General features: G+C 44.7%; 60 protein-coding genes (1 of these 60 running past the window's edge). 18 read left to right on the top strand and 42 right to left on the bottom strand.

Going from position 1 to position 57,005, the window contains the following annotated elements:
• The 9 genes from VRU48_RS15335 to VRU48_RS15295 form a co-directional block, all read right to left on the bottom strand.
• Positions 1-106, bottom strand: partial view of a DUF3347 domain-containing protein gene (locus VRU48_RS15335; RefSeq protein ID WP_330108804.1) — the 5' end (the start) only. It extends 383 nt beyond the left edge of the window; 106 of the gene's 489 nt are visible here — the first part of the coding sequence; the start codon lies at positions 104-106; its stop codon lies off the left edge, out of view.
• 46 nt (positions 107-152) lie between these two features.
• Positions 153-383: a heavy-metal-associated domain-containing protein gene (locus VRU48_RS15330; protein WP_330108803.1), complete on the bottom strand. Its 231-nt coding sequence runs from the start codon at positions 381-383 to the stop codon at positions 153-155.
• Between the two features lie 85 nt (positions 384-468).
• The gene (ygiD, locus tag VRU48_RS15325) at positions 469-1,296 is read right to left on the bottom strand and encodes a 4,5-DOPA-extradiol-dioxygenase (protein ID WP_330108802.1); all 828 of its coding nucleotides are present in this window, start codon (positions 1,294-1,296) and stop codon (positions 469-471) included.
• A gap of 19 nt (positions 1,297-1,315) precedes the next feature.
• Positions 1,316-1,909: a YceI family protein gene (locus VRU48_RS15320; protein ID WP_330108801.1), complete on the bottom strand. Its 594-nt coding sequence runs from the start codon at positions 1,907-1,909 to the stop codon at positions 1,316-1,318.
• Positions 1,910-1,996: 87 nt separating this feature from the next.
• Positions 1,997-2,560 (bottom strand): AraC family transcriptional regulator, encoded by a 564-nt coding sequence (locus tag VRU48_RS15315; protein WP_330108800.1) that lies wholly within the window; start codon positions 2,558-2,560, stop codon positions 1,997-1,999.
• Positions 2,561-3,061: a DUF3347 domain-containing protein gene (locus VRU48_RS15310; protein WP_330108799.1), complete on the bottom strand. Its 501-nt coding sequence runs from the start codon at positions 3,059-3,061 to the stop codon at positions 2,561-2,563. It abuts the gene before it with no gap.
• Between the two features lie 7 nt (positions 3,062-3,068).
• Complete coding sequence (locus VRU48_RS15305) at positions 3,069-3,878, bottom strand: hypothetical protein (RefSeq protein WP_330108798.1); 810 nt, start codon at positions 3,876-3,878, stop codon at positions 3,069-3,071.
• A gap of 5 nt (positions 3,879-3,883) precedes the next feature.
• Positions 3,884-4,420, bottom strand: a complete 537-nt coding sequence (locus VRU48_RS15300) for a heavy-metal-associated domain-containing protein (RefSeq protein WP_330108797.1) — start codon at positions 4,418-4,420, stop codon at positions 3,884-3,886.
• Between the two features lie 97 nt (positions 4,421-4,517).
• Entirely contained in the window at positions 4,518-4,919 is a 402-nt protein-coding gene (locus tag VRU48_RS15295) for an HYC_CC_PP family protein (RefSeq protein ID WP_330108796.1), read from the bottom strand.
• A 272-nt stretch (positions 4,920-5,191) separates the two neighbouring features.
• On the opposite strand from VRU48_RS15295, the gene VRU48_RS15290 reads away from it, so the two are divergent.
• From VRU48_RS15290 to VRU48_RS15270, 5 genes are read left to right on the top strand one after another with little or no spacing between them, the layout of a single operon-like run.
• Entirely contained in the window at positions 5,192-5,908 is a 717-nt protein-coding gene (locus VRU48_RS15290; protein ID WP_330108795.1) for a peptidylprolyl isomerase, read from the top strand.
• Between the two features lie 3 nt (positions 5,909-5,911).
• Positions 5,912-6,679, top strand: coding sequence for an exodeoxyribonuclease III (locus VRU48_RS15285; protein WP_330108794.1), 768 nt, complete (start codon positions 5,912-5,914; stop codon positions 6,677-6,679).
• A gap of 40 nt (positions 6,680-6,719) precedes the next feature.
• A complete protein-coding gene (gene hutI / locus VRU48_RS15280) occupies positions 6,720-7,970 on the top strand; it encodes an imidazolonepropionase (RefSeq protein WP_330108793.1) in 1,251 nt (416 codons plus the stop codon).
• Positions 7,963-8,973 carry a formimidoylglutamase gene (locus tag VRU48_RS15275; RefSeq protein ID WP_330108792.1) on the top strand — a complete coding sequence of 337 codons (1,011 nt, stop codon included), beginning with the start codon at positions 7,963-7,965 and terminating at the stop codon, positions 8,971-8,973. The genes hutI and VRU48_RS15275 overlap by 8 nt, the downstream gene beginning before the upstream one ends.
• Positions 8,974-8,990: 17 nt before the next feature.
• Positions 8,991-10,508, top strand: a complete 1,518-nt coding sequence (locus tag VRU48_RS15270; protein ID WP_330108791.1) for a sulfatase family protein — start codon at positions 8,991-8,993, stop codon at positions 10,506-10,508.
• Between the two features lie 150 nt (positions 10,509-10,658).
• Here VRU48_RS15270 and VRU48_RS15265 read toward each other — a convergent pair whose 3' ends face one another.
• The 9 genes from VRU48_RS15265 to VRU48_RS15225 all read right to left on the bottom strand — a co-directional run bounded on the left by VRU48_RS15265 (position 10,659) and on the right by VRU48_RS15225 (position 17,796).
• Complete coding sequence (locus tag VRU48_RS15265) at positions 10,659-10,820, bottom strand: hypothetical protein (RefSeq protein WP_330108790.1); 162 nt, start codon at positions 10,818-10,820, stop codon at positions 10,659-10,661.
• On the bottom strand, positions 10,804-11,391 hold the full coding sequence (locus tag VRU48_RS15260; RefSeq protein WP_330108789.1) for a 5-formyltetrahydrofolate cyclo-ligase: 588 nt from the start codon (positions 11,389-11,391) through the stop codon (positions 10,804-10,806). The genes VRU48_RS15265 and VRU48_RS15260 overlap by 17 nt, the downstream gene beginning before the upstream one ends.
• Positions 11,392-11,489: 98 nt before the next feature.
• On the bottom strand, positions 11,490-12,050 hold the full coding sequence (efp, locus tag VRU48_RS15255) for an elongation factor P (RefSeq protein ID WP_330108788.1): 561 nt from the start codon (positions 12,048-12,050) through the stop codon (positions 11,490-11,492).
• A gap of 157 nt (positions 12,051-12,207) precedes the next feature.
• Entirely contained in the window at positions 12,208-12,534 is a 327-nt protein-coding gene (locus VRU48_RS15250; protein WP_330108787.1) for a hypothetical protein, read from the bottom strand.
• A 10-nt stretch (positions 12,535-12,544) separates the two neighbouring features.
• Positions 12,545-13,156 carry an ABC transporter ATP-binding protein gene (locus VRU48_RS15245; protein WP_330108786.1) on the bottom strand — a complete coding sequence of 204 codons (612 nt, stop codon included), beginning with the start codon at positions 13,154-13,156 and terminating at the stop codon, positions 12,545-12,547.
• A gap of 38 nt (positions 13,157-13,194) precedes the next feature.
• A complete protein-coding gene (lpxA, locus tag VRU48_RS15240; RefSeq protein ID WP_330108785.1) occupies positions 13,195-13,980 on the bottom strand; it encodes an acyl-ACP--UDP-N-acetylglucosamine O-acyltransferase in 786 nt (261 codons plus the stop codon).
• Positions 13,980-15,389, bottom strand: coding sequence for a bifunctional UDP-3-O-[3-hydroxymyristoyl] N-acetylglucosamine deacetylase/3-hydroxyacyl-ACP dehydratase (locus VRU48_RS15235; protein WP_330108784.1), 1,410 nt, complete (start codon positions 15,387-15,389; stop codon positions 13,980-13,982). The genes lpxA and VRU48_RS15235 overlap by 1 nt, the downstream gene beginning before the upstream one ends.
• Positions 15,390-16,463, bottom strand: coding sequence for a UDP-3-O-(3-hydroxymyristoyl)glucosamine N-acyltransferase (lpxD, locus tag VRU48_RS15230; RefSeq protein WP_330108783.1), 1,074 nt, complete (start codon positions 16,461-16,463; stop codon positions 15,390-15,392). It lies immediately after the preceding gene.
• Between the two features lie 109 nt (positions 16,464-16,572).
• Complete coding sequence (locus VRU48_RS15225) at positions 16,573-17,796, bottom strand: HD domain-containing protein (protein ID WP_330108782.1); 1,224 nt, start codon at positions 17,794-17,796, stop codon at positions 16,573-16,575.
• A 100-nt stretch (positions 17,797-17,896) separates the two neighbouring features.
• Here VRU48_RS15225 and porX point away from each other — a divergent pair, with 100 nt between their 5' ends.
• The 4 genes from porX (at position 17,897) to VRU48_RS15205 (ending at position 22,083) form a co-directional block, all read left to right on the top strand.
• Positions 17,897-19,450 (top strand): T9SS response regulator signal transducer PorX, encoded by a 1,554-nt coding sequence (gene porX, locus VRU48_RS15220; protein WP_330108781.1) that lies wholly within the window; start codon positions 17,897-17,899, stop codon positions 19,448-19,450.
• A 184-nt stretch (positions 19,451-19,634) separates the two neighbouring features.
• Positions 19,635-20,060 (top strand): tRNA (adenosine(37)-N6)-threonylcarbamoyltransferase complex ATPase subunit type 1 TsaE, encoded by a 426-nt coding sequence (tsaE, locus tag VRU48_RS15215; protein ID WP_330108780.1) that lies wholly within the window; start codon positions 19,635-19,637, stop codon positions 20,058-20,060.
• Positions 20,061-20,170: 110 nt separating this feature from the next.
• Positions 20,171-21,397 carry an alanine dehydrogenase gene (locus tag VRU48_RS15210; RefSeq protein ID WP_330108779.1) on the top strand — a complete coding sequence of 409 codons (1,227 nt, stop codon included), beginning with the start codon at positions 20,171-20,173 and terminating at the stop codon, positions 21,395-21,397.
• 2 nt (positions 21,398-21,399) lie between these two features.
• Positions 21,400-22,083 carry a M15 family metallopeptidase gene (locus tag VRU48_RS15205; protein ID WP_330108778.1) on the top strand — a complete coding sequence of 228 codons (684 nt, stop codon included), beginning with the start codon at positions 21,400-21,402 and terminating at the stop codon, positions 22,081-22,083.
• Between the two features lie 471 nt (positions 22,084-22,554).
• Here VRU48_RS15205 and VRU48_RS15200 read toward each other — a convergent pair whose 3' ends face one another.
• From VRU48_RS15200 to VRU48_RS15180, 5 genes are read right to left on the bottom strand one after another with little or no spacing between them, the layout of a single operon-like run.
• Positions 22,555-23,103, bottom strand: a complete 549-nt coding sequence (locus VRU48_RS15200; protein ID WP_330108777.1) for a histidine phosphatase family protein — start codon at positions 23,101-23,103, stop codon at positions 22,555-22,557.
• Positions 23,104-23,111: 8 nt separating this feature from the next.
• A complete protein-coding gene (locus VRU48_RS15195; protein ID WP_330108776.1) occupies positions 23,112-24,161 on the bottom strand; it encodes an aminotransferase class I/II-fold pyridoxal phosphate-dependent enzyme in 1,050 nt (349 codons plus the stop codon).
• Complete coding sequence (locus VRU48_RS15190; RefSeq protein ID WP_330108775.1) at positions 24,161-25,210, bottom strand: glycosyl hydrolase family 18 protein; 1,050 nt, start codon at positions 25,208-25,210, stop codon at positions 24,161-24,163. Before VRU48_RS15190 ends, VRU48_RS15195 begins: the two co-directional genes overlap by 1 nt.
• A gap of 4 nt (positions 25,211-25,214) precedes the next feature.
• On the bottom strand, positions 25,215-26,003 hold the full coding sequence (locus VRU48_RS15185) for an alpha/beta hydrolase (protein ID WP_330108774.1): 789 nt from the start codon (positions 26,001-26,003) through the stop codon (positions 25,215-25,217).
• 10 nt (positions 26,004-26,013) lie between these two features.
• Positions 26,014-27,339 carry a D-alanyl-D-alanine carboxypeptidase/D-alanyl-D-alanine-endopeptidase gene (locus VRU48_RS15180; protein ID WP_330108773.1) on the bottom strand — a complete coding sequence of 442 codons (1,326 nt, stop codon included), beginning with the start codon at positions 27,337-27,339 and terminating at the stop codon, positions 26,014-26,016.
• Positions 27,340-27,391: 52 nt separating this feature from the next.
• On the opposite strand from VRU48_RS15180, the gene VRU48_RS15175 reads away from it, so the two are divergent.
• From VRU48_RS15175 to VRU48_RS15155, 5 genes are all read left to right on the top strand, one after another.
• The gene (locus tag VRU48_RS15175) at positions 27,392-28,645 is read left to right on the top strand and encodes an aspartyl protease family protein (protein ID WP_330108772.1); all 1,254 of its coding nucleotides are present in this window, start codon (positions 27,392-27,394) and stop codon (positions 28,643-28,645) included.
• Positions 28,646-28,743: 98 nt separating this feature from the next.
• Positions 28,744-31,242, top strand: a complete 2,499-nt coding sequence (locus tag VRU48_RS15170; RefSeq protein WP_330108771.1) for a zinc-dependent metalloprotease — start codon at positions 28,744-28,746, stop codon at positions 31,240-31,242.
• A gap of 46 nt (positions 31,243-31,288) precedes the next feature.
• Complete coding sequence (locus tag VRU48_RS15165; RefSeq protein ID WP_330108770.1) at positions 31,289-32,158, top strand: phosphodiester glycosidase family protein; 870 nt, start codon at positions 31,289-31,291, stop codon at positions 32,156-32,158.
• Between the two features lie 122 nt (positions 32,159-32,280).
• Positions 32,281-33,243, top strand: coding sequence for a hypothetical protein (locus VRU48_RS15160; protein ID WP_330108769.1), 963 nt, complete (start codon positions 32,281-32,283; stop codon positions 33,241-33,243).
• An 85-nt stretch (positions 33,244-33,328) separates the two neighbouring features.
• Complete coding sequence (locus VRU48_RS15155) at positions 33,329-33,520, top strand: cold-shock protein (RefSeq protein ID WP_199137337.1); 192 nt, start codon at positions 33,329-33,331, stop codon at positions 33,518-33,520.
• 67 nt (positions 33,521-33,587) lie between these two features.
• Here VRU48_RS15155 and VRU48_RS15150 read toward each other — a convergent pair whose 3' ends face one another.
• Positions 33,588-35,102: a family 16 glycosylhydrolase gene (locus tag VRU48_RS15150; RefSeq protein WP_330108768.1), complete on the bottom strand. Its 1,515-nt coding sequence runs from the start codon at positions 35,100-35,102 to the stop codon at positions 33,588-33,590.
• A 152-nt stretch (positions 35,103-35,254) separates the two neighbouring features.
• Here VRU48_RS15150 and VRU48_RS15145 point away from each other — a divergent pair, with 152 nt between their 5' ends.
• Positions 35,255-38,563, top strand: a complete 3,309-nt coding sequence (locus tag VRU48_RS15145) for a hypothetical protein (protein WP_330108767.1) — start codon at positions 35,255-35,257, stop codon at positions 38,561-38,563.
• Positions 38,564-38,651: 88 nt separating this feature from the next.
• The gene (gene ybeY, locus VRU48_RS15140; protein WP_330108766.1) at positions 38,652-39,077 is read left to right on the top strand and encodes an rRNA maturation RNase YbeY; all 426 of its coding nucleotides are present in this window, start codon (positions 38,652-38,654) and stop codon (positions 39,075-39,077) included.
• A 169-nt stretch (positions 39,078-39,246) separates the two neighbouring features.
• Here the strand turns inward: ybeY and VRU48_RS15135 are convergent, their stop codons facing one another.
• The 3 genes from VRU48_RS15135 to VRU48_RS15125 form a co-directional block, all read right to left on the bottom strand.
• The gene (locus VRU48_RS15135) at positions 39,247-39,915 is read right to left on the bottom strand and encodes a PepSY-associated TM helix domain-containing protein (RefSeq protein ID WP_330108765.1); all 669 of its coding nucleotides are present in this window, start codon (positions 39,913-39,915) and stop codon (positions 39,247-39,249) included.
• Entirely contained in the window at positions 39,896-41,416 is a 1,521-nt protein-coding gene (locus VRU48_RS15130; protein ID WP_330108764.1) for a DUF2271 domain-containing protein, read from the bottom strand. Before VRU48_RS15130 ends, VRU48_RS15135 begins: the two co-directional genes overlap by 20 nt.
• Positions 41,417-41,533: 117 nt before the next feature.
• Positions 41,534-42,721: a threonine aldolase family protein gene (locus VRU48_RS15125; RefSeq protein WP_330108763.1), complete on the bottom strand. Its 1,188-nt coding sequence runs from the start codon at positions 42,719-42,721 to the stop codon at positions 41,534-41,536.
• A gap of 527 nt (positions 42,722-43,248) precedes the next feature.
• Between VRU48_RS15125 and VRU48_RS15120 the strand changes: the two genes are divergently transcribed.
• Both VRU48_RS15120 and VRU48_RS15115 read left to right on the top strand, forming a co-directional pair.
• The gene (locus VRU48_RS15120; protein WP_330108762.1) at positions 43,249-43,878 is read left to right on the top strand and encodes a GIN domain-containing protein; all 630 of its coding nucleotides are present in this window, start codon (positions 43,249-43,251) and stop codon (positions 43,876-43,878) included.
• A gap of 164 nt (positions 43,879-44,042) precedes the next feature.
• On the top strand, positions 44,043-44,693 hold the full coding sequence (locus tag VRU48_RS15115; protein WP_330108761.1) for an MCP four helix bundle domain-containing protein: 651 nt from the start codon (positions 44,043-44,045) through the stop codon (positions 44,691-44,693).
• A gap of 47 nt (positions 44,694-44,740) precedes the next feature.
• On the opposite strand, the gene VRU48_RS15110 is transcribed toward VRU48_RS15115, so the two are convergent.
• The 15 genes from VRU48_RS15110 to VRU48_RS15045 form a co-directional block, all read right to left on the bottom strand.
• A complete protein-coding gene (locus VRU48_RS15110; RefSeq protein ID WP_330108760.1) occupies positions 44,741-44,950 on the bottom strand; it encodes a hypothetical protein in 210 nt (69 codons plus the stop codon).
• A 46-nt stretch (positions 44,951-44,996) separates the two neighbouring features.
• Positions 44,997-45,200 carry a hypothetical protein gene (locus VRU48_RS15105; protein ID WP_330108759.1) on the bottom strand — a complete coding sequence of 68 codons (204 nt, stop codon included), beginning with the start codon at positions 45,198-45,200 and terminating at the stop codon, positions 44,997-44,999.
• Positions 45,201-45,295: 95 nt separating this feature from the next.
• Positions 45,296-45,643, bottom strand: coding sequence for a hypothetical protein (locus VRU48_RS15100; protein ID WP_330108758.1), 348 nt, complete (start codon positions 45,641-45,643; stop codon positions 45,296-45,298).
• A gap of 279 nt (positions 45,644-45,922) precedes the next feature.
• A complete protein-coding gene (locus VRU48_RS15095) occupies positions 45,923-46,291 on the bottom strand; it encodes a hypothetical protein (RefSeq protein ID WP_330108757.1) in 369 nt (122 codons plus the stop codon).
• Complete coding sequence (locus tag VRU48_RS15090) at positions 46,292-47,185, bottom strand: RHS repeat-associated core domain-containing protein (protein ID WP_330108756.1); 894 nt, start codon at positions 47,183-47,185, stop codon at positions 46,292-46,294.
• A gap of 168 nt (positions 47,186-47,353) precedes the next feature.
• Entirely contained in the window at positions 47,354-47,749 is a 396-nt protein-coding gene (locus VRU48_RS15085) for a DUF7674 family protein (protein ID WP_330108755.1), read from the bottom strand.
• Positions 47,739-48,065, bottom strand: a complete 327-nt coding sequence (locus VRU48_RS15080) for a polymorphic toxin type 28 domain-containing protein (protein ID WP_330108754.1) — start codon at positions 48,063-48,065, stop codon at positions 47,739-47,741. Before VRU48_RS15080 ends, VRU48_RS15085 begins: the two co-directional genes overlap by 11 nt.
• The gene (locus tag VRU48_RS19660; protein WP_431311640.1) at positions 48,016-48,351 is read right to left on the bottom strand and encodes an RHS repeat-associated core domain-containing protein; all 336 of its coding nucleotides are present in this window, start codon (positions 48,349-48,351) and stop codon (positions 48,016-48,018) included. The genes VRU48_RS15080 and VRU48_RS19660 overlap by 50 nt, the downstream gene beginning before the upstream one ends.
• A gap of 12 nt (positions 48,352-48,363) precedes the next feature.
• A complete protein-coding gene (locus VRU48_RS15075) occupies positions 48,364-48,807 on the bottom strand; it encodes a DUF4304 domain-containing protein (protein ID WP_330108753.1) in 444 nt (147 codons plus the stop codon).
• A gap of 91 nt (positions 48,808-48,898) precedes the next feature.
• Positions 48,899-50,341, bottom strand: coding sequence for an RHS repeat domain-containing protein (locus tag VRU48_RS15070; RefSeq protein ID WP_330108752.1), 1,443 nt, complete (start codon positions 50,339-50,341; stop codon positions 48,899-48,901).
• Between the two features lie 89 nt (positions 50,342-50,430).
• The gene (locus tag VRU48_RS15065) at positions 50,431-50,808 is read right to left on the bottom strand and encodes a hypothetical protein (protein WP_330108751.1); all 378 of its coding nucleotides are present in this window, start codon (positions 50,806-50,808) and stop codon (positions 50,431-50,433) included.
• 9 nt (positions 50,809-50,817) lie between these two features.
• A complete protein-coding gene (locus tag VRU48_RS15060) occupies positions 50,818-51,819 on the bottom strand; it encodes an RHS repeat-associated core domain-containing protein (RefSeq protein ID WP_330108750.1) in 1,002 nt (333 codons plus the stop codon).
• 518 nt (positions 51,820-52,337) lie between these two features.
• Complete coding sequence (locus tag VRU48_RS15055; protein WP_330108749.1) at positions 52,338-52,859, bottom strand: hypothetical protein; 522 nt, start codon at positions 52,857-52,859, stop codon at positions 52,338-52,340.
• 1 nt (position 52,860) lies between these two features.
• Positions 52,861-56,121, bottom strand: coding sequence for a DUF6443 domain-containing protein (locus VRU48_RS15050; RefSeq protein ID WP_330108748.1), 3,261 nt, complete (start codon positions 56,119-56,121; stop codon positions 52,861-52,863).
• A 10-nt stretch (positions 56,122-56,131) separates the two neighbouring features.
• The coding region (locus VRU48_RS15045; protein ID WP_330108747.1) for a DUF5977 domain-containing protein at positions 56,132-57,005 on the bottom strand (874 nt) is incomplete at its 5' end.

The raw sequence follows: 57,005 nt of genomic DNA, 5'->3' as shown, positions 1-57,005 counted from the left end.
CACCATAATAGCTACTTAGCAATTGGGCGGGTTCGTTTTTAACCTGTGCAATGGCATTAATCAGGACCATGCCTACTAGTGCCAGGGTGAATGTTAGTTTTTTCATGATTTTATTTTGGGGTTTATGGGTTTGCCAAAAAGACGGAGCCTCCCTAAAGCGTTTCGCTTGGGGCAATGGCCGAAATCTGATATTTAGAGCTGGGTCCGCCCAAGGCACCCTGCAGAACCTCAAGACCAACATGCTTATCCATGGTGATGATAGCCGTATTATCGGTTTTAGAAACTTCTACTTCGGTAATTTCGGGTAATAAAAGCAGGTTGCTTTTTACTTTGTTTTCGCAATGCGAACAGGTCATGCCTGTTACTTGATAGGTATGTGTCATTCTTTTTTTTGATAGACAAAATTACCTACAAGCCAAGCCTTTGCTGTTATATCCTGACCAAAAAGATTTATAAAATTACGGGTGTTTAGGCACCAATTTTTACCGAAGTCATGGTGAGCGATCCACCTACGGCCTTGTCGTTAAACAGGCTTGCTTCTTCGTTTGCCTGTTGCAGGCCCAAGGTGTACATCAAAGGCAGGTAGTGTTCGGGGGTTGGGATGGCCAATAAGGCCGCGCTGCCCATTTGCTGGTAATTGATTAGCGGGTTATGGTCTTTGTTCAGGATCAGCGATTTGAACTTTTCGTCCATTTCCAAAGCCCAATCATAGCCGCCGCCATTGATCATTTCCCAGCTCATCATCCTCAAATTGTGCACCATGTTGCCGCTGCCCAAAATCAAAACGCCTTTGCGTCTCAGCGCGGCTAATTCTTGGGCTAGTTCGTAATGGTAGCGGGCATCTTTGGTATAATCGATGCTGAGCTGGAGTACTGGAATGTTGGCTTCGGGATACATATTTTTAACCACCGACCAGGCGCCATGATCCAAACCCCAATCGTGGTCGAGGATTACCGAAGTACCCTTGATCAGTTCGGCAGTTTCCTGCGCCAACTGCGGATTGCCGGGTGCCGGATATTGCACATCGAACAAAGCCTGCGGAAAGCCACCAAAATCGTGGATGGTTGGCGGAAAATCCATCGCGGTAATCCTCGTGCCACGGGTAAACCAGTGGGCCGAAACCACCAATACGGCCTGTGGCACGGGGATGCTTTTTGCTATTTCGGCCCATTTGGCACTAAACTCATTCACCTCAATTCCGTTCATGGGCGATCCATGGCCCATAAAAAGTACGGGCATCAGTTCGGTTGCGCTTAATCCGGAAGTGAAGTTTTTAAATTGGCTTAAAGTGTTCATGGGCTTAAAAATTTAGAGGTTATTTTGCTTGCACAAACTCGAGGTTTAGCGTAATTTTTACGTCTTTGGCTATGCCGGCGCCCGTTGGGTCGTATTTGATGTTATAGTCCAAGCGGTTGATCGTGGTTGTGGCCTGAAAACCTACCTTGGTGTTTCCTTGCTGGTCTTTGGCAGTGCCACCGTAATTTACCAAAAACGTTACGTCTTTGGTCACATCCCTAATGGTCAGTTTGCCCTTCAGTACATATTTGTTGGTTTGTTGTTTCGGCGATTTTGTCGACACCTTTTTGAACGAAGTGCCCTCAAAAGTCATTTTCGGGAATTTCTCGGCATTGAAGAAATCGTCGGTTTTCAAGTGATTATCGCGCATCTCTACACTGGTGCTGATGCTGGCCACATCGACCGTAAAATTGATCTTGGCATCGCTAAAATCGGCTTTACTGGCCGTAAACGAACCGTCGAATTTTTTAAACGAGCCTTCTACAAAAGAAATGCCCATGTGTTTGACGTCGAAGCCTACAAAGGAATGCATCGGATCAACCGTGTATTTGGTTTGGGCGAAAACAGCCATGCTGATGCTGCTTGCCAATAGAAACAGGAATAACTTTTTCATTGTATTTAAGTTTATGTTTTGAGAATAAACAAAAGTACAACCTGTTCTGTTCGTTGTGGTTGACCTATGGTAAGAAAACAAAAAACCCTAGATTTCGTCTAGGGTTTTGCGCGATGTATGTTGAGACTGCTTATAGGCTGATGGCGTTTGTCCGCTTATTTTCTTAAACTGGGCCGACAAATGGGCTACGCTGCTGTAATTGAGCAGGTAGGCAATTTCGCTCAACGAGCTTTCGCCGTAGGTAAGCAGCTCCTTTACTTTTTCTATTTTTTGCTGGATGACATATTTTTCGATGGTATTGTGCTCCGTTTCAGAAAAAACTGCACTCAGCGAGCCATATTCTACGCCCAACTTTTGGCTCAGGTAATCTGAAAAGTTAACTTTTAAAGGTTCGGTAGCATAATGCACCTGTTCAATAATAGCCGTTTTGGCCTGCTCTACCAATTGCTTCTTTTTATCGGCCAGCAACTCAAAGCCAAATTTGGCCAGCGCATCGGCAATCGTGTTTGTTTGTGCAGGCGTCAGGCTTTCTTGCGAGAGCTCTACTTCGCCCAAATTAACGGCAATAGGGTTAAAGCCCAACTGCTCGAGCTCGGCCTTAACCACCATTTTGCACCGGGTGCACACCATATTTTTGATATACAGCAGCATCTATTTTTTGGCAATAGTTTCGGTTACTTCGCCACAATCGTACATTTTGCTGCCGTAAAACGGATTTTGTACGGCTTCTACCTCGTTTAGCCAGCTCCTTTTTACCATCGGACAGTATTGCACGTAAACTTCATTGCTATTTAAATTTACGGCTTTTACCAATTTAATCATGGCCGAAGAAACATTTTCGAAGCTTTTTCTTTGGGCTTTCAGGTCTTTTTCGGCCACAATTGGAGTTGCATATTTCTTCAGTTCGTCGCTTTGTTTTTTCCACTCGGCCTGTTGCGTGGCTGGCAATGTTTTTACCGGAAAAGCGGCCAAACCGGCCAACAGGTTTTTGGCGCCAGCACCAGCTTTGGCCACATTATCGGTAGCCAAGGCATTTTTGGTTTCGAAATAAGCCTGCAAGGTTTTGCCAAAGGCCGTTTGGGTTGCACTTTGTGCCTTCGCGGCAAAGATGGTTACGCTGCATACTGCGATCATTAAAAAAATTCTTTTCATTGTTGTTTTATTTTAAGATGTTAAAAAAGTTAAATTCTACTCGGGCCATGTACATGTTTTTGAGGTACCTGTTCTCTAAGTTTCCGGCGGCCTGAAACCGGTAACCGAGGTCGATGCGGGTTTGGCTGTTGATGATAAGCTGTACCGCAGGAGCCAAATCTACATAAGAGTGCCCATTGGTCGGATTGGTTTTGCCCAACACTTCCAGATACAGGTTAAAATTAGGCTGCTTATAGTTCTTGTATACAAAAGGCAGCAACAAATAACCCGACGACAGGCTGTAGTTGAGCATCTGATCGGGTGCGGGCATGCCTGCCACCTGCTTGCTGGGCCTATCAAAAGTCTGGCTATAGCCCAAAGTGGCCGAAAGCGCCAATTTATGCAACAGCTGCGTAAAGATCAGTCCGCCCTGCCAGCCGCTGTTATCGCCCTCTAAATTGATGTCTTCGGTAAACGTTGGCCTTTTGCTGGTACTGATCCTGCCGTAGGCGGCCGCACGGAAATGGCTGTGCGCCTCGTCGAGCGACAAGAACCTGTACTTGGCGTAAAAACTGCCTCCTTCTAAACGGTAATTGCCATCCATATCAGACAAAAAGCCCTGTGCATGAAACATCAGGTTTTTGTTGAAACCCAACATCACCTCGCCTATGGTACGGCTTCTGAAATCGGGACTGAACATCCCTTCGTTGGTTAGCCTTACGCCGATAGACTTGGCAGGCATATTGCTGGCCGGCTCGGTGTAAACATATAATTCTTGCGCAAACAGGCCCTGTGCACTGCATAAGCAAAGCACAGCAAAGATGATTTTCTTCATCATGCCAATTAAATGCTAAGGTGGTAAATCCTGGTTTTTTTGCCGTTAACCACGCCCATGCCACTGGCATAAGAATCGAACTTAACCGTGCTGGCTTTTTGTTTGAACGCGCTGTTCGAAATAAAGTTCTTGTCGATTACGCTTACCTTAACCGGACCGTTAAGCACCTTGCTTTTGGCATTGGCAAAGCGATAAACGTTGGTGCCCACAATGGCTTGTCCGTTATCGTCTATTTGGGCCTGGTTAAAATTGATGGTGGCTTCTAGTTTTCCAACCGAAAAGCCCGCATCCTGTACTTTTTTGTTCAATTGGTCAAAGCTTACCGCTTCGCCTTTTTTAAAGGTCAATACAAAAAGGTTTCTGTTCAGGTCGGGCGTTACCTCGCTGATGTAGGGCAGGGTGCGTAATGATTTTTCGGTAGCCTGAGAGCACATCGAGCAGGTTAATCCTGTTACTTGCATCTCTACGTTGGTAATTTGTTGGGCCGATGCTTTGTTTATCGCCAAAAGCATCAAAAGAGCGATCATGATTTTAATTGTTTTCATGTCTGAATTTTTATAAATGAACGGAATACATCATCCCCTTGGGGGAAATCAATAGACATACCACGGCCATGCCGTTGCAGGTCGGGGTTCATTTAGGCTAATTCCTGAAAACGCAGTTGAGCAAATGCAGAGAAATCCGCGTGGATTTGGGCGGGGCTTTGTTCTCTACCTTGTTGAAGAAGCTTGGGAAATACGGTCTGAAAAAATCGGCCAGCCGTTGGCCAAGAATGGTTTCCAAGCTAAAAAGCTTCGGCAGTTTAAACGAGCTTTCGGCTTTGTGGTTATCTTTTACCTTAACCTCTACCTTAGTGTTCTTGCAACAGCCGTCGTCTTTTTTGGTTACCGGTTCGGCTTTGCAGTACTGGCAGGCCACCTCGTTGTTAAACATCGAAACCGACGCCAGTTTGCCTCCGCAAAAGTGCATGCTCAAAGCCACACCAATTACGCTGAACACGTAAAAGGCGGAAAGACCAAGGGCAAGTTTTTGCTTTAGCTTCATGGCAGCAAAGCTATAGATAAATTTTTGAAACAAATGGAGAATAATTGTTAAAAAATGGTAAATATAGCTTGGCGCACTTATTTCGATTGTTTTTAAACATCAGACTAACAACTATTTAGCTTATATCTCGAGCACACTTGCGAAGTTTATTAAACTTCGCAAGTGTGGCGCTTTGGGCTAACCTAACCTTTCAACTTTCCAACATTTAACCATAGGCAGAACTAAAGAACCAATTATTTAATTTTATAACTTAGCGCCAACCAAGTCCAAACATGAAAAAGCTTTTTACCTTATTGCTCAGTCTTTGCTTTGTGCAGGCTTTTGCCGCCAAGCCCAAAAACCAGTATATCAGAATAACGACTTCAAAAGGCGAGTGTATCATCAAACTGTATAACGAAACGCCTTTGCACCGCGATAATTTTATCAAACTGGCCAAAGAAGGCTATTACAACGGCACCTTGTTTCACCGGGTCATCAAAGCCTTTATGATCCAAGGCGGCGATCCCGATTCGAAAAATGCCAAACCCGATTCGCTTTTAGGCAACGGCGGTCCGAAATATACCATACCCGCTGAATTCCGCGATAGCCTTTTCCACAAAAAAGGTGTTTTGGCCGCCGCCAGGGAGGGCGACAATACCAATCCGGAAAAAGCATCGAGTGGTAGCCAGTTCTACATTGTACAGGGCAAGGTTTTCACTGATTCGATGCTCAACGTGCTCGAAGAAAAACGACTGAAATTCAAAATCCCAGCTTGGCAGCGCGAAGTATACAAAACCATTGGCGGCGTACCGCATCTAGACCGCAACTATACCGTTTATGGCGAAGTAGTGAAGGGATTGGAAATGGTTGACCAGATTGCCGAAGCGGTTACCGACAAGAACAACCGCCCAAAGGAAGATATCAAAATGACCGTTTCGGTACTCACCAAACGCGAAACCAAAAGACTAGAAAAAGAGCTGGCCAAAAAAGCCCGCCAAAAGCATACATAACACATGAAAATCATTTCTTATAACGTTAACGGCATCAGGGCCGCCGCCACCAAAGGCCTTTTCAACTGGCTACAGGCCACCGATGCCGATATGGTTTGCCTGCAGGAGGTAAAGGCCCTACAGGAACAAATTCCAGATATTTTAGCGCTCATCGAGCAATTGGGCTATCACCATTACTGGTTTCCGGCCGAGAAAAAAGGTTATAGCGGCGTTGCCATCCTCACCAAAATTAAGCCTAACCACATTGCCTATGGCTGTGGCGAACCTTGGATTGATGCCGAAGGCCGGATTTTAAGAGCCGATTTTGACGATTTTTCGCTGATGAGCCTCTACATGCCTTCGGGTTCGAGCGGCGACGAAAGGCAGTTGAAAAAATACGAATTCATGCGCTTTTTCGATGTGTACATCGACGAGTTGCGCAAGCTTCACCCCAATTTGATCATTTCGGGCGATTACAACATCTGCCACAAACCCATCGATATTCACAACCCTAAATCAAATGCCAACTCATCGGGATTTTTGCCCGAAGAACGCGAGTGGATGGAGCTGTTTATGAACAATGGTTTTATCGATTCGTTCAGGCATTTTAACAAGGATCCGCACCACTACACCTGGTGGAGCTACCGTGCTGGTGCGCGTGGCAAGAACCTGGGTTGGCGCATCGACTACCATTTGGCTTCGATGCCAATGGAACATCGCTTAAAAAACGTAAGGATTTTGCCTGATGCCCTGCACTCCGACCATTGTCCGGTTTTACTAGAAATTGATTGATAAACAGGCCGGCTCATGGCCAGCTACTTGATTTTGCGCTATGCTGATTACAAATATTAAAGGCCTTGTTGGCGTTCACCCCAAAGAAAAACTATTGCTCCGCGGACAGGAATTGGCCGATTTGCCTGTTTTGGAAAACGCGTGGATCTTATTGGAGGATGGCCTGATCAAAGATTTTGGCACGATGGATTCGCTGTCTGAAACCATCAAATCGCAATACGCAACACACGATAAGCATAGCGCCGAAGGCCGTTACGTTTTCCCTTCCTGGTGCGATAGCCATACACACATTGTCTTTGCCGCTCCTCGCGAAGAAGAATTTGCGCTCAAAATTGCCGGTAAAAGCTACGAGGAAATTGCTGCCGCTGGTGGAGGCATCCTCAATTCGGCCCGCAAACTACAGGATGCCAGCGAAGACGAACTTTTTGAAAGTGCCAGCGCAAGGCTGCGCGATATGATCAGGCAGGGAACGGGAGCAGTAGAAATCAAGAGCGGTTATGGCCTGAGCGTAGCCAGCGAGCTGAAAATGTTGCGGGTAATCCTGCGCCTCAAACAGGCTTTCCCTATTCCAATCAAAGCCACTTTGCTGGCCGCACATGCCTATCCGCAAGCCTATAAAAACGACCATGCCGGTTACATCAGACTCATTACCGAAGAATTGTTGCCTGCCGTAGCCAAAGAAAACCTAGCCGACTACATGGATGTTTTTTGCGAGCAGGGCTTCTTTTCCATCAGCGAAACCGACGAGCTACTCAGTGCCGCCGCACAGTATGGCCTCAAACCGAAGATACACGCCAACCAGCTTTCTGTTTCGGGCGGCGTACAAATCGGGGTACAGCACCATGCCGTATCAGTCGATCATTTGGAAGAAACCGATGGCTCGGTACTCGCTTGTTTATCAAGCAGCGACACCATCGCTACCCTCTTGCCTTCATGCTCGTTTTACTTGGGCATTCCGTTTGCCAATGCCCGTGGCTTGGTCAATGCCAATGCCATTGTGGCTTTAGCCACCGATTATAATCCGGGTTCTACCCCATCGGGCAACATGAATTTCGTGGTTTCATTGGGTTGTATTAAATTGAAATTGCAACCCCAAGAAGCCATCAATGCCTGTACCTTAAACGGAGCTGCCGCCATGGAGCTGAGCCACGAAATCGGCAGCATCGCCATTGGCAAAAGGGCCAATCTTTTTATTACTAGACCTATGCCTTCCTTGGCATTTTTGCCTTACAGCTTTGGCCAAACACAGGTAGAAACGGTTATTTTAAACGGAGAGATTTACCATGGATAAGCTCCGAATCTATACGCAGGGCGATGTACTGGAATTGGTCAATACCCGTCCCGGCGAAACCAAACTGGGCGAAAAAGTGCTGGTTTATCATCATGAGCCTACATCGGAAGATCAAACCACTTTAGCAAACCTCAAAAACTCTCCAGCAAAATTTGTGTTGTTGGGCATCCCCGAAGACATCGGCGTAAGGGCAAATTACGGAACCGGCGGTACAGCCAGTGCTTGGCCAGCAGTCTTAAAAACCTTGCTCAATACCCAAAGCAACCCGTTTTTAACTGGCGAAGAAATTTTGGTGCTGGGCCATTTTGATATTGCCGAACCCCTGGATCAGTCCATAACGGCCTTACGAGATAAAACTGCAGCGATAGACCTTTTGGTTTATCCTGTAATCCAACAAATTGTGGCTGCCGGTAAAATTCCGATGGTAATTGGTGGCGGACACAACAATGCTTTTCCGATCATCTGGGGCACATCTTTAGCGCTACAAGAAGCGCTTAACCTGGTTAATATCGATGCCCACGCCGACTTGCGCAACCCCGAAGAAGGCCGGCACAGCGGCAACGGCTTTAGTCATGCGCTGGCCAAAGGCTATCTAAACCAGTACCGCGTTTTTGGCTTGCATCAGAATTATGTAAACCAGGCTCTGCCCCACTTCATCGCAAAACATACCAATTTACAAGCCTGCTATTTCGACGATTTGCTGCAACAGGCTTCCCTTAGCCAAAGCTGGTCATCGTTTGTAGAAGACCTCGATTCGCCTTTGGGTCTGGAAATTGACCTCGACAGTATCGAAAATGTATTATCGAGCGCCAGCAGCCCGTCTGGATTTGCCTTGAACGACATCCGCAGCATCCTTTTGCACAACCGCAAAAAATGGAGCTATTTGCATATTTGCGAGGGAGCCACTAAATTGGCCAACGGACGCGAAGATTTGGGCACCGGCAAAACCATTGCCTACTTGGTGACCGATTTTGTTAAAAACTACCTGAATATTAAAGTTTAACCTAATATACATCTCCTATGAAAAAAATCACCCTGGCTTTTGCTTTTGCAGTAGCCTTAGTTGGGCATGCCTTAGCCCAGCAAAAAACCGTGCAGACTAAGCCCAACGTTATTTACATTTACGCCGACGATTTGGGCTACGGCGACCTGAGCTGCTATGGCGCCACCAAACTGCATACGCCCAATCTTGACAAATTGGCCAAGCAAGGGCTACGCTTTACCAATGGCAATGCCACCTCTTCAACCTGCACGCCTTCTCGCTATGCCTTAATGACGGGCCAATATCCGTGGCGCAAACAAGGTACCGGCGTATTGCCCGGCGATGCGGCCCTGATTATCCCGACAGACAAAATGACCTTGCCCAAAGTATTTAAACAGGCGGGTTACGCCACAGGGATTGTGGGCAAATGGCACTTGGGGTTGGGTACACAGGTAGCCAAAGACTGGAACGGCGAAATCAAGCCCGGGCCAAATGAGGTGGGTTTCGATTATTCCTTTATTTTTCCGGCAACGGCCGACAGGGTACCTACCGTATTCTTGGAAAACCAAAAAGTATTGGCGCTCGACTTGAAAGACCCGATCGAAGTAAATTACAAAACCAAGGTGGGCACCGATCCAACAGGCAAAGAACACCCCGAATTGCTTAAAATGAAGTCGTCGCCAGGCCAGGGCCACGATGCCACCATTGTAAACGGCATTGGCCGCATTGGTTTCATGAGCGGTGGCCAAAAGGCGCGTTGGGTAGATGAAGAAGTATCGACCACTTTTTTAACCAAAGCCAAAAATTTCATTGTCGAGCACGCAACGAAGCCTTATTTTCTTTATTTCTGCCTAACCGAACCTCATGTGCCGCGCATGCCTGCCACGATGTTCAAAGGCAAAAGCGGTTTGGGTTACCGTGGCGATGCCATTTTGCAGCTAGATTGGACCGTAGGCGAAATCATGAAGCAATTGGAAGCCAGCGGGCAAAGCAAAAGCACCTTGATTATTTTCAGCAGCGATAACGGTCCTGTATTAGACGATGGTTACCAAGACGAGGCAGTAACCCAACTCAACGGACATACACCAACAGGGCCTTTGAGAGGGGGCAAATACAGCTCGCTGGAAGCCGGAACCCGGGTACCTTTCATCGTAAACTGGCCCGGAACGGTTAAACCCGGCGTTTCTTCGGCCATGGTTTGCCAAATGGACCTGATTGCCTCTTTTGCCAGTCTGCTTCATGTAAAAATACCTGCCGGCGAAGCTACAGACAGCGAAAATACGCTAAATGCCTTGCTAGGCAAGAGTGATAAAGGCCGAACAACATTGGTTAAGCACTCTGGCTCGTTGTCTGTGGTAAAAGATGGCTGGAAATACATTTCGCCAAGCAAAGGGCCCGCCCTTGATAAGCTGGTTGATATAGAAACGGGCAATTTGGCTACCCCGCAGCTGTATCACCTAACTGAAGACATTGCCGAGAAAAGCAACCTGGCCGATAAGTACCCCGAAAAGGTAAAAGAACTGGCCGATTTGCTGGAAACGATTAAGAAGAAGTAGCCACACTTTCGAAGTTTTAAAAACTTCGAAAGTGTCTTATTTGGCGTTAAGCGCTAGGCGTTTTTACCGAACGCCCGATAAGCAAACAACGAATGAACCAATGAGCTAATGAACCTGTAGACTTGATGAAGTTAAAAACCTTCATCAAGTCTACAATTCTTCCGCTTCGTAACGGTCGGCGGCTTTCATCATGATTTCCATGTCGGCCTTTTGCTGGGCGCTAAGCGGTTCTTCCTGCTCCTGCATTTCGAAAATGGTAATCATGGTTTCTTCGTACTGCTTGGCAGAGGTAATTCTAAAGTCCTTGTCCATGGTGATTAGGCGTAAAGTCGATAATTCGTTCGGGGGTAATACATTTATCCAAGCGGATATCATTCAAATGTACATCATTAATTTGTGCTGCCGCATCAAAAAAAGATAATCCTATTTTTTGGGCAGCTAAATTCTCCAAAAAGCGGTCGTAAAAGCCCTTGCCGTAGCCCACGCGGTAACCTCGCTCATCAAAAGCCAGCAAAGGCACAAGCACCATATCGGGCGTTCCTTCAAAAGCCTCGGCATTTTGTGGTTCGGGGATATCAAACTGGTTAAGGGCCAAATCAGACTGGCCCCGGTAATGGAAATGGCTCATCAGGTTCGACTCGAAATCGGCCTTGGGCACAATTATCTTGATTTCCGGATGGTTTTGGAGCAACCAATCGATCAGCAGCAAAGTATTGGGTTCTTTGTGCCTAAGAATGGGCAAAAAGATATGAAGGCTTTGTATATTGGAAAAATCGAGCGTTTTAAAGCGCTCCAGCAGCTTTTCATTCAGCTTGGCGAGTTCTTGTTCGCTCAGCGATTTTCGTTGCAGTAAGGCTTGTTTACGGAGGTCGGCTTTGCGCATGGCGATGGAGGTTTGGACCAATATAAAAAAAATATGGCTTCGGGAACCACTCCGAAGCCACAATCAACCTAAACCTAAAACTAAACTATGAAAATTTATTATTTTACTCTTTCAATATAGTCTCCAGTGCGTGTATCAACCTTAACTTTGTCGCCTTGGTTAATAAACATTGGGACTTTAATTTCTACCCCTGTTTCTACAGTTGCGTATTTCATCGCATTGGTAGAGGTGTTGCCTTTTACTGCAGGCTCAGAATAGGTAATTTCCAACTCTACGTTCGAAGGCAATTGCGCCATGATCGGCTCGTCGCTTTCAAAGGCTACGATTACGTTCAAGCCTTCTTTCAAGAACTTTACGCCTTCGCCAAATAAGAATTTAGGCACAGTGTATTGTTCGTAACTTGTGTTGTCCATTACCACCAACGAATCGCCATCTTCGTAAAGATATTGGAAGTCGTTGGTTTCCACACGGCAAATTTCCACCTCTTCGTCAACACGGAAACGGTATTCTACCGATTTTCCAGTTTTAACATTGCGCATTTTAGCTTGATAAAAAGCTCTTAAATTGCCCGGCGTACGGTGAATAAATTCTTCTACTTGTACCAAATCTCCGTTGAAGCGAAGAATGTTGCCGTTTTTAATGTCTGATGCTTTTGCCATTTGGTTTGAAATTGCGCCTATTCCTATGCCGCTTTTTCGTGGCGCAAAGGTATAGACTATTTTTTAATTATACAATAGTAATTTTAAAATATTTTTTAATGTTGCTTTTAAACAGAAATAGACCGTTTTTTGACCAAAATTTCTAGCGTAAAGGTATTTATTTCTCGGCAATTACAGAAGATGTTTTGTCGCTAATGCGCCATAAAAAAATCACACACGCTAAAAAACCGCTAAGCAAAAGCATATTTGTTACAGAGTCCGAAGATTCCTGTCTGTGGATTTGCCTTATCTCATTCAAGTATTCCTTAGCTTGCCCTTTAAGCTTGTTGACATCATTTTCTTGCGCTATTTCCAATTGTTTGGCTATTATTAAACCATTATTCTTTGTGGCGGCCAAATCAAGCTTGCCAAAGAATCGTAAAAACAGACAACACAACAATACAAACGCAATCAATTTAAAAAGCAAGGCTATCGTTTTCTTCATGCCGTCCAACTTACTTATAGTCCGTAATACTTAACCTATGGTCACAAAAATCGTATTCGTGCGCCTGATTGGAACCAATAACCGTAATTCTGTTGCCCGCAAAACGGCTCATCAGCTCATGATACCAGGCTACGCCCTGCTCGTCGAGGTTGGAAGTAGGCTCATCCAAAATCAGGATCGGCGTATCGGCGCAACAGGCCAAAGCCAGCTTGGTGCGTTGCTTCATGCCCGACGAAAAATGCTTCAAGGCTTTATCTTTGGCTTTTTCGAGGCCCAAAATACCAATCAATGCCTTCGCATCGAGGCCTTGGGCATAGTTTTTAAACTGGAAATGGAAATTGATGGTTTCGGTTAGGGTAAACTCTTCTACCAAATCGAGGTAAGGTCCGGCAAAGCTCAAATGTTGGTATACTTGCTCTACCGGCGTATCGGGGTCGCTGTATTTCAGCTCGCCTTCAGACGGAGTGAGGTTGCCCAGCAAAATGCTCAGCAAGGTCGACTTTCCGGAGCCATTAGGCCCCAAAACCGCATATTTTTGCCCCGAAACAAAGCGATAATCTACATTTCTGAAGATCCATTCTTTGTTAAAGCGCCTGCCAATATGATCGAGCTTGATTTCCATTAATGATTTACGCAGGGATTGGCAAAGCTTTGAGCGATTTAGCTGCTGGTTCCGAAGCCCCTCATGACGCCACGGTTCGAGTTGCGGATAAAATCAACAATCTCATCGCGGATTTCGGTTGGCTGAAACTCGGCTTCAATAATGTCTAATGCCTTGGTTACGTTGTTGTTCTTTACAAAAAGTACGCGGTAAATCTCTTGTATCTCGTTTATTTTTTCTGGCGAGAAGCCTCTGCGGCGCAGGCCTACCGAGTTGATCCCCACATAAGAAAGTGGCTCCCTAGCCGCCTTTACATAAGGAGGAACATCTTTACGCACCAACGAACCTCCGGTTACAAAAGCATGCGAACCCACTTTTACAAACTGGTGGATGGCCACCAAGCCTGCCAATACCACATAATCGCCAATGGTGATGTGACCGGCCAAGGTAGTACTGTTAGAAAAGATACAGTTGTTGCCCACTTCGCAGTCGTGCGCAATGTGCGAATAAGCTTGAATCAGACAGTTGCTGCCAATTACCGTTTTCCATTTGTCTTTGGTGCCACGGTTAATGGTTACGCATTCGCGAATGGTGGTGTTGTCGCCAATTTCTGCAGTGGTCACTTCGCCGGCAAACTTCAAATCCTGCGGAATGCCCGAAATAACCGAACCCGGGAAAATACGGCAGTTTTTGCCGATACGGGCACCGTCCATAATGACTACGTTAGACCCAATCCAAGTTCCTTCGCCAATTTCTACGTCTTTATGAATGACCGCAAAGGGCTCAACAACTACATTGTCTGCAATTTTTGCTTGGGGGTGTATATAAGCTAGGGGTTGTATCATTATGCTGTTTCGCTGTCTTTAACTTTTACTATTTGGGCCATCATTTCGGCCTCTACTACTACTTTATCGCCAACCATGCCCACGCCTTTCATTTGTGCAATGCCTCTGCGCATCGGCTCCATCAAATCGCACCTAAAGATAATCGTATCTCCGGGCACTACTTGGGCCCTAAAACGTACATTGTCTATTTTAAGGAAGTAGGTTAGGTAGTTTCTCGGGTCTGGCACGGTACTGAGCACCAAAATACCTCCCACTTGGGCCATCGATTCGATTTGCAGCACGCCCGGCATTACCGGTGCGCCCGGGAAGTGCCCCTTAAAGAACTCTTCGTTCATGGTTACGTTTTTTACGCCAACCACGTGGGTTTTCGAAATCTCGATTACCTTATCTACAAACAAGAACGGCTGCCTGTGTGGCAACATGTCCATTACCTGCACTACATCAAAGATAGGTTTGGTATTCGGATCGTATACTTTTTGTATTTTTTTGCCTTTTTCTTTTTTAATGGCCGCTTTTATCCTTTTGGCAAAGGCTACGTTGGCGGCGTGGCCTGGTCTGGCCGCCATGATGTGGCCTTTCAGGTGAACGCCTACCAAAGCCAAATCGCCAATCATGTCTAACAGTTTATGACGGGCTGGCTCGTTTTGGTAGCGAAGCTCCATGTTATTTAAAATACCTTGTGGCGCTACTTCAATGGCTTTTCTTTTAAAGATCGTAGCCAAATGGTCGAGTTCCTCGCGGGTTACCTCTTTATCCACAATAACGATGGCATTGTTCAGATCGCCACCTTTAATCAGGTTATTTTTAAGCTGATACTCCAGTTCGTGCAAAAAGCAGAAGGTACGGCACGAAGCGATTTCCTTCTTAAACTCGGCGATGCTCGAGATCCCGGCGTGCTGGCTGCCCAAAACCGGCGAATTGTAGTCGATCATGCAGGTAAAACGATAATCATCAAGCGGCATGGCCACAATTTCTACCTTTCTGTCGGCTTCAGTATAGGTAATGTTATGCGGAATGGTAAAATATTCTCTGTCGGCATTTTGCGAAATTACGCCCACTTCTTCCAAAGCCTCGATAAACTGAATGGCGCTGCCATCCATAATCGGGGTTTCTGGGCCGTCGAGCTTCAGCAACACGTTGTCGAGGTCCATACCCACCAACGATGCCATCACGTGCTCTACGGTACTTACGCTTGCTCCGTTTTGGCTAATGGTAGTGCCACGGGCCGTATCGGTTACATTATCGCAGTCGGCTTCAACAATCGGCTGACCAGGAAGGTCGATCCGCTGAAATTTAAAACCGTGGTTTTCTGGAGCAGGACAAAATGTTAACGTCACATTTGCACCGGTATGCAGGCCTACGCCTTTAACCGATATCTCGCTCTTTATCGTCTTTTGCTTAACGTTCATTTATCTATTTTGTGTTGTCGTAATCTGTTCGATGAGCGCATTAAGTTCAGCAATTTTGGCTTCTAATTCGCGTACGCGCTTTTCTACATCGGGCAGCTTCTTAAATATAACGGTAGAACGCATCCATTCTTTTAACGGCTGCGCCGGACTACCGTGCCATTGTTTATTGTCTTCTGTATTGAAATTGATTCCGGCTTGTGCACCCACTTGCGTGCCCTTGCCTAAATTCAAGTGGCCGGCAATGCCCACCTGGCCTCCGATTACCGAATTATCGCCAAGTTTGGTGCTGCCCGAAATACCGCTTTGCGCAGCTACCACCGAGTGTGCACCAACATCCACATTGTGCGCAATTTGGATCAGGTTATCGAGTTTGGCTCCTTTGCGGATAAAGGTAGAGCCCATCGTAGCCCTATCAATGGTGGTATTGGCACCAATTTCTACATCGTCTTCAACCACCACGTTGCCAATCTGGGCAATTTTGTTGTAGGTACCGTCGGGCTGAGGCGCAAAGCCAAAGCCATCGCTACCAATTACCGCATTGGCGTGTATGGTAATGCGGTTGCCCAAAATGGTACGGTTGTATATTTTAACGCCAGGGTAAAGCATTACGTCGTTGCCAATCTTGGTGTCGGCGCCGATATAAACCTGGGTATGGATCTTGCAGTTATCGCCAATGACCACATTTTCTTCGATGGTACAAAAGGCACCGATATAAACGTTTTTGCCAATTTTTGCCGAAGGATGGATGAAACAAGGCTGATCGATGCCCGGTGTGGTGCGGTCTTGGTTAACCACTTCGTTGTATTTTTCTAAAAGGATAGAAAACGAGCTGTAAGGGTCTTTTACCTTAATCAGCGTACAATTTACAGGCTGTGCGGGCACAAAATCCCTCGATACGATTACTACAGAAGCCTGTGTAGTGTACAAGTAGCTTTCGTACTTGGGGTTGGATAAAAAGCACAGCGACCCAGCACCTCCACTTTCTATTTTGGAGAGCTCTTTGACCGTAGCGGTCTCATCTCCTTCAATAGTTCCATCTAAAAATTCGCTTATCTGCTTGGCAGTAAATTGCATCTTACAAAGTTAAATGTTAAATTGATATGAACAAATAAACAACGGCGGTTAATTGTTACAAGGATAAGACAAAAACGCCTTTTGTGCCCTTAAATTTTGTTAAAAAATGCTAAATGCCTCTCACGTAACAAAGAATATGTTTTTTTACCGTCTTATCCAAAGATTCTAAGTTAGATAAATCCGAGGCTTTTGCAATATCTACCAGCTCATTATTCTTCATCAAGATGTTAATATTGCTATTGCCTGCATTGTAGGCCCTGTTTCTTATGGTATCGGTAAATACAAAATAGGCGACGTCGTCTTCGTCCAAATGCAGGGCCAGCATGGTGTTGTCGGCCAGCGCGGCTATCCTTTCGGGGGCAGGTTCGGCATTGCTGATCTCTACCTTATACAGCTTGCGGGCATTGAGCATTTGACACAAACGCGACAAAATCGGGTCGTCGTGATCGGCCCAAACCTTTACCGAAGCGTAAATATCCTGGTCGTCGAGCTTCGCAAACTGCTGCAAATGGATTTCATCTTCAAAGAAATTGAGCTCGGTAATGTCGTTCTGCATAAAATGCTGCAAGGCCGGCGTGGCAAAAAGCTCAACACCGCCAGAGGCCAGCTCTTTGGCTCTTTCCAAGATCTTAACCAACAGCTGCTCGCCGGCAATTACAGTTTTGTGCAAATAAACCTGCCAGTACATCAGCCTGCGGGCAATCAGGAATTTTTCGATCGAATAAATGCCTTTCTCCTCAATCACCAGCTGATCGTCTACCACGTTGAACATTTTAATGATGCGGTCGAAACTGATCACCCCTTCGCTTACCCCCGTAAAAAAGCTGTCGCGGTTCAGGTAGTCCATGCGGTCGAGGTCTAATTGGCCAGAAATCAACTGGCAAAAGAAGCGACGGTGGTAATTGCCCCTGAAAATATTGATGGCGGTAGTCAATCTTCCTTCAAACTCCTCGTTCAGCTGGTCCATCATCAGCATCGAAATGTCTTCGTGCATCACGCCCGTAATGAGCGTATGTTCGAGTGCATGCGAAAAAGGACCGTGTCCTATATCGTGGAGCAAAATGGCGATGGTAGCCGCCTCTTCCTCTTCAGCACTGATGTGGTGGCCCTTGCTACGCAACACTTCTATAGCCAGCCCCATCAGATGCATGGCGCCCAGCGCATGGTGAAAACGGGTATGCAATGCGCCTGGGTAAACCAAATGGGTCATTCCCAACTGCTTAATATACCTTAGGCGCTGAAAATACGGATGGGAAATGAGGTCATAAATCAACGCCGATGGGATGCTGATGAAGCCGTACACCGGGTCGTTTATTATTTTCTTTTTATTCAATTCTCAAAATTAAATTATACGGTACAAAAATTGCTATTTTTATCGATAGTAAAAAGCCTAGCGCTTTTAATGGAATTAATTTACATAAAAAATAGATATAATGCAGGAAACCAAAATTCTATGGGCCGACGACGAAATCAACTTGCTGAAGCCACATATTCTGTTGCTGAACGAAAAAGGCTATCAGGTAACTACGTTTACCAATGGCAACGATGCGTTGGAAGCCTTTGGAAAGGAACATTTCGACCTTGTTTTTTTAGACGAGAACATGCCCGGAATGAGCGGACTGGAAACACTTTCTGCCATTAAAAACATCCGGTCTGACGTACCTGTGGTGCTGATTACCAAAAGCGAAGAAGAAAACCTGATGGAAGACGCCATCGGTTCGAAAATAGACGACTACCTGATCAAACCGGTTAATCCGAAGCAGGTTTTGTTAACCATCAAGAAAATCATCGACAACAAACGTCTGGTGAGCGAGCGCACTTCGTCGGCCTACCAACAGGATTTTAGACGCCTGGGCATGACCTTAAACGATAAGCTGAGCTATGAGGAATGGGTAGAAGTTTATAAAAAATTGGTTTTTTGGGAGCTGGAGCTGGAAAAGCTCGATGATCCGCAGATGCATGAGATTTTGACCATGCAAAAATCGGAGGCCAATATGCAGTTCTCCAAATTTATTGAAAACCACTACCTGGATTGGGTAAACGGCAAGGGCGAATCGCCATTGTTGTCGAACGAGCTGTTGAAAAAGAAGGTTTTTCCGTTAATCAACAGCACTACCCCGGTATTTTTTATTTTGATAGACAACCTGAGGTACGACCAATGGAAAATCATCAATCCGCTGATTACCGAATATTTCCGTTTGGAAGAGGAAGATACTTATTCGAGTATTTTGCCTACGGCTACGCAATATGCACGTAATGCCATTTTTTCGGGATTAATGCCTTTGGAAATGGAGAAACGTTTTCCGGCGCTATGGCAAAACGACGACGACGAGGGGGGCAAGAACCTGCACGAAGAAACATTCTTGGGCGAACAGATCAAGCGCAGCCTGCGTAAAGACTGTAAATTCAGCTACCACAAGGTGCTTACTTTTGACCAAGGCAAGGAACTAACCGAGCAGGTAAACAACCTGATGCAAAACGAGTTTAACGCTTTGGTTTACAACTTTGTGGATATGCTTTCGCATGCGCGTACCGATATGCAGATGATCAGGGAACTGGCCAACGACGACGCAGCCTACCGTTCTTTGACTTTGTCGTGGTTCGAGCACTCGCCTTTGTTAGACTTGCTTAAAAAAATCTCCCAAAAACGGGTAAAACTGATTATTACAACGGATCATGGCACCATTAGGGTAAAGCATCCAAGCAAGGTTATCGGCGATAGGAATACCAATACCAACCTGCGCTATAAACAGGGCCGTAACCTTAATTTTAATCCGAAGGAAGTGTTCTTGATCAAAAACCCACACGAGGCGCAATTGCCGAAAATCAATATCAGTTCTAACTACATTTTTGCCAAGGAAGACCAATACTTCGTTTATCAGAACAACTATAACCAGTTTGTGAACTACTACAACGAAACCTTCCAACATGGGGGTATTTCGTTGGAGGAAATGATTATTCCGGTGGTGACGTATAGTTCGAGGTAATGTGTAGGATTAGTTGAGTTTTTACCGTCTTAGACGCCTAAGAAGCTTATTGGTCAATTGTTAAATTGTTTTTAGTGTTCGTGGCTTTAGCTATCGAACGATGGACTATCAGACCATGGGCTATTGACTTCCGACTATCGACTTTAAGCTTTGGTCTTTACGCTTCGAACCTTAAATTTGCACCATGAACTCCATCACCATCAATAGCCTCAACGAATTACCTAACGTGGCCGAAAAGTTGCTCCATTTTGCCAATGGCGAACGTTTTTTTGTTTTTGAAGGCGATATGGCCGCGGGCAAGACCACTTTTATCAAGGCCCTTTGTCAAGCGTTGGGCATCACCGATGTGGTGAGCAGTCCCACGTTTTCTATTGTTAACGAATACGACAGCGTGGCGGGTCCGGTTTACCACTTTGATTTTTACCGTTTAAAAAACCTTCAGGAGGCCTACGATATCGGCTATGAAGAATATTTTTATAGCGGCAGCTATTGTTTGGTAGAGTGGCCTCAAAAAGTAGAAGAGCTTTTGCCAGACCGTTACATTAAGGTAGCCATCTCCATTACGGGCAGCGAACAGCGCCGCTTCGATTTGGAGCATATTGGCGCCTAATCGGCTTTACTGGTTTTGTCAACACCGGCTCTTTTCTATGTATTTCATAGTGAGCTATTCGCAGATTTTCCGTAACTTCAAGCACCTAAATAAAAACTACCCAATTTATCATGGCTACAGGATTACGTGAAGGCATGGCTGCCATAGCCCAAAGAGGCTTGATGCAACCCCAAGAGTCAATGTTAGAAACGAACAAGAAGAGCAACAGTTTATACATCGGTATTCCCAAAGAGATTTCTTTTCAAGAGTGCAGAATAGCACTTACTCCCTTATCGGTAGCTCTTTTGGTTAACAATGGGCATCAGGTGGTTATCGAATCGGGCGCTGGCAACGGCGCCAACTTTACCGACAAAGACTATAGCGAGCAGGGCGCGCAGATTTCTTTCAGCAAGAAAGACGTGTATGCAGCCGATATTATTGTAAAGATCGCTCCGCCAACCTTAGAAGAAATAGGTTTGATGCACAAAGGGCAAACCCTCATTTCGGCCCTGCAAATCGGTACGCTTAAAGAGGCCAACCTCAAGGCCATCCTCCATAAAAAAATCAATGCGCTTTGCTTTGAAAACCTGCGCGACGAAGGCAATGTGCTAAGCGTTGTGCGTGCCATGGGCGAAATTGTAGGTGCGGCTTCTATTTTTATTGCGGCCGAATACCTCAGTGCCGCTTTTGGTGGCAAGGGCCTGATGTTGGGCGGATTTACGGGTGTTCCCCCTACCGAAATCGTGATTTTGGGTGCCGGAACCGTGGGCGAATATGCCGCGCGCACGGCGCTTTCGTTGGGTGCCGAAGTTAAGGTTTTTGACAGCTCGATATTTAAGCTTCGCCGTTTGCAAAACAATCTGGGCAGTCGCGTTTTTACCTCGGTTATGCAACCTATTGTGTTGGCTAAGGCCATTACCACTTGTGATGTGGTGATTGGCGCTATCCGTTCGCAACATGGCCGCAGCCCTTGTTTGGTAATGGAAGAAACGGTTAGTCGCATGAAACCTCATTCGGTGGTAGTTGATGTTAGCATTGACCAGGGTGGCTGTTTCGAAACTTCGGAAGTAACCAACCACAAGGATCCTGTTTTTATCAAGCATGACGTGATCCATTACTGTGTGCCTAATATTGCCTCGAGGGTACCAAGAACGGCTTCTTATGCCCTGACCAACATTTTTGCGCCTATTTTGATTGATATTGGCGAAATGGGAGGCTTGATGAACATGGCTTGGAACAGGCCGGGCATTCGCGAAGCACTATACTGCTATCATGGGCATTTAACCAATAAAGACCTGGCCAATATGTATAATTTGCCATTCAAGGATTTGGAATTGCTGGTGGTGGCCAATCAATAATTATGAAAAGACTTTTATCCCTGGCCTTGGTGGCTGCCTGCTTGAGCTCCTGCGCCCAAAAAAATGCGCAAAACCCTTACGGACTGGCCATTGTGAGCGACTATAAAACCTACAAGGCCGATTTAAGGACTCATCCCAATAACGAGCTGGTCGAGATCAAGAAGGCCATTCCTTCGGTTGTGCTCGATATCAGGTATGCTACCACCAACAATTTTATGCAACAGGTGATGTATAAGCAGGCGCGTGCTTTTGCGCGCAAGCCGGTTGTTGAGCAATTGAAAAAGATACAGGCGGTTCTTAATCAAAAAGGCTATGGTTTAAAGATTTTCGACGGTTACAGGCCTTATGCCATTACCGTGGCTTTTTATCAAAAGGCAAGCGATAAGAATTTTGTGGCCAACCCCAATAAAGGCTCCAAACATAATCGGGGATGTGCCGTTGATTTAACCATTATCGACTTAAAAACCGGCAAAGATGTTCCTATGCCCACGCCTTACGACAGTTTTGCACCCGAGGCCGCCCCACATTACCAAAAACTGCCTGCCAACGTAATTAAAAACCGCGATTTTTTGATTGCTACTATGCAGGCTAATGGCTTTAAGGTAATTTACAACGAGTGGTGGCATTTCGATTTTAATGGTTGGCAAGAATATGATTTAATGGATATTCCATTTGAAAAGCTTTAACGGGTTCAACCACCTTAGGCGCCTAAAAATAACGACGGCTTAAACAACCCGTGTTTATTTAGCAATAACGCGAAAAAGCAAATCTTAACTTAAAGCAATGACTAAGGTGTCTGAGGTGGTGAAACTAAAATTTCGGCCTCTAATCCATCGACTAATGTAGTTTCGGCGTTAATGGGGTTAACCGCCTTAGACGCCTAAGAACGGCTAAGACTTGAGCTTCATCGGCTTACCAAGTTAAACTCGAGAAAAACAAACCTCAACTTTAAGCAACAGCTGAGGCGTCTTAGGTGGTGAAACTAAAATTTAGGCTTTAATTGTGTTACCGCCTCAGACGCCTAAGAACAGCTAAGGCTTGACGCATCAGCTTGACAAGTTTAGACGAGGGAAAAACAGCCTTAACTTTAAGCAATAGCTAAGGTGTCTTAGGTGGTGAAATCAGGTTTGATCTCGGATGTATAAAAAACTGAGAAACTATGATTTGGGTTTCGCTGCGACTTCCTGTTTGGTATGATGTTCGGCACCGTAATGATCTACGCTCACATCGGCTTTGTCGCCCTTAACGGTGAGGGTAAAGATATAGTCGTAATCGTCGTCGGTAAGCTCTTTTATTGGCCTGGTGCCCCCAAAGGCTTCAATCAGTTCGAGCAACGTGTTAGAATGGCCTACAATTAATATTTTCTTGCCCTTGGCGTTGGCCATCAGTTGCTTGGCCAATTCTTTCTGATAGTTAGGGTTATAGGTTTTAAGCGAAATACCTTCCCTATCGGCCAATTGAAAAGCCGTTAACTTGCTTCTTTTATAGGCCGTAGTAAAAATCGAATCGAGTTTTTGTCCTTTTAGATACTTGAAAAGGTCGCTTGCACGCACTTTTCCTTCGGGCGACAAATCCGGATCGTTGTCTTTCGGGTTGTCCGTTTGTTTTTCGGCATGCCTCACTATCCAGATCTTCACAGTTTTTTGAGCACTCAGGTTCTGTTGCCCCAACAAAACCGCTAAAAATATCAATACAAAGGTTCTCATCTTCAAAATTATAATGCGTTTATCAATTCTTCAATGGCTGTTTCGCTATGCCAACTGCTCAGCACAATCCTATTGATGATTTCGCCATCCTTATCGGGATAGGGAAACGAAGAAATCAGGATGTTCTTGGCCAATAACTGTTGGCTAAGTTCTGCATTTTTGCAGAAAAAAACAGGAAATTCGGGGATAAAATGCCAGCCTTTTTTACCGGCCAGCGCAGTGGCCATACGTTTGGTCAGGTGTTGAAGCTTATTGAGTTCTGTTTCATAAATTTCGTCGGCCTGCATCAAGGCAAAAAGCCCAGCTGCCGCAGGCGGCGAAGCGCCCAGAAACTCGTTGCTTTGCTTCAGCTTGCTGATGATTTTTTCAGCCCCCAAAACCAACCCCGCATCTACCCCCAATGCCTTGGCCATAGAAGCCACCACAACCGTTTCGATGTGATTGGCTACAGGCAAGGCCGAAAATGCGCCCAGCCCTTTGTTATTGAGCCCCAGGCCATGCGAATCGTCAACAATCAGCAACACTCGCTTGCTTGAGCTGATCTGCTTTACAAACGAAAAGTCATAAATCTCTGGAAAGAGGTTGTTCATCGAATTGCTGATGAGCACCCATTGCTCCTGCTTGCTTCGGTTAATGGTATCGACAATAGTTTCAGCCCAAGCGCTAAATGTCCCTGTTGTTTGGGGTTCTTGGTCCAACCATAATGCCGGATGGCAAGCCGGTGCATAGCAAATCTGGCCCCAATTCCTCAGGTTTTTAACCACGAGCTGCGCGGCCAGGTAACCACTCGAGCTAAGCAAAGCGGCTTCGGCACCGAATTTTTTAGCCAAGTGTTTTTCGGCTTCGTTGTAAATGCCCAGCTGGATGTTATTGTTCCTGCTGGAGCCGTTGTTCAAGCCAAATTGTTCAAGGCCCCGTACGTAATTGCGCAAAAAGGCTTCATTATTCGGGATGCCCAAATAAGCCGTTCCCCCAAAATAGAGATAGCTTTTTCCGGCTACTTCAATGCTTGGGGCCAATGCGCCCTGCAACTGATTAAACACGTTTTGGTTTGGCATTAATAGGTTCTTCCCAATTGGTCGTTTGCCGCCCTGATCAATGATTTGGTCGTATTCGAATCGAACGAAAACTCCCAAAACATAATGCCGTTGGCCCTGTCTTTGGCCAGCTGCGTTTTTTGTTTGATAAGGTTGATACCATTGAACCAATACTCTACACCAGCTACCATGCCACTATTGCCCGTTACATCAACTCCGGCCGCTTCGATATCGCGGTAGGATTTGGCCGAACCTGTTGAATTTTCGCCATACAAAGGCAAGCCCACAATGGCTTTTTCTTTAGGCAGTCCTTTTACCCCTAGCCATTGGTCTAAACTGGCTACGCTCATTTTGTATGAAGCGTGCTGATAAGGCTCGGCCTGATCGTAACCTGGGCCATCGTACTGCATGATGTTAAAAAAATCGACATATTGAAAAACTTCTGGCTTAATGCCCTCTCTAATGCCACCGGAATATACCGCCGGAGTAACCGCAGCACTCAAAAACTTGTTGATTTTATGCAGTTCGGTAGAAAGCTCCTTCATCAACAGGGTAAAATTGTCGGCCGAAGGTGCGGAACCAGAAGTGCTTGGATATTCCCAATCGATATCTACTCCATTAAGGTCGTTGTTTTTGGCAAAATTAACCACGTTGGTTACAAATTTGGTCCTTGCGGTTGCCGAACTGGCCATCGTGGCAAAATAGGCGCTGCTACCCGAAACCGAAATGCCCACTTTTACATTGTTGGCCCGGGCCCTTTGCATTACCGTAGCAAATCGACTTGGCTGCGACAGGGCTTTTAGCGTACCATCGGCCGCGGCATCGATTTCTAAAAAGGCATAAAACAAATGCGTAATCATCTTATACTTGCTAATGTCGACCGTTTCTGGATCTTTATAGCTCGGCATATAGGCCACGATCTTAAAGCTGTTGTCGGGTATGTAAGGTGTTGGGGTAACGGCTGGTGGCGTATTGTTGTCCGATTCGGCTGGCTGGCTATCGCTTTTCTTACAAGCGCCAAATGCAAAAAGACCTAGGGAACAAATGAGGAGTAGATTTTTTAATTTCATGCGGTTACTTCAATTGATTTTTAAAAAACTCAAACTGCTGGCGGATAGATTTTGCCCAGTAAGCTTTATGATGTGCTCCGGGTTGAGAAATGTAAGTAGCATTTAATTTCAGGCTGTCGCATTTTTGCTTGAGCTCGTTGTTTGAGGCATAGAAAAAATCGTCGGCGCCACAATCGAAAATAATGGGCTTGGCATTGCCTTTTAATTGCCCGATATTATCGATAACCGAATATTTTTTCCACGCCTCGTCTGTTAGCGGCGGGTTTCCCAATAAATCTCCCAAGCCAAACTTACCAAATCCATCTGACAATTTTATCCCCCCGCTGGTACTACCTGCACCGGCAAACAATTCGGGCCGCTGGATAAACAGGTGCAAGGCGCCATGCCCACCCATACTCAGGCCGGTGACGAAGACGTTTTGGCCGTCTGTTTTATACTTTTTATGAATATCGGGATACAATTCGTTGAAAAAGAACGTTTCGAACTGCCAGTCTTTTTTTACCGGACTATTGAGGTACCAGCTGCTGAACAGGCCATCGGGACAAACAATGATAAAGCCATACTGATCGGCGTATTTTTGGGCATCCATAATGTTGTTCCACTGCTTATAATTGCCTGAATAGCCGTGCAACAGGAAAATAACGGGAAATCGATCTTGCTGATTGTAATTTTTGGGCTTAAACACCCAGGTCGTATCAGCCTTGGGCAGGTTTTTGCTTTGGTAAATGAGCTGGTCTTGCGCCGAAACCTTAAGGCCCAACAACAGCAACAGGCCCAATAAATAGCTTTTCATCTTTTCGATTCTAAAAATTCTCATGGATATAGGTCATCAGCCGCACCATTTCGTTCCTCACCTCTGACGTTGGTTGCACAAAATTATTGTTCATGAAAGAAAAAATAAGTACCCGACCTTTTTTGGTTACCACATAACCGCTTTGGTTATGGTTGTTAGACAGGCTGCCCGTTTTGCCAAAAACAAAAGGATTATCGGTTTTGGGATAGGCATTTTTTAAAGTGCCCGTTTTGCCTCCTGCGGGCAATAGACCAAACAGCTTTTCCTTATTGTTTACTTCGGTGTAAATCAGTTCGAGTAGTTTCACCATATCTCTAGGCGTAAACAGGTTCCCTCTCGATAGGCCCGAACCATCAACCCATTTCGGCTTGTCGGGCAAGCTGGTTAAGTAGTGTTGGTCGATGTAGGCGATGATTTTGGCCGTATTCAGTTCTTCACCAACCCGATCGGCATAGGTAAGCAGCAACTGTTCGGCAATAAAGTTATCGCTGGGTTGCAGCATTTGCTTAAACACCGAATCGCTTTTCACATTGTAAATGGTTTTGGCGTTAGCTGGCATTTTGAGGTTAATTACCCCCACATATTTATTCAACGTATCCGCTAAAAGGTTTACCGTAGTGGCGGTATTCACTTTAAATGGCACCTGTTGCGCGGTTTTGGTGGTGATAGGCACTTTAGGATAAGTGAAATGGTTGCTGTTAAAATCGCGGGTAACCTTAAAAGCCTTGGCCTGGCTTGCGCTGTCGACAGCAAAGCAACTGGCAAAAATCTCGGGCGTGATTTTGATTTGGCCGTTGGTTGTTGTGCTCACAAGCACCATATTGTCCATCAAGGGCAATTCGTTAATCTCTGCCTGGTAATATTCGTTGTAGTCATCCCATTGCCAGCCGTTGCCATAAAAATTGCCGGTATACCTGCCTGGGGCGAAGAACAGTTTTTTGCTGCTGTTTTTTAAAAAATTATAGGCTTTGGTTCCCTTCAGTTGCGAGTGCAGGAAAGAAGGATCGCCGGTTCCCCAAAAAATAAGCGAATCTCCCCTTTCTACATAACGCAGCGAGGGAATGGAATCGGGAGCCATTTTCAGGCCGGCATAAAAAGTATAGAGCTTGGTATTGGAGGCCGGTGTAAAATACTTATCGGCATCTTTCTGAAAAAGCAGCTCTTTTTTGTCCATATCGTACAAGGCGAAGCCAACCTGGTATTTTTTGATCAATTCGGAATGCTGAAATTCTTTTTTTACTTTTCTTGAAATAATCCGGTTTGGCGTGCAGGCCAATTGGCAGGCAACAAAAAAGAACAAGAGGTAGGTAAACAGCTTTAAACTGGTTTTTTCCATTAAGTATTGGGCTATAGCAAAAATGTGCGTCCTAATTTATTAATTTAGTTTTATGAAATATTGGCATCGGGCAATAAAAATATACCTACTATTTGCTTTTTCTGGCTCAATTCTACTGCAAACGTTGTTGGCGGATGCCTGTTATGCCCAAAATTTTGTTTTTGAAGGGAAGCGCAAAAAAGACGCTTTAACCTTTGAGCAAATCAAAAACCTGATTGTGGTGCCGCTCTACCTCAACGGCAAAGGGCCTTACAATTTCATTCTTGATACCGGCGTAGGTTCGCTGATTATTACCGATCCGGGGCTATTAGATACTTTAAAGATCAAAAATCCAAGGACCATTAAAGTGTATGGCTTTGGCCAAGGCGAAGAAATAGATGCCTTTTTAACCAACGATGTCAGCGTAAAGATTTCGGAGGCCAGCGCCGCACATGTACCAACCGCTATTTTAAAGAAAGATATTTTTGACCTCTCGAGTTACCTGGGGCAGAAAATATACGGCCTCATCGGCTATCCGTTTTTCAACAGCTTTGTGGTCAAGGTAAATTACAGCGCCAGCAGGCTCAGCTTCTCGTTGCCTAGCGCAAACGTGAAGAAAAGAGGGCAGCAAATCCCGATATTCATCGAAAACAACCGGCCTTATCTTTTTGCAGACCTTGGAGGAGCTCAGCAACAACCTTTAAGGGTAAAGCTGATTATAGATTGCGGCGCCAGCCACCCCTTATCGATGTATGCCTTGGCGGGCAAGCCTTTTCCGATCCCGAAAGACACCATTTCGGCCAATTTGGGCGTGGGTTTAAGCGGGGTAATCAATGGCAGCATGGGAAGGCTCTCCTCGCTTACTTTGGGCAAATATTCCTTTAAAAATATCCTTTCGGGCTTTCCGGCCTATGAGGCTTTAGCCAAACAGGTGGGCTACGACAAAAACGACGGCAATTTGGGGGCCGAAGTGCTCAAGCGCTTTACCGTGGTTTTCGATTACCCCGGCCTTTCGATGTACCTCAAACCCAACGCCAACTACAACACTCCTTTTGAGCACGACATGTCGGGCATTGAGGTATACATGGACCCCAACAACAAAAAGCATGTTTTTATCGGTCGCATTGAACCCGGGTCGCCCGCAGAAAAGGCTGGATTTTTAGAGCAGGACGAGATTGTTTCGCTCAATATGCGCTTTATCCAGGAGTACTCATTGGAAGATATTTCGAAGCTGTTCAAGTCTGACGATGGCCGCACCATTTTGGTAGAAATTGTGCGCAACAACCGAAACCTCATCAAGCTGCTCAAACTTAAACGAAGGATTTAGTTTTGTCATCAGAGTGTAACATTCGCCTTTGGCGATTTCCTTTGCAAGGACACAATTCTATTTTAGCCTTTTATCACCAAACTAACTTTTTATAAAACATGATCAAAAACCAAAACTTATTAGCGGCAGCTAGTTTGTTTTTTTTATGCGCATTGGGCAGCACAGCCAGTTTTGCACAACAAAAGAAAACCACTACACCTCCAACTACCGCAGCTCCAGCGGCAGCAACGCCTCCGGCGGCCCCTAAAAAAGAGGGCATCAAGCCTTTTGCCGAGGTTATTACCGCTAAGGCCAAAACCAAAAGCGGCCTATTCAAAACGCACCGTTTAGACGATAAATGGTATTTTGAAATCCCCGATTCGATTTTAAACCGCGAAATGCTGGTGGTAACCCGTTTGGCCAAAGTGCCTTCTGGCGTTAAAGTTGGCAACCAACAATATGGCGGCGAGCAGTTAAACGAACAAGTTTGGCAGTGGGAACGTCGTGGCAAACAGATTTTTATCCGTGTACCGAGCTATGCCGTAAGAGCCGAAGAAAACACAGATATGTATCAATCTGTTAAGAATTCGAACCTTTCTACCATCTTGGCTTCTTTCGATATCAAAGCCTACAATAAAGACACCACAGGCGTAGTTATTGACGTAACCGATTTCTACAATGGCGATATTTTGGCTATTGGTGCCAGCGATGCCTTGAGAAAAGCCTACAAAACAACGGTTTACGACAATACCCGTTCTTATATCGACACCATCAAAACCTATCCATTGAACATTGAAGTGGGAACCGCTAAAACCTATCGCTCGGCCGAATCGCCAATTGATAACAGCATTGGTGCCGTTACTTTCGAATTCAACACTTCGATGTTATTATTACCAAAAACACCGGTTAAGCCTCGTTTTATGGATGCCCGTGTGGGTTTCTTTGGTCAGTCGCAGATTGATTTCGGTACCGATGCTCAAAAATCTGAGCGTACCGTTTATATCCACCGTTGGAATTTGGTGCCTAAAGATACCGTTGCCTACAAACGCGGCGAATTGGTTGAACCGGTTAAGCCGATTGTGATCTACATCGATCCGGCCACCCCTAAAAAATGGGTGCCATACCTGATTGCAGGTATCAACGACTGGCAAAAAGCTTTTGAAGCGGCTGGCTTTAAAAACGCCATTATTGGCAAGGAAGCTCCAACGCCTCAGCAAGATCCTGAATTTAGCGTAGACGATTCGCGTTATTCGGTAGTGCGTTATTTCGCATCCGACATTCAGAATGCCTACGGTCCGCACGTTTCAGATCCACGTACCGGACAAATTCTAGAAACGCACATCGGCTGGTACCACAACGTAATGAGCTTGTTGAGAAACTGGTTCTTTGTACAAACCGCTGCGATTAACCCAGAAGCCCGCAAAGCCAAATTCAGCGATGCGCAAATGGGCGAATTGATCCGTTTCGTTTCTTCGCACGAAATTGGCCATACTTTGGGCTTGCCACACAACTTTGGCTCTAGCTATGCTTACCCAGTTGATTCGTTGCGCTCAAAAGCCTTTACCGATAAATATGCTACAGCACCTTCTATCATGGACTATGCCCGTTTCAACTACGTGGCACAACCTGGCGATGGCGTGGTAAGAATGTATCCAGGCATCGGCGAATACGATAAATGGGCCGTTAAATGGGGTTACACCTGGTTTCCGGGCAACCTAACCGCACAACAGGAAAAAGATAAATTGGATGTATGGACCAAGGAAAAAGCAGGCAACCCGATGTATTTTTATGGTCGCCAAGGCAATGCCTACGATCCACGCGACCAGAGCGAAGACTTAGGCGACAATGCCATGAAAGCCAGTGGCTATGGTATTGCCAACCTGAAACGCATTTTGCCTAACGTAGAAAAATGGACTTTCGAAAAAGGCAAGGACTTTAGCAACCTGAGCGAAATTTATGGCGAAATTGTAGGCCAGTTTAACCGCTACATGGGCCATGTTACTTACAATGTAGGTGGCTTGTACGAAAACTTCAAAACCTACGATCAAGCTGGTGCCGTTTACAAATACCTAGACAAAGCCAAGCAAAAAGAAGCCATTACTTTCTTAAACCAACAATTGTTCACCACGCCGTTATGGTTGATCAACAGCGAGCAATTGAACAAATTCGATAATGGCGCTATGCTAACCCGCATCAAAGGCGTACAAACTTCAACCATCAACAACATCTTCACTTCGTCGAGGTTGTTGCGCATGTTGGATAACGAAGCCAAAAACGGCGCTACCGCTTATACTATTCCTGAGTTGTTTACCGATTTGCGTGGCACTATTTTCGCCGCCGGCCGACCTGATGCCTTTAAACGCAACTTGCAAAGAGGCTATATCGATCGTTTGGGAAGCTTAATGGTTGATGCCCCTGCACCGCAAGGCTTGCCTCCAGGCTTTACCTTTACCCCGGTAAACGTTTCGGTAACCGATATCAGACCATTGGTTAGAGCCGAGCTTAAAACCTTATTGGCTACCGCAAAAGCCCGTGGCGTTGCTGGTGATGCCAACATCAAGGCACACTACGAAGATCTAGCCGTTAGAATTAACGATATTTTAGATCCGAAAAAATAATACAAGCTAAGCCCCGAAAGTTTCGGGGCTTTTTTATTTTAGTACCATGCTTAAATCGTTCCTATTTTCCCTAGCCTTTGTGGTCGGTGGTTATGTCGCTTCGGCCCAAAACGCCGATTCGCTGACCCTTGTTAAAGCCAAATGGCAAAAACAGCGCATTGCGCCCAAAACCAAGCTCTATACCTTCCATTTTACGCAAAACAGTCTGTTTCAGGCCAATGAGCAACTTTCGTTTATCGAAGTAAAAAACAGCAAAAGAGCACCGGTTTTTGCGCTTGGCTACGAGGCCCAGGAGCTTAAAACCACGCCCACATTTGGAAAAGCCAACCAAGCCATTGCCGCCATTAACGGTACTTTTTTCGATGTAAAAAATGGTGGTTCTGTTGATTTCATCAAAGTTAACGGACAGGTGATTAACCCAAACCGCTTGGAAAAAGGCAATAAAAGAGCCCGCCACCAACAAGCCGCGATGGTGATCGCAAACGGCAAGCTCAGCTTAAAAAAATGGGACGGAACGGCCAACTGGGAAGAGAAACTAACTGAAAACGACGTGATGCTCAGTGGCCCACTTTTGCGATTTAACCAAATTGACGAAAGTTTAGACACCGCAGCCTTTAATCGTTTGCGCCATCCTAGAAGTGCCATTGGCCTTAAGCCCGACGGTACCGTGCTGTTGCTTACCGTAGATGGCCGCCACGAGAATTCGGCCGGAATGAGCCTGTTCGAGCTGACCAAAGTCATGAAATGGCTGGGCTGTACCAGTGCCATCAACCTCGATGGTGGTGGCTCCACTACATTATGGTTGGCCGATATGCCCGGAAATGGCATTGTAAATTTCCCATCCGATAATAAAAAGTGGGACCACGAGGGCGAAAGAAAAGTAGCCAATGTGATTATGCTCAAACCCAGAAAATAAAATTCTTACCTAGCGCGACACTTGTGGAATTTCGAAAGCTATGCAAGTGTTTTTTCCGTTAGTCGGGAAATGCTTTCCCAAAACTATGATATATTTGTTCCCACAATTTGGTGCCCTTTAAAATGAAGTCGAAATACCTTTTAGTTCCCGCTTTTGTTTGTTCCCTGTTTTTGTTGGCCTGCAATTCTGATTCGAAAAAGCAAGCTACGGCTGGTTCGAAATCCGGACAGCAAACCGAAGAACTCGGCTTCAGCGATGTAAACGGCATCCGGTTCTACGAAGTAAAACGACGCTTTAAAAACGGCCTTTCCTTTAACAAAATCGGCTTTCAGCAAGAGCCCACCTGGATTATCCAGTTTAAGGCACCCGACACCATGTTGGCCTACAGCCCCGAAAAACAAGGCATGGAAGCTTTTTACCTACAATTCGACCACGGCCAAGTCTACAACTTTGCCCGAGAATTTTTCAGGGCCATTACCATTACCAAAGACAGCCTGATTTTGCAACGCCTACAGGTTGACGGACGCATAATTGCCGGCGACGATGATGAGCGCTCTGACGTTTTCTGCACCTATTATACCCGCGATTATATCGAAAACAAGCTGCATACTACCGTTGGCGAACTGCAGCGCCCCACCAAGGCCGATACGCTTTTTATTAAATCATTAGCCGAAAAGGCCGCCAAAGATCCCGCCAACCCTGAAACCGCATTTGCCGCCCGACAACCGGTGAGCTTTAAGCCCAAAGGACCTTTTGTAACGGTTGAAAAAATAAGCAATGTAGACCCGCTCAACAACAGAACCCTATCTTACGATTACCTTTATCCGGAGTACCGTTTGGTTATCGAGAAGTCGTATAAAGCCTTTGCCTATCGTTTCTCGGTAGTGGTCGACACCAAAGGCAAATTAACCGTTAACCGCGTAGAAGGCGTAATGAAAGAGGATCTTGAACCAAGAAAGCGACTGATCCAGGGCATTTTGGATGTGTATGTACGCAATCTTTACCAGATAAGCCCCGGCACTACGCTAGGCATACCCCATTCTAGCGAAATTACCCTGAACCTGGTGGGCAAACTGGCGAAATAATCTGTTCTATTTTTTGACCATATTGCTCAAACATTTGTTTTGTTGATTTTTAACTGTACCTTGCAGCTCATTTAATTACAATACAATGCAAGAAGGAACAGTAAAATTTTTCAATGTAACTAAAGGTTTCGGCTTCATTATCCCTGCAAATGGCGATAGCGAAATCTTTGTACATTCAACAGGCCTTATCGACGAAATTCGTGAAAACGACAAAGTTCAATACGACGTTGAAAACGGTAGAAAAGGCTTAAACGCCGTTAATGTGAAAGTAATCTAATTATTATCATATTTTACCAAAAAAGCCCCGGCAAATGTCGGGGCTTTTTTATTGCTTGGGGTTTTCTTTATTGCTGATAAACCCTTACATAATCTATTTTCATGCTTGCCGGAAAAATAGATTCGTCTATTCCCTTGGCACCGCCCCAGTTGCCACCTACCGCTACATTGAGCAATACGTGGAACTGCTGGTCAAAAGGCCAATCGGCCATACCTTTGCCGCTGTTTTTAAAAGTCAGGTATTTCTGATCATCGATAAAGAAATCGATACGGTCGGCAAACCACTCAATGGCATAAACATGGTACTGGGTATAAATATCGTTCACTTTTAAAGCTTTGCCCACCTGAGTGCCTTTTACGTGGTTAAAGGCTTCGGTATGTACCGTTCCGTGCACGGTATCGGGTGCGTAACCCACGTGCTCCATGATATCAATTTCGCCACTTTTTGGCCAGTTTCCATATTTCCAATCGGTAGGCAACATCCAAATGGCCGGCCAAATCCCCCTGCCTTTGGGCAAGATGGCGCGAACTTCTACACGACCGTATTTCACATCGAATTTGTTTTTGCTCACCAACCTTGCCGAAGTAAACTTCATTTGCTCCTTGTCGGCTTTGCGGGCGGTAATGTTCAGCGAGCCTTTTTCTACGTTGGCGTTCAAGGTATCGGCCTTGGTATAAAACTGCTTTTCGTTATTGCCCCAGCCGGTGCCACCCACATCATAACCCCAATTATGCGAATCGGGCAGTCCTTTTCCGTTAAACTCATCGGCCCACTTTAATTTCCAGCCTTTGGCTACCGGTGTTTTTTTTATGGTTTCGAACAATAATTCGGGTTCGTTGGTGGTGATGTAATCCACCTCGTTGGCCAACAACCATTCCATTTCGGGAACTGTATTTACCGTCCAGGCATTGATGGTCAGTCCGAGTTTTTTAGACGGCTCGAACCAGTTGTTTTTCTGAAAAACCGAATAGTGGTAATCAGAACCGGCAAAGCCATCTGCCTTTAGTTTTTCTGGGGCAACTTCGCCTGCCAAATAGGCAACTTTGGCGTTTGGCATGTGCTGGATAATGTAGGTGCAGATATCGTAACCAAAGCTGATGTACTCTACCCAGGCCTCGGCTTTTAGTTTTTTAATGAGCTGCAGGGCGCTTTCGGTTAGAAACAGATCGCGTTCCTTGCCCATATTTTGGGGCTTGATCTCTAAAATAAGCTTGGTTTTCTTTTGGGTCATCCCTGCTTTGAGGTAGCTTTCCAAAGTAGGAATCGACTCGCCGTTCGAAAGTTTCTTACTCAGCAATTGTGCATAGGTCGATTTTGAAATCGGCATACCCAAAAAAGTCGCATCGTGGTTGACCACCATTACGCTATCCAAAGTCATGTGCACATCAAACTCGGAGCCAAAGCATTGGATCCGGATGGCTTCTTTGAGCGAAGCAATGGAGTTTTCGGGCAGGCCGTTCTTCTTCCAGGCGCCACGATGGGCAATAACCTGGTTCTTGTTCCAGCTGGTGATGGCCTTTTGGGCTATGGCCTGTGTTGAAATCATGGCGCTCAGCAAAATTACAGTTGTAAATTGTTTCATTGGTGTAGTTTAATCGACTAAAAGTAGGGCTTTGAGACCAAAATTGTATTGATTTTTTGTTAACTTATCCCTGTCAATTTTAAAACTATTAAATTAGGGCAATTATTGGCCAACTAGCACACATTTTTACCTTAATTTTCGTTAACAACGATATGGGCAGCAGCTACGATCTTCTCATCGACAAGATTAATGAGTTTACGCGCAAGTTTTACCTCAATCAGCTTTTGCGTGGAAGCATTTATGCAGCGGCCAGCATTTTGGGGCTTTACCTCGCGCTGTTTGTGCTGGTTTACTATGCCCATCCTGGCGTTGGCGCCAAAACCGCACTCTTCTTTTCTTTTGTGCTCATTGCCTTGGCCGTGATTGGTTTTTGGATTGTAAAACCGGCATTGGCGTACCTGAAACTAGGCAAAACCCTAAGTTTGGAACAAGCCGCCAGCCTGATTGGCAACCACTTTTTTAACGTAAAAGACCGCCTGCTCAACACTTTGCAGCTCAAGGCCCTCGCCGATACTTCGCCACAGCAAAGCCAACTGATTTTAGCCGGAATTGACCAGAAGATAAACAACCTCAGGCCTATTCCCTTTGCCAGCGCCATTAACCTGGGCGAGAACAAAAAGCACATCAAATACATCCTGGTTCCCTTGGGCATAATCCTGACCATCGGCCTCATTGCGCCGGCCGTATTGCGCGAAGGCACCAATAGCTTTATCCGCTACAACCAGGAAATTTTGCCCAAAGCGCCTTTCGATTTTGTAGTGGCCAATAAAAGTCTGACCGCCACGCAGGGCGACGATTTTAAGGTCCAGCTCGAACTTAAAGGCGACGAATTTCCGCAAGATGTTTACCTCGAAGACGGGCCCAACACCTATAAGCTGGAAAAAGAAAACATCAGCCATTTCAACTACACCTTTAAAAACCTGCAGCAAAACAAATCTTTGCGCTTTTTTGGTGGCGGCTTTAACTCGGCTACTTTCGTTATCGAAGTGAGGCCTCGTCCGTCCTTGCTCAACATGAGTGCCCAACTGGTATATCCGGCCTATCTGCAACGCAAAAACGAAAACCTGAACAATGTAGGCGATATGCTCATTCCCGAAGGCACCAAAGTGGTTTGGCAGCTGCATACCGAAAACAGCGACGAGCTTTCTTTTATGCTGCAAAACCAGGCCTTTAACCTCAAGGTAAACGATAATACCGCCAGTTTTACCTCGGTTATCCGCAAAAACAGCACTTACCGCGTAGTGCCCAAAAATGCCTTTGTGAGCAACAGCGATTCGCTCAGTCACCAAATCAATGTTATTGCCGATCAGTTTCCCAGCATTTCGGTTGTCGAAACTCCCGATTCGCTGAGCAGCAAGGCGCTTTATTTTTCGGGCAACATTGCCGACGATTATGGCTTTTCGTCACTTAAATTCAAATACAGCATCAAGGAAAACGGCAAAACCCTAAGCGAGCAGAGCAAGCCCATCACCATTAAAAACAACCAAACTGAAAATGCCTTTTTCTACCTGTGGAATTTGAACAACATCAGCACCAAGCCGGGCCAGCTTATCGAATACTATTTTGAGGTGGCCGACAACGATGGCATAAACGGGGCAAAGGTTTCCAAATCGGAAATCAAAACCTACCAGGTGCCTACCCAGCAGCAACTGGCCGAAAAACTGGCCAAAGGCAGCGAAACGCTCAAGCAAAAAATGGAATCGACCATTAAACTGGCCAATACCATCGAAAAAGACAGCAAAAAACTGAGCCAGAACCTGCTCGATAAAAAGCAGCTTTCTTTTGAAGACAAAAAGCAGATCGAACAATTGCTCGACAAGCAAAAACAACTGGAAGAAGCCGTAAAGGACATTAAACAGCAGAACCAGAAAAACACTTTCGAAAAACAGGAAAACAATGCGCTGAACGAGGAGCTGAAGGAAAAACAAAAGCAGATTGACAACCTTTTCAACAACGTGCTCGACGAAAAAACCAAAGAACTGTTGCAAAAACTGCAGCAGCTCATGGAAATGAACAACAAGGACCTGACCCGCGACGAGCTGTCGAAAATGCAAATGGACAACAAAACCCTCAAAAACGAACTCGACCGCATTTTAGAACTTTACAAGCAACTGGAATTTGAGCAGAATTTGCAAAACAAAATAGACCGCCTAAACGAAATGGCCAAAGACCAAAAGGATTTGAGCCAGCAAAGCAAGGATAAAAACAGTTCGCTCAGTGATGTTAAAGACAAACAGGACCAGCTGAACAAGGATTTTAAAGACCTGCAAAAAGAATTGAAAGACCTGGCGGCCAAAAACGAGCAGCTCGACAAGCCCAACAACTTTAAAAATCCCGAAAAGGAAACCAAACAGATTGAGCAGAAACAACAAGACAGCAAAGAGCAACTAGACAAAAACGACCGCCAAAAAGCTTCCGACAACCAGAAACAGGCAGCCGAACAAATGCAGCAACTGGCCCAGCAAATGAAGGATGACCAGCAACAGGGCCAAGAACAGGAATCGAAAGTGAATGCACAAGAATTGCGCAAGCTATTGGAAAACCTGTTGAACACTTCTTTTGAGCAGGAAAAAGTGATGCTGGCCTTAAGGCGGATGAACAGCAACGATCCTTCGTACACCACCAATGTACAGCAACAGAATACCATTAAAGACAACATGAAAACCATTGCCGACAGTTTGCACTCGCTTAGCAAGCGCGTACCGCAGATTGAAAGCGTGGTGAATGCCGAGGTAGACAAAATCAACTTCAACATGGGCAAGGCCCTCGAATATTTGGGCGATAGGCGCACGCCCGAAGCCAATCGCTCGCAACAGTTTGCCATGACCTCGCTCAACAACCTGGCCTTGATGCTTAACGAAGCCCTAGATCAGTTGCAAAACGCCAAAAAGAACGGCAAGTCTGGTGGCAAAAGCAAGCAAAGCATGCAACAGCTGCAGCAAATGCAAGACGAGCTGAACAAAAGAATGCAGAATGCCCGCGAAAAAATGAAACGCGAAGGCAACATGGGTACTGTGCCCAAAGGTCAACAAAGCGAAGAATATGCACGCATGGCCCAACAACAACAAATGATTAGGGAGGCCCTGCAAAAAATAAACAAAGACGAGAACAAAGATGGCAAGGGCAGTATGGGCGATCTGAACCAAATGGTGCAGGACATGAAAAAGACCGAATCGGATTTGGTGAACAAGCAAATCACCGAAGAAACCATGAACAGGCAGAAGAACCTGACGGTTAAACTGCTCGATGCCCAGAAAGCGCAACGCGAACAGGATGAGGATTCGAAACGCGAAAGCAATGCCGGCAAGGATTTTCCGCCATCGTACAAGCAAATGATGGACAAGTTCAAAAAGCAGCAGCAAAGCGAAACCGAGCTGATCCAAAAATTGCCTCCAAGCCTGAACTACTACTACAAAAACAAGATTGCGGAATATTTTAAATTGCTAAATTCGCCGAAATAATTATCGTCAGTGCGATCCAGAAATGCGTGGAGCGATTACTTTGCAAACCCGCCTATATCCGCCATGACGAACATCAAGACAAAAGCAAATGGCAAAAATCAATTTCTTTACTGAAGACATCACTTATACCCTTAAACAGAAGACCCTGATTAGGCAATGGATCGAAGCCGCCATTGTGGCTGAAGGCTACCAACTGGAGGAGCTCAATTTTATTTTGTGTTCTGACGCGTATTTGCTGCGTATAAACCAAGATTACCTCCAACACGACGATTATACCGACGTGATTACTTTCGACAACTCAGGGGCCTTAAAAACGATTGCCGGCGATATCTTCATCAGTTTGGAACGAATCCGCGAAAACGCATCGGCTTTTAATGCCAATGTAGTCGACGAGCTTTGCCGCGTGATGATCCACGGAACTCTACATCTTTTGGGCTATAAAGACAAAACAAAAGCCGCCAAAACATTAATGACGGCCAAAGAGGATGAGTATCTCGCATTGCGAAGTCTATAGTCCGGATTCCATGGCTTGTTAGCTTATTAGTCAATTGTTAACTGCCAACCGAAAACTGCCAACTGAAAACCGCCAACATGTTTGTCGTTCCAACGCCAAGAGGCATCTGTCCATCTTGACTATCAACTATGGACTATGAACTAAAGACTGCCGACTTCAAGACTAGCCCCTAAGGCACCAGCCAAACATAAAGCAGGTAGCACAGCAACAAGCCAATAATGGCCGAAACCAGGCCAGAAACTCTTTTCTTTTTCAAGAACAGCATCAAGATCAGGCCAGTTAGCGAAACAAGCGTTAAAAAAATCGCCGAAATATCGATTACCCAACCCCAACCCTTTCCCGAGTCGCGGCCCTTGTGCAAATCGTTCATGATGGCTACAATGCCCATCTTGATTTCAGAAAGCTCGTAAGTGCCTTTTTCACGGTCAATAAAGGCATCGGCCGAATAAGCCGGGCCCTTAAACGTCACCGTTACTTCCGAATCGTCGATCCTGAATTCGCTTACTGCACCTTTTACCTGGTGTTTGCTGCGCATCCACTCTACAATTTCGAGTTTGGCAACCTTGTTGGTATCAGGATTGTTTACCCATTTCGCATTCAGCGTGCCTTTCAGTTTGCTTTCAATTTGCTTATCGCCACCAAGCCAGCTCGGGTGGTTCAGCGTTAGGCCGGTTACGGCAAAGAAAAGCACGATGGCAAAACTGGCCATCGAAAGGTAGATATGCAGCCAGCGTGAAAGCTTGGCTACATCCTTTTTTGCACTTTTTCCTGATTTTTGGGCTGTTGCCTTCTTGGAAGTCAGCACCCTTGGCGTTGGATTATTTTTTGTAGAAGTCAAAAGTTACGTTTGAGATTTCAACATTGCCTTCTGCCGTGGCTTTCTTGGCAGCTTTCTTTAATTCTAAGGTTTGACGCAAGATTTCGTCTGTTCCGTGTTCTTTCGAAGTTTCGATGATGATGGTGTATTTGCCTTGGGCAACGTAATTGCCTTTATCGTCTTTTCCATCCCATTTAATGGTGTATTTGCCCGGATTGCGCGTTGCGCCGGTTACCGAAGCAAAATTGGCTTTGTCGGCTTTAAAGCTTTCGCCGTTAATGCGGTACCAGTTTTTTAGATCGGGCACCCATTTGGTTTTGTTGTACCACAAAGCCAGGTTGCGAACCGCTTCTTTTTTCTCGTTTTCTACCCAAATCGCCGCAAATGGCCTGTGGCTGTTGCCTTGGATGGCATTAAACTCGAAATTGATGGCCAATTCATAGTTAGGATCCCAAGGTTTGTCTTTTCCAAAGGTAACTGGAGCTAGGTTATTGGTTTTGCTTTCTTTAACCGTTGGATCAACCAAAGCATCCCAGCCTTCGCTTTCTATGCGTTTGCCATCTTTGGTAATGATCAGATACTCGGCATCCTTTACGGTTTTGGCCAAGGCTTCGCTTTCTTTTAGCGACAATACGTTAAATGCGGTTGCCAAAGCGCCGGCATCTGTTGCGCTAGGCGCGATAACCGTAGCACTGATTACGCCTTCAACCGGTTTGCCGGTACGCGGATCAACGATATGCGAGTACCAATGCTTACCAATTTGCTCGCCTCTGCGGTAATTGCCACTGGTGGCTACGGCCCTGTTGCTAACCAGCAAATGAGCCAAAGGCGCATCGTTTTCGGCATTAGCCAATGGATTGGTTACGTTTACATGGTCTTTTACATCGCCTTTGATCACCAAGTCGCCACCAATGTTTACCACAACGGCATCTACTTTGGCGCCGGCCAAGGCGGCATCGCAAGCCAAATTAATGATATAGCTTTTGGCGAACGTATTCATCACCAAAGGCACGTTGTTCAAACGCGTTGCAGTTAGATTTTTAGCGTCGAGGGTATAATGAGCCTGTTGCATGGCCACTACTGCGGCACCGATTTCGGCTTTGCTTGGCAACTGTTGCTTTTTGGCAGCGTCGCTCCACAATTTGCCGGCTACGGCTGCCGAAGCATCAAGCGCGCCATTGGTACGCGATTTCCAGTCGGCAAACAGATTCAACATGTCAAAAAGCTCTTTCGAAACTTTTACGGGTTTGTTCAAATCCTGTTTCATCCATTGGCTAAATTCACTTTTTGCATCATAAGCACTAAAAATAGCCGAAAGGCGGTTGATTTCGGCCAAGGCCGCGGTTTCGGCTTTCTCGGCTTCTGCCTCCGAAGTACTGGTCATCTTAAATTCGAGCGATGTTCCCAATACATTTTCGTAATGCGAAACATACAACTGTTGGTTGTTTTTTTTAGGACTTTCGTTACCTGGCTGACCGCCGATCATCAAGAAAGCCAAGCAAAGAGAGGCAAATACTTTCATATCGTTATTAAGTTTAATTCTAAATAATGTGCAAATGTAAAATCTAATTCTGAATTTCTTCTTTTTTGTGACTGTATTTTTTACAATAAGGTTTAACCCGGCCCGCGATTAATCTTTTTAGGCCTTGGCAAATGCAAGAGCTTCCTTAAACGATTCAAAGATCGACTGGTTACCTCTCCTCAACAAGGTTAAATTGATTTTGATCTTTACCAAACCGTCTTCTTTAGGCATCCCAAATACAATATTGTGCTCGGCCCGCAGTCGCTTGTTTAGTTTTTCGGCATCAATTCCCTTATCTAGGCTTACGTTAAAAAGATTGGTTCCATTAGTCAGCGCGTTTACTTTTATTCCTTTCAGGCTGTTAAGTTGGACAAACAGTTCCTTGGCCTTTGCCTTGATTTGCTGCATATCTTCGTCGATGGTATTTAAATGGTGCAAGGCGATGGCCGCGCTTGGCCAGTTGGTAAAAATACCGCCACCATGGATTTTAATGAGGTGGTGCATTTGGTCTATCAGGGCTTTATCACCACACAAAACCGCGCCTCCGGTAGCGCCCAGGTACTTATAGAGGCAGAGGTAAACCGTATCAAAATAAGAGGCATATTCCTTGACCGTCGAATTAGTAAAGGCTGTAGCCATGTGCAATCGCGCGCCATCCAAATGCATTTTATAGCCCTGTTCCTTGCAATAGGCCGAAATCCGTTTGATCTCTTCCAAAGGAAAAAACTGGCCATCGCATCTTCTTACCGGTGTTTCTATCGATACCGCCCCTACGCCACCCACAAAATATTCGCCCTGCTTATGGTACGCGATGGATTGCTGAAGTTCTTCTAGGGTAAAATGAGCCTTTTCTTTGGCCAAAGGGATAAGCCTTTTGTTGAAAAGGGTTTGTGCGGCATCGCCCTCATCGCGGTAAACATGACTGGTTTCTTGCACAAAAGCCTTGGTATTTTGGCCACAAAGCACGCTAATGGCCAATTGATTGGCTAGGGTTCCGGTAGGCAAGTATACTGCGGCCTCCTTTCCGGTAATGGCTATAAATTTCTTTAGCAGCTTGTCTATCGTGCCGCCTTCAGCATAGCTATCTCTTTCGATGGGATTGGTGCTATTGATTTCCTGTAGTTTGGCTATCAAATCTTCCGGCCGATAAAAAATGCCGTCGTTGATAAAATAAACTGCTTCCGAATCCTTCGAAAACTGTTGCGGGGTTGAGGCCATTGCCTGAAAAGGGGCTGCCGAAGCCAGCAAGGGCAAAGCCGACAGGCTGGATAGCTTTAAAAAATCGCGACGCTTGAAATTTGACATGCCAAAGGGATTGTTGGTTTCGATAAATTTGGGCTTTTCTTTTTTCAAATCCAAAAACGCTTCCAACTTCGTTAATTGACCATATAAGGCATAGAAGTTCATTTTTGCTAGGCTCTAGAGGCTTTGCCTTGGCCCAATTCTTCCAAGAAATTCTTTAGCTAGGCATCTTGACCTTTTACGATTCTTTATGGCGACAAAACGCTTAATCTTCGTCTTCTTAGGTTTCTAAGGTGGTAATTATTTAAAAGGTTGTTAAGCTAATCAACTGATTATTAAAGACATTTCGCTGACAATTTCTTCGCGAGTTTGCTTCGGCATTTGCCATTTCGTCGAAAAATTTGATGCCAGTTGGTCGAAAAATTACAGGCGTTCGTCGAGAGTTACCCCTTGCTGGTATAATACGGGCATTTCTGGTGCAACCTTTTTAAATTCTTGTAGTCTTATTTACGAAACCAGCCTGATAGGGGCGGTTCAGCAAAACCAAAAAATAACAATTATATAAACAAAGATTTTAAAAAAATAAGAATATGAAAACTGCTATCAAAACTTTATTCGCCATCGCTTTAACCACCGTATTATCAGCAACAGTTGCTTCAACCGTTAAAGCCGCCGACAACAATACCGTTACCGTATTATCGGAAGTTAAAAAAGTAAATAAAATCAACGTATCTGGCAACGTAGAAGTAATCTTGGTACAAAGCCCTAACGAAAGCGTAAAGGTGTACGACAACTACTATGCTAAAAATGCATTGGTACAGCAACAAGATGGCGAATTGCGCATCAGCTCATTCAACAAAGAAACCCTAACCGTAGTGGTTTACATGAGCAACTTGTCGTCAATTACGGCTTCTGATAACGCAAAAGTGAGCACTTATGGCAAATTCAATACTTTGAGCTTGGATGTTAACCTTAAAGACAGTGCGGTTGCCAATTTGAATACCAACACCATCAACCTGAACAGCAACCTGAACGGACAAGCCAACTTAACCTTGGCTGGTTCAACTTCGACCTACAATGCCACAATGGGTAGCGTAGCCAAAGTAAACCTAGATCAGTTTGCTGCCGAAAGCACCAACATTCAATCGCAAAATGTAGTGATTGCCAAAACCGTTGCTACCCTAAACGATATTGAAACCGCTGATTTAGTTACCCTATAAAATTCATAATCCATCATAAATTTAGTTTAGTTTTTAGTTTAGTTAAGTAAAAAAGCGGATGGATGTCCGCTTTTTTTATGCCTTCTCTTGTGGCTCGGCCCCTTTGCCATAAATAATGCCTATCTTTAGCTATTTTGTTTCTATTCCCAACTAACCAAATAGCCATGAAATTTTCTTATTCGCTTAAACAAAAAACCAAGATTGCCCTGTTGCTTTTCTGCATTATGGCCTGTACCATTCTGATTCGGTTATTGGAAGACAAAAGCATCAAGGATATGGGCACTTCTTTTGTTTCGATGTACAACGATCGTTTGGTACCTGCAACAGATCTTTTTATGGTGGCCGAAAAGGCACACGCCAAACGTCATTTGTTGGCTAGTCAAACTGCCTTGCATACACCTGCAGGCCTGCAACAATCGAAAAACATAGACCAAAGCATCGACTCGCTATTGGGCAAATACGCCAAAACTTTTTTGGTTAACAGCGAAAAAAGCCAATTGCAAAACCTCAAAAACAGTCTGGCCGAAAGCAGAGCGATAGAAAAAAGGCTTGAAGGCAATCCGGCCAACCCACTCGACCTCGAACTGGCCAAGAAATCTTACGCGCAAATATCCGCACAGTTGCTGGCCTTAACCCAGATCCAACACAAGGTAGGCAACGAGCTGATGAGTGAATCGAAGGAAATCTTAACGGGAAGCCAACTTTACTCTACCATCCAGTTTGCATTGGCCATCGTTATCGGTATTCTGATTGTGTCGATTATTTTCGCTTCCAATGTATTGAAGGTAAACCAGGAGAAGTTTAATTTGAATTAGATGCTCGGGTCAAGTATTTTTAACCCTTTTGCTCTGCGATTATTTGCTTATTGATTGGTATATGCCTTCAGTACTTTGCGTCCCATGTTACGTTCTGGCCAAATTTCCATTTTGTAATAATCGTTTCCTTCATCGCCATCTACGGTCGCTAAACCGGTGTTATAGACCCTAATCCGATAAAATCCTGGAGCCAGTTCACTCTCCAACTCTACATCAGGGCTTGGACAGCTCAATACCTGCAGTGTTCCAGATTTCAAAAATATTCCGCCCTCAACAATATGATCGTATTGGCTTATGTCTATTTCAAGCGGTTTGCAAAATTTCTAGCTCTCCCTTGATTGGCCCATAGCATTCTGTCCCTACACCAACTATGCCTTCTTCCATCGCCAACCTATCATGATACGCCTCATCAGTCCAAAATGAAGCCGAAGCCGTCCCTCCCCAACTTAATTTATCCTGAACATAAAATTGATTGTATTCCGTATAAAAGTCTAGTTTATATTTCATTTTCGTTCTGCTTTAGCCTCGTTTGCGCTTTGGGGTTGTGGCTAAGCACCTAAAGACTTCATTAAATCCAACGCAACAAAAAGGGATCGAATTTCTCAAATCTTAGTTTCTGAAAAATAATTAGGTAGCTTTTCGTAATACCATTTTGGCAACTTATCTAATTTGTCTCCCGTCAAATGTACGCTATAACTAAAAAGTTTAAAATCGAATGTAAAGGGGACCTCTTTGTCTAGGTACTTCTTATGCTTGAGATACGTTTTCTTCTTAATTGCATATCCCATTCCCTCGTCAAAAAGGAAACGCTCCTGCTTAACCTGGTCTAAAAACATTTCTTCAAACTTCTCAAATGGAATATGAGAGATATTGATGAAGCCAAAGACAAAATCAGCTCCCTTGAGAACCACTTCCAAATGTACTTGGTAATAATATTTTTCTTTTTTCATTAGATTGTAAGTAGCTACCCAAGATTGCTCGATCTGCCGAATTTAACCCGTTCTCCTCAAACTGTAGACATCGGTGTGATGGGCGGAGTTTACGTAGTCAGTCGTGGCGCAATCGTACTCCCTTAAGGTCGAGATTGCAAATCCCGACCGACGGGCAAGTAACTCCACTTCCACTTATGGCTAAAATCAAATTTTAGTAAGTAGTGTAACAAATATCATCAGCTATTGGATATTCTTTATTCAGTATACTTGTCGCCTACTTAACAGCGATACCGAGGGTTAGCCATAAAGAGCGCCTTCAATAGAGTTGCATAATATAAAATCGTTGTCGTCTGCTGAGATAGCTTCCATATTATCGCCTTCTGGATCAAAGCAGATATAGTATAATCCATCTTTTTCAATCAGCTTGTACTCTTCAATATTGTAAAAAGCATAGTTAGAGCTATGATAAAAAGCATACTCTCTTATGCCTGAACATATCAGCTTTAGCCGTTTGCCTTTCTTTTCCCCCAGGAGTTTTATCCCAACTTCTATCATTAATCCATTGTTTCCTCTATAGATATTTATGTACTCTATCTGGGTACTAAGAATACTAATTTCCGTATTTAGAATTTTATATAATTCGCTATTCCTTCCTAAGTTTTCCATTTAATTTGTTGATTCGCTTCTTCTTTTCTGTTTTTCCTCATCTTTTTGCCTCTCATTTGGCTTTGGCTTCCTTCCGGGTTGGCGTTCTGTTGCATCGGGGTCATTTGGATTCGGCTTTGGTTTATGGTCATGGACGTGGTCCTCTTGTTCGTTCTCTGGTGCATTAGGCCCATGACCTTTATTATGTTCTTTCTGAACTCGTCCATTTGGCCCATATACTTTTGTTGAGGTTCCTGGAGGATTTGTTTGCATTGTATTAGGTTCAGCCACATCGGGCAGTCTATTCTTTCTTCGTTTACCTCCTCCTTCTTTGGATGTTGTTTGGTCACTCTGAACTTGTTTAGTCCTACTTGGATCCAAGTATTTGTCATATGAACTCTTAACAGAAACATTATCTTGAACGGATTCTATTTCACGGGTTTTTTTATAGTTACTATACCCTTTAAATACGGTATATGTTACTCCTGCAGCAACGACACCAGTCCCAATAGCAACAGTCTCCCCTGCGGTAAGGAGCTCGGCAACAATTATACAGATGGGGCAGTTTTCATCAGGGTCAGTAAGCATAACTGGATTGTTCCACACATAGGCATATGGAGATTTATCGATCTGGTTATCATGATCCGCTAACTTATCTACGGCGATAAATCTTCCAATTATCGGGTCGTAGAACCTGGCCCCGTAATCGTACTGTTCAAGTTCTTCCTGCAACTCCTTGCCATTATAAAGGTATCTATTATTTCCTGCACTAGCAACCCTGCGCAGGCCGAACGGATAGTAGTCGTCCTCCTGCAGTTTGCGTACCGCGCCACAATAGATGTCGAAAACATAGCGTACGTTTCCAAGGTTGGAAAAACTACAAGCTATTGACCCCTCTTCGCCAAAAATAATCAAATAGCTAATTAATTGGAAACCAAACTATTCTGCAAACTTCTAAAATTGGCTGGAAGGGATTAATCAAATTGGATTGTCCAATTAATAGGGTAAATCTTCTAAATCTTAAGGCACAAGTCAGCTACACGCACTGCCCTCATAAAACTTACACCAGATGTGTGTTTTCCTTTAGTCTTTGAGACCTTTAAGAAACCCTTTTAGCTTCTCGTCCTTTGGCTGACTTTCATGTAGTCTAAGTGCTTTTAGTATTTTCTTCAATTTTTCTGAAAGCATCTTTTCTATCTTAGGATTTTTACTAAAATCCAAATGTCCTAAAAAAGAAATAACTAAAGAGTTTTCTATCTTGAATATAACTTGTTCAAAATTTTCATCAACAAATCCAAAACATCTCTCAATCGTAATGAGATCGTTTAAATCAATCGCATTTTGGGTAAACCGTTTAAAACACCCCACTTGTAGACTTAATAAGTCTGCGATGTCTTCATCTAGAACCTCTTCTTTTATTTCGGGAAAATTATTAACCAAATCATTAATGAAGGTCTTTTCGTCTTTTTTACTTATCATTTGCGGCTTTTTCTGCTTTATTTAAAATATTTTGTAATCTATTTTTTTGTTTTTGAAGTGCGTTTCGAAGTTTTTCGGCTTGCGTAAGAACCTCATCAGAGAAGTTTCCCTTCTTCAAACCTTTATTTAACCCTTCAATTTGATTTCCTAGCCCCCTTAACGCATCTTTAACTTCTCCCAAATGATCATAAGTATAACCACTTATTTTTACCGGGTCGCCGAATATATCTCTAACCGCTCCCGTCATATCTTTTTCAGTTAGATGCTCAGCAATATTTCCAACTTTTCCGACGACTTTTTCTAACGCCTCTTTCAACTGTAATAGACTTATCTTTATCTACGTTCCCTTTGTTATCTGTTGCGTAAAGTTTGTCATCTTTATCATCCGTCATCCGAATCAATTGTATTTCGCCATCTTTATTAAGCTTATAATCGTCCAGCGCACCTGTAGGATCAACTCTTATAATTGGATTATTTTGGACATAATTATATTGAGAAAGCCAATTTCTCTGTTCTGATAACGGATCTGACGTTATAAAACGTCCGACCATCGGGTCGTAGAACCTGGCCCCGTAGTCGTACTGTTCCAGCTCGTACTGCAGCTCCTTGCCTCTTTACAACTCCAAGTTAAAATGTTCCTTGACTATTAAAGGGATATCATTTAGATGCGGTCTTCCTTGAAGCTCATGCAGTATGTCATCTTCCGAATTGATATTTTCTATCTTTTTTATCAGCTTTTCAATAAGAATTTCTTTTAGCCTAGTTGTTCTGTCTTGGTCTGGGATGGGGCTATCCAGATCCAATAGCTCCGTGATTTCCTGTTGTCCAACTATATCTTTTGAAGCAACTCGGTTATAGATATGCATAGTTCCGTCGAAAGAGATTGAACGCAAAATATAGCCATAATTTACATAATAGCTATTGCTATACTGCGATTTTTGCAAGTTAACCATCTTGACAAGCTCATTTCCTTTAAAGGTCCAATTATTGCCCTTTGATTTAAAGGCAATTGGCATGAGGAGTTCGTCTAAGATTTTTTTTAAATCTCTTTTTTCCATTTAAGTTATCATTCCCTCTTTCATCAATAATACATGCGATAATATTTCTAATGACCTATCTAATAAAAGTTATCTCACCGATAATCAGTAACTAAATCTCTTCTAAAACAAACACTACATCATTCATCCTCACGACCCTTTCTATACCTATATTTTCATCATTGAGCAGCGCATGATTGAATTCTGGTTCTAAAGCATAAAAACCATCTCGAAAGCCTGTTAATCGATCAAAAACTAAATCAGGCATCGTTACAACTTCTTCGTTCAAGACATCAAAAATACTGTTGCCTGTTTTTGGTATGGCTTTTATCCTAAAATTAGCAACAGAGTTTGGGTCGGTAATTCTGCTGCTAGCTCCATTGAAATCTGCGCCATCGCCATATACTTCTAGGTAATTATTAATTTTCAATACTTTTCTCTCTATAAGAAGCTCCCAATTTGATTGTAGCCAATCGTTCATAGCGCTTTCATCAGATGTATAATCCCTATCAACAAGTAATTGGCTAACTTCTGCCCAACTATTATCCATAAAGGCTGCAAATGTTTTAATTGCTTTATCTATATCTATTAGCATATTGTCTTTTATTTTTTTAGAAGTTTTTTTTAAGTAATCAATCTCCGCCTGTGTTGCAACACGCTTATATCCTTTAGATCCAGGCAATGAATTTTCGAACTTAACTTTTTGAAGGGTGCCCGCGGGAGCCTTTGGATGTGTGTTTGGCACCCATTCTTTTACTCTCGCCGCATTTATATCTATTTTACTTCCGTCTTTAAATATAATTTCAACCGCCTCTCCATCTCTTCCAATTCGAGTAGCAACTTCTGCCACCTCCTTGCCAAAAGCCTTCGTAGCTGCCTTCGCAACTTTATTGCTATTCTTAAATTCGGAAACCAAGGGTATTATTCCCGCGAGCCTCCAACCCCAAGATAAATGATTTCCAGCTCTGTCTTTGCCTTCTATCAAATTGGCAAAATCAATTACAACACCAATAGGGGTAAATCCAAATCCCAATTCCATAGCATCACTTAGCCCACTTCCCCCATCCCCTTGTTTCACCTGACCTATAGAATACCCGTCCTGAGTTTTTCGAATTATAGCTCCCGGTTTATTTATTATATTTTTGCCTTTTTTCGTTGGTGGGTCTTTCTCTGCGCTTTGTTGAGAATTGCTTTGCCCCAAGAATGCCGCAATTTCAGCAGTATTACTTGTCGAATACCCTCCCGCTGTTTCTACCCACATTCCATTTGGGTCTAATTTTCCAATAGGATCGTTCAGTGCATAGTTATATGGTGAATATGCATGGTAGCTTTCGGCCAAAGGATCCACCACGTTCCACCTGCCTATCATCGGGTCGTAGAACCTGGCCTCGTAGTCGTACTGTTCCAGCTCGTACTGCAGCTCCTTGCCGTTGTGCAGGTACTTCTTCTCCAACGATACCGGGCTACCCGCCGGTTTCCTTAAGCCAAAAGGATAGTAGTCGTCCTCCTGAAGCCGCCTCACCGCTCCCCCGTAAATATCGAAAACGTAGCGCACATAGCCTTTTTATCAGCTATTCTCAGATTATCGCCTATTCAATATTTTATTCATTTTCTACATATGCTAAAATAAATGAGGACATGTTCTCAATAATCAATTTCTTCGAACATTACTATATTTTCCTTAATCTGATATTTAATCTGTTTTTTATATTGACTTTCATTTTCAATAAATCTCACTTCAACAGCATTATAGCTGTTTCCTGAAGCATTAACTGTAATATCAATAGCTATTGCCCCTATTATAAATTTGTTGTCATTTATCATTCTTAATATATGGTTTTGAAGCATTTCTATCATCTTCAATGAATCTATTTCTTCTTCATCTATGTAAACTCCTAATGGTTTTATTTCTCCATCTAAGTTAATAGCTGAGCCAAAAGGGGCAAATTCATGTAGCTCAGTAAGGTAAGCTTTTGCCTGTTCTAGTATATTTTCTAAGATTATTTCTCTTTTCGTTTTCATATTTTGCTATTAAGTTTTGGTCATTTCTCTAATTATAGCATCCCATTCTTGAGCCTGTTTTGAGGACTGCGAGGGAACTTGTTTCGTAGCCGGCTTTATTTCCGGACTTACTACCTTAGTATTGTCGCTTGGAACGGTAATAATTTCCTGATATGTCTTTATCTCGAAACTGGATTTTTTTAGTGGTTCAGATAATTTTGCTCCTTTATTTATAATAAGCTCAGGGTTAAATCCATTATCATTAGAATATTTTTCTTGTATTCTTAGCTGTCTTGTTAAAGATTGTCTGCTAACATTTTTTATTTCTGAGGTTTTTCCTCCTCCTGATAATGCATCTGGCACAGTAGTGCCCTTTTGGCCGGTTTTAGGATCTACTGCCTCTATTGGTTTAGTGTTTTTTTCGAGCCCATTTTTAGCCAGCTGTTCAGCTTCAGCGGCATTTCCTCGTCTAAATGCCTCAAGAGCTCCTGGTTTGAAATCCCCTCCTGCCTTACCAATATTTTCAGAGGTATATTTGCTTGCTGTTTCAACAAAATTACCAACTTTGGGAACGGCTGAGTTATTTCCAAGCAAAAAATTTATAGGAATTCCCTCTAAACCATCCAAATCAATGTTCTTGATTGTGTCGTTAGATGCATATTGATAACTTGTCATCCACGGGAAATGTTCTGCGACTGGATCTATTGTACTAAAACGCCCGGTTATCGGGTCGAAGAACCTGGCCCCGTAGTCGTACTGTTCCAGCTCGTACTGTAGCTCCTTGCCGTTGTACAGGTACTTGTTGTCCAGCGATACCGGGCTTCCAGCCGGCTTCCTCAGGCCGAACGGGTAGTAGTCGTCCTCCTGCAGCCGCCTCACCGCTCCCCCGTAAATATCGAAAACGTAGCGCACATTTCCAAGGTGGTCCGTCAGGTGGTAGATATATGTGTAGGTGCCCCCGTTGTTCTGGGCCTTGCCCGCCTCGGTCTGGATAAAGTCGATCGTACTGTTCACGTACTGGATGCCGTCCACGTAGTCGGTTACCGTGCCGCTCGCCGTGTTCGACTTCCTCAGCTTGGCGCCGGTGGCGTCGTACAGGTAGGCCAGGCCGATGCCACCGCCCGATACCGTCGCCGGAAGGTTCAGGTAGTTGTACGAAAGGCTTACCGAAGTCCTCGAAAGCCCGACCGTGGCCGTGGTGGCATTGCCGTTGCCGTCGTAGGCGTAACTCTCCTCTTAGTGGCTCTATAGCTTATAAATAGTAAAGGCCGAGATTATAAATTCCGACCAACGGGGGCAAAAAACGGGAAATTGTCTATTTTAAAATGTCCGCCCTCCGGCAAAGCCCAAACGAGATCTTCTGCCAGTTCCCCTTTAGAATCATAAATAGGTTAATATGATTTCGTCTTTCATTTTTAATCATTGCTTTTGGTCTTGCCTTAACGGCTTACCTATATGCCGATTCTTGTCATGGTAAGATTTAAAGAAAGCTAAGTATATGAACGAAATCGAATTCCTGTGTACTAGATTGCAAAATCTCATGCCATAATTTATAGTTCAATCGTCTTTAGTACTTCTTTGCTGATCCAAAACTTCCTTTTCCCAATTTCTACCTTTTGGCACATTTTCTTTATAAACCGGACAAGTTCCCCATAATACTCTCTAAGTTCATTTGGTGCCTTAAACTCTTCATAGCTATCATAGTGTATGAATTTTTCATAATAGTCGATTATGCTAACTTTGTAGGGTATTGTAGCATCATCTGCATAGCCCAAGTAGAACGAAGCATCAATATAAGGTCCGCCTTTTCTTTGGTAAACTGAATATTTGGGTTCTTCGAAGAATCTATTTCTTGATACGACCAAAGGCTCTATTGTGAACCTGTCATCTATTAAAAAAAAACCTATATTTTTATCTTTCAAATATTTGAAGAATCCTATTGTATCTCTTAGCACCTCGTATTCTTCTGTTTCATACAAAAGGTCTGGGATTATCTTTGTTCCTTTTGAAAGGATATGATTAATCACCGTTGCTCTTTCTGTGTCGCTGATGTAAAACTCAAATCTTGCCATGCTAGTTTCCTACTTTGTGGGTTTCATTTGGTATATTTAACCTATTGTATTCCTCTTCTCTTTTTTTGTTTCTTTTACTATTAGGTCTTCTCTCTGCTTCATAAACTTTTGTTGTTTTATTACTTTCAGGATCTACAACTTGCACATCTGGCCTTCTATTAGATTTTTCATTATGAATCTTTTTTTCTGTCTCGACTCTTTTTCCTGGATTTTCTTTTTTTGCCTTTTCGGCTAATTCTTTTACCTTTTCTTGGTGATCTGGTTTGCCTTTTGCTCCATCAGGATTTGGTGGTTTTTTACTGCTATCAGTACTAGCATAGCCTTTTTGCTTGTTTTTCAAAGCATTTGCCATTATAAAAGACCCCGCGGCAAGTTCTACAGTACCTTTTCCCAACAATACGCCAGAACCTGTTGCCGAAACGCCAGCTACTGGAGCACCTACTCCTGTTAAAGCCAATCCGCCTGAAGCAAGCAGCCCCGTCCCTCCGGCGGCTACATTTATAGTTCCATCTGCCATAAGGCCGGCGGCTACAACCAGAGAGATATTGTCTGCATTTCTAAGAGCCTGATTATAATCATTTACATTCTTTGGCTTATATTGCGCCCTAAAGTTCGAACCCAAAACATTATCTGCAAACCCATTAAGATAACCCATAATTTTGTCCCCAGGCCCCTCACCGTTTTTATCTTCGTATCTCACGGGATCATTCCCCGCATAAAGATAACCCGACCAATTCACATAGGTCTCAGCCTGGGGGTCAATGGTGGTAAAACGCCCTATGTATGGATCATAGAGCCTAGAACCATAGTCATACTGCCCCAGTTCTTCTTGTAATTCTTTACCATTATAAAGATATTTATTATTACCTGAAAAATCTATCTTTCTTAATCCAAAAGGATAATAGTTATCTGCTTGTCTCTGCTGGAGATTTCCAGCAGTTGGATGTTTGTAAAAACTATAGCGAACGTTGCCAAGATGATCAGTCAGGTTATATTCATAACTATAGTTGCCTCCATTGTTTCTGGCAATACCATTCTCGGTCTGGATAAAGTCTATACTACCGTTAAGATATTGAATGCCATTGATATAGTCAACAGTCTCTGAAGTGATATTATTTATCTTTTTTAGCTTAGTTCCAATGGCATCATATATGTAATTTAGATTTGCACCTGTTTTTACCACACTTGTTGGAAGATTCAAATAGTTATACGTAATGGTCGCTCCATTTCTTCCATCAGTGGTGGTATTTCCATTACCATCATAAGTATAAGTCCCTGTAGCTAATGGCCCTCCATTTATAGAAATCAGCTTATTTCCGATATAACTATAAGAACCAGCCATACCGCCATCTCGACTTAATGAGGTAATATTTCCCATATTATCATAGCTAAGCGTTTCGCTCATGGCAATTCCAGAACTAGATCCATTAGTTAAACGGTTCAATTTGTCATAGCTGTAAACAAATGAGTTTGGAAAACTATTTCCTGAGCCCCAAAGTTGGCCAGAGATATTCCCATTATATTGCGGCACAGTACCATCTTCATATTTCAACAACATGCTGAACTGGTTTGATATCGTGCTTTTAGGCCAATCTCGTTCATTAAAAGTAAAATCGCTATGTTGCAAGAAATTCATACCTCCATCGGTGCTATGCATGCTTCTTCTGATTAGTTGGCTGATTTCATTATAATCATCCTTGCTCAGTACAACTTCGCCTTGAAGATTGATGTTCTCTTTTGCCAATATTTTACGTCCCATATGATCATAAGTATAGGCATTGGCAATAACGGTCGTGTTGACACCTTTTATATGCGCACGCTCCGTGCTAGTCAGTTCGCTAGCAAAGTTCCAGGTATTTGTTACTCGATCGGTGCCTCCCAGGTGGTTCTGGGCTATGGTTTCCTTTACTCGCCCGTCCTCGTCGTAATAGGTCAACGCCCATTCTGAGCCTGCGCCATCGTCATGGTATATCCTGTTGCCTGTCTCCAGTCCCCTTGTCTTCGTGCTTATTGAGGATGACGGAGGTAATGTAGCGCCCATGCCCAAGAACGCATAGTCGTCGTAATAGCTCAGCACGGCCCATTTGGATATGCCTGCTGCCGGAATGGCATTGTTGGTATAGTCGGTGCCGCCGTTACTTTCCCTGTTCTCCCAGAGCACGGGATGGATGTCCACGCTGTACTGCCAGGAATCCCTGGCAACCTCGCTCCCCAAAATCCCGGTCATGATTGTCCTGCCCAGCGCGTCGTACTTGATGAACGACCACTGTGCATTGCTACGCTGCACACTGTCCTGAGTCAGCACTATTTGGTCAAGCTTGTTATACACCAAATAATCCCATCCCTTACCTGGTATTTTCTTCTCTATCAACCTATTACGCCCATCGTAATGGTAGCCATAGATGTAGTTTTTAAACACAGCGTCTGACTCAGAAAAGCTAGTCGCCAAAACCGCAGGAGGGATTACATAAGCTAAGTTACCGTAAACATCATAAATGTAGTAAGTGTCTAAAGATGTCGTTTCGTCTTGCCAAACTCTTTTGAGAATCGGATTTTCTTCCGTATCCTCAAACACTTCTGTCGTACCAGAAAGGCCACCAATCCAGTTTTCGTTTCGATCAATTGTTTTATACAAACTTCCCTTCGTATAGAAAGAAGATGAAATGGCTCCAGAAGTAGTAACATTCCACATACGAACCTCATTGAGGCCATTAATAGCCCTGACCTTCTTCGCTGTATGGCCCGAGCCCGCTATGCCGGCACTGTAGGGCTGCCAGGCCGCACCAGGGGCACCCTGCTCCAGCACCCTGCCCAAAGGCGAGGGCTCCATCACCGAGATGCCGTACGGATAGGCCGTCTTGGCCACATTGGCGTCCCAGCCAGACCCCGCGCCGTAGAAGCCGGCCTGGTTCGCCACAGCGTTCGCCTTGAAGCTCCCGTCGGCCGAGCTCTGCTCGGCGTAGGGCAGGTATTTCTTCGTTTCACGGCCCAGGGCATCGTATTCGGTTACCTGTACCAGGTCCCTCTGCAGGGGGCTGGCCTTCCACTGCACGGTCTGGACGGGCCTTCCCAGACCGTCAACGTACTGTATGGTCCGGTTCGCCTGCCCCACGGGCAGGCCTATCAGCATGGACGCGTCGGTCTTGCCGGCCACCTTCACGATGGTTTCCATCGTATAGTTTTTGTCGCCGCTAGGGCTCTGGGCAAGACCCTTCAGCGAGCTTAGCACCAATATAGAGAAGAGGATATTTCTTATTTTCATGGAGTTGCGTTTAGAGATATACGATGTTGTCGAGGTTGATGGTGGCCGTGGCTCCGTTCAGCGTTACGCCGGTAAGGGTATAGCTGGACGTGGTATTGTCGAACCCTGCCGAGTAGGCCCCCGAAATGACGTAGCAGCTGGCCCAGCCCAGGTCGGTCGATATGTCCCACGGCATGCCCGATACCGTAATCACGAAGCTGTAGGTACCCTGCGGAACGGTGATGCCCGCCTGCAGCTGCGCCGTGTTGTAGGTGTACAGCGTTGTGCCGCTGCCGTCCTTGATCACCAATGAAGATATATTGGCCGAAGGCGTGCCGCCCGGGGTATAGGGCGTGGTAAAGTTCAGGTAGCTGACGGCCGTTGTGGCCACGCCCGAACAGGTGCCGTTGGCATTGGCATAGGCCTGGCCGCCGTTGGCCAGGGCCGTGCCGGCCAGGGCATTGGCCGCCACCTTTGAAGAAGCCGAGTAGGTATTGGCTGGTATGCTATAGGTTACCGAGGTTCCAATGCCCGAAGAACAGTCGTTCTTGGTAAAGCTGCCGCTCACGGCATCGTTGTAGAAGGTTTCGTGCGCCAGGTTGTACTCGTAGCTCTTCACGATGTTGCCGTCCTGGTCCTTGATGTTCTTCAGCCTGTTGAATTCGTCGAACTCGCTGTACGTGGTCAGCCCCTTGGCATCGGTAGAGGCCGAAATGCCTACCCCGCTTTTGTACACGTAGGTGCCCAGCTGGGCATCCTTGGGATGGATGCGCACGTCGTCGATGGCATCGCCCAGGGCAAGCGTAACAGCTCCGGTGTAGGCCTGCTCATGGTATTTCCAGATGCCCCCGTCCCGGTACCAGTAGCCCAGCACGTAGGCGCGCACGTTCGGGATGCTCCACGAA

This window comes from Pedobacter albus (assembly GCF_036324255.1).
Taxonomy (GTDB): Bacteria; Bacteroidota; Bacteroidia; order Sphingobacteriales; family Sphingobacteriaceae; genus Pedobacter; species Pedobacter albus.
This window is presented reverse-complemented; position numbering and strand designations above follow the sequence as displayed.

Excerpts from the sequence above, each read along its gene's own strand:
- VRU48_RS15180 (WP_330108773.1), bottom strand. The coding sequence starts at position 27,339 with ATGGAAAAAACCAGTTTAAAGCTGTTTACCTACCTCTTGTTCTTTTTT.
- VRU48_RS15270 (WP_330108791.1), top strand. The coding sequence starts at position 8,991 with ATGAAAAAAATCACCCTGGCTTTTGCTTTTGCAGTAGCCTTAGTTGGG.
- VRU48_RS15130 (WP_330108764.1), bottom strand. The coding sequence starts at position 41,416 with ATGAAAGTATTTGCCTCTCTTTGCTTGGCTTTCTTGATGATCGGCGGT.
- VRU48_RS15170 (WP_330108771.1), top strand. The coding sequence starts at position 28,744 with ATGATCAAAAACCAAAACTTATTAGCGGCAGCTAGTTTGTTTTTTTTA.
- VRU48_RS15115 (WP_330108761.1), top strand. The coding sequence starts at position 44,043 with ATGAAATTTTCTTATTCGCTTAAACAAAAAACCAAGATTGCCCTGTTG.
- VRU48_RS15185 (WP_330108774.1), bottom strand. The coding sequence starts at position 26,003 with ATGAAAAGCTATTTATTGGGCCTGTTGCTGTTGTTGGGCCTTAAGGTT.
- hutI (WP_330108793.1), top strand. The coding sequence starts at position 6,720 with ATGCTGATTACAAATATTAAAGGCCTTGTTGGCGTTCACCCCAAAGAA.
- VRU48_RS15160 (WP_330108769.1), top strand. The coding sequence starts at position 32,281 with ATGAAGTCGAAATACCTTTTAGTTCCCGCTTTTGTTTGTTCCCTGTTT.
- VRU48_RS15195 (WP_330108776.1), bottom strand. The coding sequence starts at position 24,161 with ATGCCAAACCAAAACGTGTTTAATCAGTTGCAGGGCGCATTGGCCCCA.
- VRU48_RS15205 (WP_330108778.1), top strand. The coding sequence starts at position 21,400 with ATGAAAAGACTTTTATCCCTGGCCTTGGTGGCTGCCTGCTTGAGCTCC.
- tsaE (WP_330108780.1), top strand. The coding sequence starts at position 19,635 with ATGAACTCCATCACCATCAATAGCCTCAACGAATTACCTAACGTGGCC.
- VRU48_RS15320 (WP_330108801.1), bottom strand. The coding sequence starts at position 1,909 with ATGAAAAAGTTATTCCTGTTTCTATTGGCAAGCAGCATCAGCATGGCT.
- VRU48_RS15125 (WP_330108763.1), bottom strand. The coding sequence starts at position 42,721 with ATGTCAAATTTCAAGCGTCGCGATTTTTTAAAGCTATCCAGCCTGTCG.
- VRU48_RS15305 (WP_330108798.1), bottom strand. The coding sequence starts at position 3,878 with ATGATGAAGAAAATCATCTTTGCTGTGCTTTGCTTATGCAGTGCACAG.
- VRU48_RS15120 (WP_330108762.1), top strand. The coding sequence starts at position 43,249 with ATGAAAACTGCTATCAAAACTTTATTCGCCATCGCTTTAACCACCGTA.
- VRU48_RS15300 (WP_330108797.1), bottom strand. The coding sequence starts at position 4,420 with ATGAAAACAATTAAAATCATGATCGCTCTTTTGATGCTTTTGGCGATA.
- VRU48_RS15155 (WP_199137337.1), top strand. The coding sequence starts at position 33,329 with ATGCAAGAAGGAACAGTAAAATTTTTCAATGTAACTAAAGGTTTCGGC.
- VRU48_RS15075 (WP_330108753.1), bottom strand. The coding sequence starts at position 48,807 with ATGGAAAAAAGAGATTTAAAAAAAATCTTAGACGAACTCCTCATGCCA.
- VRU48_RS15330 (WP_330108803.1), bottom strand. The coding sequence starts at position 383 with ATGACACATACCTATCAAGTAACAGGCATGACCTGTTCGCATTGCGAA.
- efp (WP_330108788.1), bottom strand. The coding sequence starts at position 12,050 with ATGGCAAAAGCATCAGACATTAAAAACGGCAACATTCTTCGCTTCAAC.
- VRU48_RS15150 (WP_330108768.1), bottom strand. The coding sequence starts at position 35,102 with ATGAAACAATTTACAACTGTAATTTTGCTGAGCGCCATGATTTCAACA.
- VRU48_RS15190 (WP_330108775.1), bottom strand. The coding sequence starts at position 25,210 with ATGAAATTAAAAAATCTACTCCTCATTTGTTCCCTAGGTCTTTTTGCA.
- VRU48_RS15250 (WP_330108787.1), bottom strand. The coding sequence starts at position 12,534 with ATGAAGAAAACGATAGCCTTGCTTTTTAAATTGATTGCGTTTGTATTG.
- ybeY (WP_330108766.1), top strand. The coding sequence starts at position 38,652 with ATGGCAAAAATCAATTTCTTTACTGAAGACATCACTTATACCCTTAAA.
- VRU48_RS15260 (WP_330108789.1), bottom strand. The coding sequence starts at position 11,391 with ATGCGCAAAGCCGACCTCCGTAAACAAGCCTTACTGCAACGAAAATCG.
- lpxA (WP_330108785.1), bottom strand. The coding sequence starts at position 13,980 with ATGATACAACCCCTAGCTTATATACACCCCCAAGCAAAAATTGCAGAC.
- porX (WP_330108781.1), top strand. The coding sequence starts at position 17,897 with ATGCAGGAAACCAAAATTCTATGGGCCGACGACGAAATCAACTTGCTG.
- VRU48_RS15310 (WP_330108799.1), bottom strand. The coding sequence starts at position 3,061 with ATGAAAAGAATTTTTTTAATGATCGCAGTATGCAGCGTAACCATCTTT.
- VRU48_RS15065 (WP_330108751.1), bottom strand. The coding sequence starts at position 50,808 with ATGAAAACGAAAAGAGAAATAATCTTAGAAAATATACTAGAACAGGCA.
- VRU48_RS15275 (WP_330108792.1), top strand. The coding sequence starts at position 7,963 with ATGGATAAGCTCCGAATCTATACGCAGGGCGATGTACTGGAATTGGTC.
- VRU48_RS15175 (WP_330108772.1), top strand. The coding sequence starts at position 27,392 with ATGAAATATTGGCATCGGGCAATAAAAATATACCTACTATTTGCTTTT.
- VRU48_RS15145 (WP_330108767.1), top strand. The coding sequence starts at position 35,255 with ATGGGCAGCAGCTACGATCTTCTCATCGACAAGATTAATGAGTTTACG.
- VRU48_RS15085 (WP_330108755.1), bottom strand. The coding sequence starts at position 47,749 with ATGATAAGTAAAAAAGACGAAAAGACCTTCATTAATGATTTGGTTAAT.
- VRU48_RS15095 (WP_330108757.1), bottom strand. The coding sequence starts at position 46,291 with ATGGAAAACTTAGGAAGGAATAGCGAATTATATAAAATTCTAAATACG.
- VRU48_RS15210 (WP_330108779.1), top strand. The coding sequence starts at position 20,171 with ATGGCTACAGGATTACGTGAAGGCATGGCTGCCATAGCCCAAAGAGGC.
- VRU48_RS15055 (WP_330108749.1), bottom strand. The coding sequence starts at position 52,859 with ATGGCAAGATTTGAGTTTTACATCAGCGACACAGAAAGAGCAACGGTG.
- VRU48_RS15290 (WP_330108795.1), top strand. The coding sequence starts at position 5,192 with ATGAAAAAGCTTTTTACCTTATTGCTCAGTCTTTGCTTTGTGCAGGCT.
- VRU48_RS15165 (WP_330108770.1), top strand. The coding sequence starts at position 31,289 with ATGCTTAAATCGTTCCTATTTTCCCTAGCCTTTGTGGTCGGTGGTTAT.
- VRU48_RS15315 (WP_330108800.1), bottom strand. The coding sequence starts at position 2,560 with ATGCTGCTGTATATCAAAAATATGGTGTGCACCCGGTGCAAAATGGTG.
- ygiD (WP_330108802.1), bottom strand. The coding sequence starts at position 1,296 with ATGAACACTTTAAGCCAATTTAAAAACTTCACTTCCGGATTAAGCGCA.
- VRU48_RS15105 (WP_330108759.1), bottom strand. The coding sequence starts at position 45,200 with ATGAAATATAAACTAGACTTTTATACGGAATACAATCAATTTTATGTT.
- VRU48_RS15265 (WP_330108790.1), bottom strand. The coding sequence starts at position 10,820 with ATGGACAAGGACTTTAGAATTACCTCTGCCAAGCAGTACGAAGAAACC.
- VRU48_RS15285 (WP_330108794.1), top strand. The coding sequence starts at position 5,912 with ATGAAAATCATTTCTTATAACGTTAACGGCATCAGGGCCGCCGCCACC.
- VRU48_RS15235 (WP_330108784.1), bottom strand. The coding sequence starts at position 15,389 with ATGAACGTTAAGCAAAAGACGATAAAGAGCGAGATATCGGTTAAAGGC.
- VRU48_RS15295 (WP_330108796.1), bottom strand. The coding sequence starts at position 4,919 with ATGAAGCTAAAGCAAAAACTTGCCCTTGGTCTTTCCGCCTTTTACGTG.
- VRU48_RS15100 (WP_330108758.1), bottom strand. The coding sequence starts at position 45,643 with ATGAAAAAAGAAAAATATTATTACCAAGTACATTTGGAAGTGGTTCTC.
- lpxD (WP_330108783.1), bottom strand. The coding sequence starts at position 16,463 with ATGCAATTTACTGCCAAGCAGATAAGCGAATTTTTAGATGGAACTATT.
- VRU48_RS15050 (WP_330108748.1), bottom strand. The coding sequence starts at position 56,121 with ATGAAAATAAGAAATATCCTCTTCTCTATATTGGTGCTAAGCTCGCTG.
- VRU48_RS15200 (WP_330108777.1), bottom strand. The coding sequence starts at position 23,103 with ATGAGAACCTTTGTATTGATATTTTTAGCGGTTTTGTTGGGGCAACAG.
- VRU48_RS15245 (WP_330108786.1), bottom strand. The coding sequence starts at position 13,156 with ATGGAAATCAAGCTCGATCATATTGGCAGGCGCTTTAACAAAGAATGG.